Origin of the sequence: Microbacterium sp. Yaish 1 (assembly GCF_002245215.1) — a bacterium.
In the GTDB taxonomy this organism is placed as follows: domain Bacteria; phylum Actinomycetota; class Actinomycetes; order Actinomycetales; family Microbacteriaceae; genus Microbacterium.
On sequence record NZ_NPMR01000001.1, the window covers coordinates 1,356,677 to 1,413,950 of the forward strand.

General features: G+C 68.8%; 54 protein-coding genes, 2 tRNA genes and 1 pseudogene (2 of these 57 cut by a window edge). 23 read left to right on the forward strand and 34 right to left on the reverse strand.

Going from position 1 to position 57,274, the window contains the following annotated elements; genetic code table 11:
- The 3 genes and pseudogenes from CI089_RS06430 to CI089_RS16755 form a co-directional block, all read left to right on the forward strand.
- Positions 1–603 carry the 3' portion of a phytoene desaturase family protein gene (locus tag CI089_RS06430; RefSeq protein WP_094260742.1) on the forward strand. 810 nt of this gene lie to the left of the window's left edge, so the window shows 603 of its 1,413 coding nt (coding positions 811–1,413); its start codon lies beyond the left edge, outside the window; its stop codon occupies positions 601–603.
- Positions 604–690: 87 nt separating this feature from the next.
- Positions 691–1,041 carry a hypothetical protein gene (locus CI089_RS06435; RefSeq protein WP_256977568.1) on the forward strand — a complete coding sequence of 117 codons (351 nt, stop codon included), beginning with the start codon at positions 691–693 and terminating at the stop codon, positions 1,039–1,041.
- Positions 1,042–1,093: 52 nt separating this feature from the next.
- Positions 1,094–1,252, forward strand: a pseudogene (locus CI089_RS16755) (MarR family transcriptional regulator); the annotation flags it as partial.
- Between the two features lie 221 nt (positions 1,253–1,473).
- On the opposite strand, the gene CI089_RS16415 reads toward CI089_RS16755, so the two are convergent.
- The 6 genes from CI089_RS16415 to dnaB all read right to left on the reverse strand — a co-directional run bounded on the left by CI089_RS16415 (position 1,474) and on the right by dnaB (position 6,360).
- A complete protein-coding gene (locus CI089_RS16415) occupies positions 1,474–1,626 on the reverse strand; it encodes a hypothetical protein (protein WP_179223250.1) in 153 nt (50 codons plus the stop codon).
- A 6-nt stretch (positions 1,627–1,632) separates the two neighbouring features.
- The gene (locus tag CI089_RS06445) at positions 1,633–2,259 is read right to left on the reverse strand and encodes a hypothetical protein (protein ID WP_143738930.1); all 627 of its coding nucleotides are present in this window, start codon (positions 2,257–2,259) and stop codon (positions 1,633–1,635) included.
- A gap of 38 nt (positions 2,260–2,297) precedes the next feature.
- Entirely contained in the window at positions 2,298–3,632 is a 1,335-nt protein-coding gene (locus CI089_RS06450; RefSeq protein WP_094260744.1) for an APC family permease, read from the reverse strand.
- A 76-nt stretch (positions 3,633–3,708) separates the two neighbouring features.
- A complete protein-coding gene (locus CI089_RS06455) occupies positions 3,709–3,984 on the reverse strand; it encodes a hypothetical protein (protein WP_094260745.1) in 276 nt (91 codons plus the stop codon).
- Positions 3,985–4,078: 94 nt separating this feature from the next.
- Positions 4,079–4,927 (reverse strand): ATP-grasp fold amidoligase family protein, encoded by an 849-nt coding sequence (locus tag CI089_RS06460; RefSeq protein WP_094261273.1) that lies wholly within the window; start codon positions 4,925–4,927, stop codon positions 4,079–4,081.
- 62 nt (positions 4,928–4,989) lie between these two features.
- On the reverse strand, positions 4,990–6,360 hold the full coding sequence (gene dnaB / locus CI089_RS06465; RefSeq protein WP_094260746.1) for a replicative DNA helicase: 1,371 nt from the start codon (positions 6,358–6,360) through the stop codon (positions 4,990–4,992).
- 463 nt (positions 6,361–6,823) lie between these two features.
- Here dnaB and CI089_RS06470 point away from each other — a divergent pair, with 463 nt between their 5' ends.
- Both CI089_RS06470 and CI089_RS06475 read left to right on the forward strand, forming a co-directional pair.
- Positions 6,824–7,930 (forward strand): hypothetical protein, encoded by a 1,107-nt coding sequence (locus CI089_RS06470; protein WP_094260747.1) that lies wholly within the window; start codon positions 6,824–6,826, stop codon positions 7,928–7,930.
- 80 nt (positions 7,931–8,010) lie between these two features.
- Complete coding sequence (locus CI089_RS06475) at positions 8,011–9,897, forward strand: chaplin family protein (RefSeq protein ID WP_094260748.1); 1,887 nt, start codon at positions 8,011–8,013, stop codon at positions 9,895–9,897.
- A 290-nt stretch (positions 9,898–10,187) separates the two neighbouring features.
- Here the strand turns inward: CI089_RS06475 and rplI are convergent, their stop codons facing one another.
- The 4 genes from rplI to rpsF are packed head-to-tail and all read right to left on the reverse strand — an operon-like array spanning position 10,188 to position 11,858.
- Positions 10,188–10,640, reverse strand: coding sequence for a 50S ribosomal protein L9 (gene rplI, locus CI089_RS06480; protein ID WP_023953547.1), 453 nt, complete (start codon positions 10,638–10,640; stop codon positions 10,188–10,190).
- Positions 10,641–10,651: 11 nt separating this feature from the next.
- On the reverse strand, positions 10,652–10,906 hold the full coding sequence (gene rpsR / locus CI089_RS06485) for a 30S ribosomal protein S18 (protein WP_023953545.1): 255 nt from the start codon (positions 10,904–10,906) through the stop codon (positions 10,652–10,654).
- A gap of 59 nt (positions 10,907–10,965) precedes the next feature.
- Positions 10,966–11,496 carry a single-stranded DNA-binding protein gene (locus CI089_RS06490; RefSeq protein ID WP_023953543.1) on the reverse strand — a complete coding sequence of 177 codons (531 nt, stop codon included), beginning with the start codon at positions 11,494–11,496 and terminating at the stop codon, positions 10,966–10,968.
- Between the two features lie 5 nt (positions 11,497–11,501).
- Complete coding sequence (gene rpsF / locus CI089_RS06495; RefSeq protein ID WP_036305492.1) at positions 11,502–11,858, reverse strand: 30S ribosomal protein S6; 357 nt, start codon at positions 11,856–11,858, stop codon at positions 11,502–11,504.
- Between the two features lie 175 nt (positions 11,859–12,033).
- Here rpsF and CI089_RS06500 point away from each other — a divergent pair, with 175 nt between their 5' ends.
- The 3 genes from CI089_RS06500 (at position 12,034) to CI089_RS06510 (ending at position 14,864) form a co-directional block, all read left to right on the forward strand.
- The gene (locus CI089_RS06500) at positions 12,034–13,020 is read left to right on the forward strand and encodes a hypothetical protein (RefSeq protein ID WP_094260749.1); all 987 of its coding nucleotides are present in this window, start codon (positions 12,034–12,036) and stop codon (positions 13,018–13,020) included.
- Positions 13,017–14,249, forward strand: a complete 1,233-nt coding sequence (locus tag CI089_RS06505) for a hypothetical protein (RefSeq protein WP_094260750.1) — start codon at positions 13,017–13,019, stop codon at positions 14,247–14,249. The genes CI089_RS06500 and CI089_RS06505 overlap by 4 nt, the downstream gene beginning before the upstream one ends.
- Before the next feature lie 288 nt (positions 14,250–14,537).
- Complete coding sequence (locus CI089_RS06510; protein WP_256977569.1) at positions 14,538–14,864, forward strand: GNAT family N-acetyltransferase; 327 nt, start codon at positions 14,538–14,540, stop codon at positions 14,862–14,864.
- Positions 14,865–15,000: 136 nt separating this feature from the next.
- Here CI089_RS06510 and CI089_RS06515 read toward each other — a convergent pair whose 3' ends face one another.
- From CI089_RS06515 to exaC, 5 genes are all read right to left on the reverse strand, one after another.
- Entirely contained in the window at positions 15,001–15,633 is a 633-nt protein-coding gene (locus tag CI089_RS06515) for a TMEM175 family protein (RefSeq protein WP_094260751.1), read from the reverse strand.
- Between the two features lie 111 nt (positions 15,634–15,744).
- A complete protein-coding gene (locus CI089_RS06520) occupies positions 15,745–16,320 on the reverse strand; it encodes an RNA polymerase sigma factor (protein ID WP_094260752.1) in 576 nt (191 codons plus the stop codon).
- Entirely contained in the window at positions 16,317–17,078 is a 762-nt protein-coding gene (locus tag CI089_RS06525) for a hypothetical protein (protein ID WP_143738932.1), read from the reverse strand. The genes CI089_RS06520 and CI089_RS06525 overlap by 4 nt, the downstream gene beginning before the upstream one ends.
- A gap of 309 nt (positions 17,079–17,387) precedes the next feature.
- The gene (locus CI089_RS06530) at positions 17,388–17,783 is read right to left on the reverse strand and encodes a DUF779 domain-containing protein (RefSeq protein ID WP_094260754.1); all 396 of its coding nucleotides are present in this window, start codon (positions 17,781–17,783) and stop codon (positions 17,388–17,390) included.
- 19 nt (positions 17,784–17,802) lie between these two features.
- Positions 17,803–19,350, reverse strand: a complete 1,548-nt coding sequence (gene exaC, locus CI089_RS06535) for an acetaldehyde dehydrogenase ExaC (protein ID WP_094260755.1) — start codon at positions 19,348–19,350, stop codon at positions 17,803–17,805.
- Between the two features lie 290 nt (positions 19,351–19,640).
- On the opposite strand from exaC, the gene CI089_RS06540 reads away from it, so the two are divergent.
- Positions 19,641–23,933, forward strand: a complete 4,293-nt coding sequence (locus CI089_RS06540) for a family 43 glycosylhydrolase (RefSeq protein ID WP_094260756.1) — start codon at positions 19,641–19,643, stop codon at positions 23,931–23,933.
- Positions 23,934–24,003: 70 nt separating this feature from the next.
- Here the strand turns inward: CI089_RS06540 and CI089_RS06545 are convergent, their stop codons facing one another.
- From CI089_RS06545 to CI089_RS06575, 7 genes are all read right to left on the reverse strand, one after another.
- Positions 24,004–24,519, reverse strand: coding sequence for a DUF2231 domain-containing protein (locus CI089_RS06545; protein ID WP_094260757.1), 516 nt, complete (start codon positions 24,517–24,519; stop codon positions 24,004–24,006).
- Between the two features lie 13 nt (positions 24,520–24,532).
- Positions 24,533–25,042 (reverse strand): DUF2231 domain-containing protein, encoded by a 510-nt coding sequence (locus CI089_RS06550; RefSeq protein WP_094260758.1) that lies wholly within the window; start codon positions 25,040–25,042, stop codon positions 24,533–24,535.
- An 85-nt stretch (positions 25,043–25,127) separates the two neighbouring features.
- Positions 25,128–27,284 carry a 4-alpha-glucanotransferase gene (gene malQ / locus CI089_RS06555; RefSeq protein WP_094261274.1) on the reverse strand — a complete coding sequence of 719 codons (2,157 nt, stop codon included), beginning with the start codon at positions 27,282–27,284 and terminating at the stop codon, positions 25,128–25,130.
- 34 nt (positions 27,285–27,318) lie between these two features.
- Positions 27,319–27,855 (reverse strand): putative glycolipid-binding domain-containing protein, encoded by a 537-nt coding sequence (locus CI089_RS06560; RefSeq protein WP_179223251.1) that lies wholly within the window; start codon positions 27,853–27,855, stop codon positions 27,319–27,321.
- A 75-nt stretch (positions 27,856–27,930) separates the two neighbouring features.
- Complete coding sequence (locus tag CI089_RS06565) at positions 27,931–29,259, reverse strand: GAF domain-containing protein (RefSeq protein WP_094260760.1); 1,329 nt, start codon at positions 29,257–29,259, stop codon at positions 27,931–27,933.
- Between the two features lie 78 nt (positions 29,260–29,337).
- Entirely contained in the window at positions 29,338–30,771 is a 1,434-nt protein-coding gene (locus tag CI089_RS06570; RefSeq protein ID WP_094260761.1) for a CCA tRNA nucleotidyltransferase, read from the reverse strand.
- A 45-nt stretch (positions 30,772–30,816) separates the two neighbouring features.
- Complete coding sequence (locus CI089_RS06575; RefSeq protein WP_256977575.1) at positions 30,817–32,334, reverse strand: DUF7059 domain-containing protein; 1,518 nt, start codon at positions 32,332–32,334, stop codon at positions 30,817–30,819.
- A 128-nt stretch (positions 32,335–32,462) separates the two neighbouring features.
- Here CI089_RS06575 and CI089_RS06580 point away from each other — a divergent pair, with 128 nt between their 5' ends.
- From CI089_RS06580 to trxA, 4 genes are all read left to right on the forward strand, one after another.
- Positions 32,463–34,610 (forward strand): DUF6049 family protein, encoded by a 2,148-nt coding sequence (locus tag CI089_RS06580; RefSeq protein ID WP_094260762.1) that lies wholly within the window; start codon positions 32,463–32,465, stop codon positions 34,608–34,610.
- Positions 34,607–36,214 (forward strand): murein biosynthesis integral membrane protein MurJ, encoded by a 1,608-nt coding sequence (murJ, locus tag CI089_RS06585; RefSeq protein ID WP_094260763.1) that lies wholly within the window; start codon positions 34,607–34,609, stop codon positions 36,212–36,214. Before CI089_RS06580 ends, murJ begins: the two co-directional genes overlap by 4 nt.
- A gap of 104 nt (positions 36,215–36,318) precedes the next feature.
- Positions 36,319–37,350, forward strand: coding sequence for a thioredoxin-disulfide reductase (trxB, locus tag CI089_RS06590; RefSeq protein ID WP_256977581.1), 1,032 nt, complete (start codon positions 36,319–36,321; stop codon positions 37,348–37,350).
- Between the two features lie 71 nt (positions 37,351–37,421).
- Positions 37,422–37,745 (forward strand): thioredoxin, encoded by a 324-nt coding sequence (gene trxA / locus CI089_RS06595; protein WP_023953450.1) that lies wholly within the window; start codon positions 37,422–37,424, stop codon positions 37,743–37,745.
- Positions 37,746–37,824: 79 nt separating this feature from the next.
- On the opposite strand, the gene CI089_RS06600 is transcribed toward trxA, so the two are convergent.
- From CI089_RS06600 to rpmH, 9 genes are all read right to left on the reverse strand, one after another.
- Complete coding sequence (locus CI089_RS06600; protein WP_094260764.1) at positions 37,825–38,163, reverse strand: tryptophan synthase subunit alpha; 339 nt, start codon at positions 38,161–38,163, stop codon at positions 37,825–37,827.
- A 34-nt stretch (positions 38,164–38,197) separates the two neighbouring features.
- Positions 38,198–39,181: a ParB/RepB/Spo0J family partition protein gene (locus tag CI089_RS06605; RefSeq protein WP_094260765.1), complete on the reverse strand. Its 984-nt coding sequence runs from the start codon at positions 39,179–39,181 to the stop codon at positions 38,198–38,200.
- Complete coding sequence (locus CI089_RS06610; RefSeq protein ID WP_094260766.1) at positions 39,181–40,110, reverse strand: ParA family protein; 930 nt, start codon at positions 40,108–40,110, stop codon at positions 39,181–39,183. The genes CI089_RS06605 and CI089_RS06610 overlap by 1 nt, the downstream gene beginning before the upstream one ends.
- A 125-nt stretch (positions 40,111–40,235) precedes the next feature.
- Entirely contained in the window at positions 40,236–40,883 is a 648-nt protein-coding gene (gene rsmG / locus CI089_RS06615) for a 16S rRNA (guanine(527)-N(7))-methyltransferase RsmG (RefSeq protein ID WP_094260767.1), read from the reverse strand.
- Positions 40,876–41,382 (reverse strand): Jag family protein, encoded by a 507-nt coding sequence (locus CI089_RS06620; RefSeq protein ID WP_094260768.1) that lies wholly within the window; start codon positions 41,380–41,382, stop codon positions 40,876–40,878. Before CI089_RS06620 ends, rsmG begins: the two co-directional genes overlap by 8 nt.
- Positions 41,383–41,427: 45 nt before the next feature.
- Entirely contained in the window at positions 41,428–42,516 is a 1,089-nt protein-coding gene (gene yidC / locus CI089_RS06625; protein WP_094261276.1) for a membrane protein insertase YidC, read from the reverse strand.
- Positions 42,517–42,523: 7 nt separating this feature from the next.
- The gene (gene yidD, locus CI089_RS06630; protein ID WP_094260769.1) at positions 42,524–42,880 is read right to left on the reverse strand and encodes a membrane protein insertion efficiency factor YidD; all 357 of its coding nucleotides are present in this window, start codon (positions 42,878–42,880) and stop codon (positions 42,524–42,526) included.
- Positions 42,877–43,215 (reverse strand): ribonuclease P protein component, encoded by a 339-nt coding sequence (gene rnpA, locus CI089_RS06635; RefSeq protein ID WP_023953438.1) that lies wholly within the window; start codon positions 43,213–43,215, stop codon positions 42,877–42,879. Before rnpA ends, yidD begins: the two co-directional genes overlap by 4 nt.
- A gap of 13 nt (positions 43,216–43,228) precedes the next feature.
- A complete protein-coding gene (gene rpmH / locus CI089_RS06640; RefSeq protein ID WP_036304730.1) occupies positions 43,229–43,366 on the reverse strand; it encodes a 50S ribosomal protein L34 in 138 nt (45 codons plus the stop codon).
- A 396-nt stretch (positions 43,367–43,762) separates the two neighbouring features.
- Between rpmH and dnaA the strand changes: the two genes are divergently transcribed.
- From dnaA to CI089_RS06685, 9 genes are all read left to right on the forward strand, one after another.
- Positions 43,763–45,088: a chromosomal replication initiator protein DnaA gene (gene dnaA / locus CI089_RS06645; RefSeq protein WP_370877356.1), complete on the forward strand. Its 1,326-nt coding sequence runs from the start codon at positions 43,763–43,765 to the stop codon at positions 45,086–45,088.
- Between the two features lie 393 nt (positions 45,089–45,481).
- Positions 45,482–46,621, forward strand: coding sequence for a DNA polymerase III subunit beta (gene dnaN / locus CI089_RS06650; protein ID WP_094260771.1), 1,140 nt, complete (start codon positions 45,482–45,484; stop codon positions 46,619–46,621).
- A 58-nt stretch (positions 46,622–46,679) separates the two neighbouring features.
- Positions 46,680–47,846, forward strand: coding sequence for a DNA replication/repair protein RecF (recF, locus tag CI089_RS06655; protein ID WP_094260772.1), 1,167 nt, complete (start codon positions 46,680–46,682; stop codon positions 47,844–47,846).
- The gene (locus tag CI089_RS06660) at positions 47,833–48,321 is read left to right on the forward strand and encodes a DUF721 domain-containing protein (RefSeq protein WP_023953430.1); all 489 of its coding nucleotides are present in this window, start codon (positions 47,833–47,835) and stop codon (positions 48,319–48,321) included. The genes recF and CI089_RS06660 overlap by 14 nt, the downstream gene beginning before the upstream one ends.
- 123 nt (positions 48,322–48,444) lie before the next feature.
- Positions 48,445–50,502, forward strand: a complete 2,058-nt coding sequence (gene gyrB, locus CI089_RS06665; protein WP_094260773.1) for a DNA topoisomerase (ATP-hydrolyzing) subunit B — start codon at positions 48,445–48,447, stop codon at positions 50,500–50,502.
- Positions 50,503–50,535: 33 nt separating this feature from the next.
- Positions 50,536–53,115, forward strand: coding sequence for a DNA gyrase subunit A (gyrA, locus tag CI089_RS06670; protein ID WP_094260774.1), 2,580 nt, complete (start codon positions 50,536–50,538; stop codon positions 53,113–53,115).
- Entirely contained in the window at positions 53,112–53,516 is a 405-nt protein-coding gene (locus CI089_RS06675) for a DUF3566 domain-containing protein (RefSeq protein WP_023953427.1), read from the forward strand. Before gyrA ends, CI089_RS06675 begins: the two co-directional genes overlap by 4 nt.
- A gap of 61 nt (positions 53,517–53,577) precedes the next feature.
- Positions 53,578–53,651, forward strand: a tRNA-Ile gene (locus tag CI089_RS06680).
- A gap of 14 nt (positions 53,652–53,665) precedes the next feature.
- Positions 53,666–53,738: transfer RNA gene (locus CI089_RS06685), tRNA-Ala, on the forward strand.
- Between the two features lie 64 nt (positions 53,739–53,802).
- Here the strand turns inward: CI089_RS06685 and CI089_RS06690 are convergent.
- Both CI089_RS06690 and CI089_RS06695 read right to left on the reverse strand, forming a co-directional pair.
- Entirely contained in the window at positions 53,803–54,915 is a 1,113-nt protein-coding gene (locus CI089_RS06690; protein WP_256977583.1) for a S1 family peptidase, read from the reverse strand.
- A 131-nt stretch (positions 54,916–55,046) separates the two neighbouring features.
- Positions 55,047–55,694: a TetR/AcrR family transcriptional regulator gene (locus CI089_RS06695; protein ID WP_218823021.1), complete on the reverse strand. Its 648-nt coding sequence runs from the start codon at positions 55,692–55,694 to the stop codon at positions 55,047–55,049.
- Positions 55,695–55,759: 65 nt separating this feature from the next.
- On the opposite strand from CI089_RS06695, the gene CI089_RS06700 reads away from it, so the two are divergent.
- A complete protein-coding gene (locus CI089_RS06700) occupies positions 55,760–57,187 on the forward strand; it encodes an MFS transporter (protein ID WP_094260776.1) in 1,428 nt (475 codons plus the stop codon).
- A gap of 18 nt (positions 57,188–57,205) precedes the next feature.
- Here CI089_RS06700 and CI089_RS06705 read toward each other — a convergent pair whose 3' ends face one another.
- Positions 57,206–57,274: the 3' portion of a hypothetical protein gene (locus CI089_RS06705; protein WP_094260777.1), read on the reverse strand. The gene runs 504 nt beyond the window's last position; the window shows 69 of its 573 coding nt (coding positions 505–573); its start codon lies off the right edge, out of view; its stop codon occupies positions 57,206–57,208.

Sequence of the window (57,274 nt, forward strand, 5' to 3'; positions counted from 1 at the left end):
CTCGGGCGACGGCGCCTCGCTCCCGGTTCGCCGCAGCTGTCATGCTCGGCGGTCGCGATCTACGGTGTGCTCGAGAAGCCCCTTCCCGAGCGGACCGCGGCGCACAGCGTCATCCTGCCCACGAAGCCCGCTGCCCTGCACCGCAGCCTCGCCGCGGGCGACGAGCCCGCCGACACGATGGCGTTCGTCAACCACTACCGGGCCGGCGAGATCTACCCGAACGGGCGCAGCACGCTCGCGGTTCTGCTCACCAGCCCCGCCGACGGCCAGGGCTACTCGCTCGACCACCCGTTCGTGACGCGCGAGATCGAACGCATCTCACGCGTGATGGGCCTCGACGGACTCCTCACCGACGGGCTGACCGAGACGACCGTGCTCGACCCGCGCTACTTCGGCTCGTTCGGCGAACCCCACGGCGCGCTCTACGGGGCGTCGCGACCCCTGTGGATGAGCGGCCCGCTGCACCAGCCCGCGCAGCACGACCTCCGCGCGCCCTGGCTCTGGCGGGTCGGTGCGTCGGTGCACCCGGGCGGCGGCATCCCCGCCGTCCTCGGCGGCGCGATGATCGTCGCGAGCAAGCTGCTCAAGCGGCATCCCGCCTGAGCCGGCTGACAGCGGAGGAGATCTGCTGTCAGGAGGCGACGCACAGGGATTCAGCCCTCCGAAACACAGATCTCCTCGGTTGCGGCCGTGGAAGATGAGGTCGTGCGCATCGCGGGAAGCCTCCTCCTCACCCTGGCTGCGACCGTGGCGGGCCTGTTCGGCCTCCTCATGCTCGGGCTGTCGGGCCTGTACTGGGACGGCGGCTTTCTGCTTCGGGAGTTCTCCGACTCCGACGATCTCGAACGAGCGGTTGGCGTCACGATGGGGATTGCGGGCCTCGCGGGTTGGGCCGGCCTTTCGGTCACTGCCGCGCTGGTGGGCCTTCGCGGTCGACGTCCATCCCGCGCGCGGTCGGCGGCCGTATGGGCGACCCTCGCATTCGGCGCTGTCGTTCTCCTGGGGGCGACGATCTTCGTGCTGACGTCGAACCGCCCCTGATCAGCCGGTCGACGAGGTCGTATCGGAGCTTTCGCGCGCGGGCCATCCGGGAGTGACGGCGACGCTCGAGTTCGCCCTGGTCGCTATCGAGGCAGGCGCGCGAGACGCCTCAGCCCTGGGGCGCGCCGTCGGCGTCTCGAAGCAGGCTGCCGCGAAAACGATCACGACCCTCGAACAGCTGGGGTACGTGGAGCGGCTCCCCGACCCCGGCGACGCGCGCCGCAAACACCTCGAGGTGGATGATGGAACTCGGCGCCGCGGCCTTCGAGACGATCCGAGACCGCTGGGTCGCTCGAATCGGCGCCGACGCTGCGGCTGAGGTCGAGGCCGCGCTCCGCCAGCTGACGCAGAAGTAGGTTCGCACCCGGCATCCCCGGAACGGTTCATCGGTTGGCGGGCATCGAGTTAACCTGCGTACCGCCCAGGCTTGAATCAGTCGGCGACGCCCACGTCGTTACGCTGCTCACCGCGGTGCTCGGCGGCGGCGACGATGAACGGGATGCCGACGGCAGCCGAGGTGACCAGAAGCCCTCCGGTGAAGACGAGGCCGGGAAGCTCGGCGACGTTGAAAGCGGCACGAAACAATCGCAGTCAGTCGGAGCGTCCGTACTCTTCGATGCGCGTCGCGCCCTCGGGGAGGTCACCGTTCGGCCACACCTGCGGCACGCGCACCGAGGCGTCCCACGTCGCTTGATCCCACAGCGCAGGTGGCGAGAACGCGGTCACGAGAGCGTAAGTCTCACCGGGCTGGGCTTCTTGCGAATTGTCGAGGCCGTCGACACCGAAGACCCAGGGCTCCCGGCCGTCTCCGGCGGATGTGAATCTCACGGTGAAGTCGTTCTTCAACGGCGCGTCCCAGCGGAGGTCGCCGAAATCCGTGCTTTCGACGTATCGGCTGAACTCGGACTTGAGTGCGGCATCATCCGGGTACGCCGCAGGGTCGAGAAGCAAGCGCACGTAGTACGTGTACCGCGCAGCATCCGGCATCACGCCCGACGCGGTGTCTTCCGTCTGGAAGTAGAAGGGGCGGTCCGCCGTGACCACCTCATCGAGGATCGCCTCCTCGGGAATCGTCTCGATGAAGTCGTCCACCAGTTGATGTGCGCGTTCGCGTACGTCGGCCGTCGTCGGTGGCGGCGCCGCAGGCGCGCAGCCGCTGACCGCCGCCGTGATGACGATCGCCACCGCGACCGTCACGCTACCGGTCCGTCTCGTCATCCGAGGCCTCCCCTACGACCGCGAGCTCGTGCAGGACATCACCGCGATGCTATCTGTGCCCTCTCCCCGCGACTACGCGCCCAACGGGCCACGAAGTAGAGTCCCACGCCGACCACGATGAGGATGGCGCCGAAGATCCACACCCGCAGGGTCTGCTGGCTGAGCAGCAGCAGACACGACGCGACGCCGAGCACGGGAACGAACGTCCACACGCGGAAGTGATCGTGATCGACGCGGTCGCGGCGCAGCACGAGCACCGAGATGTTCGCGCTCAGGAAGACGAAGAGCAGCAGCAGGACGACCGTCTCGGCGAGCAGCGCCAGGTCGCCCACGAGCGTCAGCAGCATCGCGACGAGCGTGGTGGCGAGGATCGCCACCCACGGCGTCTGCCGCCCGGGCAGCACGCGCGACAGAGCGCGCGGCAGCAGCCCCTGCTCTGCCATGCCGTACGTGAGGCGGCTCGCCATGATCATCGTCAGCAGCGCGCCGTTGGCGACGGCGATGAGCGCGATGAGGCTGAACAGCCACGAGGGGATGGCGACACCGCTCGCCTCGACCACCGCGAGCAGCGGTCCGCTCGAGCTCGACAGCTCTTCGGGCGGCAGCGCGATGCTGCTCGCGAGGCCGACCAGCACGTAGACCAGCCCGGCTGCACCGAGAGCGGCGAACAGCGCGCGCGGGTACATCCTCGAGGGTTCCTTGACCTCCTCGATCATGTTCGCCGACGTCTCGAAGCCCACGAATGAGTAGTACGCGATGATCGCTCCGGCGAGCACGGCCGACGCGACACCGGTGCCCTCGGGAACCTGCGTGACGCGCGACACATCCCCGCCTCCGCCGGCGAGGAGGAAGCCGACCACGACCACGACGATCACCAGCCCCGAGACCTCGATGGCGGTCATCACGAAGTTCGCACCCATCGATTCCCGGATGCCGCGGGCATTGAGCGCCGCGAGCACGGCGAGGAACACGATCGCTACCGGCACCACGGGAACCTCGACGAACGTCTGCAGGTACTGACCGGCGAAGGCGATCGACAGCCCCGCTGCGCTCACGACGCCCGCGGCCAGCATGCAGAAGCCGACGAGAAACGACACGAGCCTGTTCTTGAACGCGCGCTCCGCGAAGACGGCCGCACCGCCGGCCCGGGGGTACTTCGTCACGAGCTCGGCGTACGACCCGGCGGTGAGCAGCGCCAGCACGAGAGCGGCGAGCAAGGGTGCCCACAGCATCCCGCCCACGCGCTCGGCCAGAACCCCCATGAGCGCGTAGACACCCGCGCCCAGAACGTCACCGAGGATGAAGGCGAACAGCAGCGGTCCGCCGATTCCTCGCCGGAGGCGAGTGGGCACGGGAGTATCGGTCTTGCTCATTCCGCGAACGTTAGATCGCGGCATCCCGAAACCCGTAGCGGCTTGACACCAGACCCGCGCGTGGACGCACGTCTCGTCACGAGCGCGGCGCGCCAGTAGCGGCGTCGAGCTGACGCAGGCGCGCGGTGATGCCGACGATGCCCGTGCTCCACGCGACCGCAACGGCCACGGCACCAGACGTCGACGCGACGACTCCCGCGGGCGACCCGCCCGCCCCCGCCACGACGGCCCAGGCGATGAGTGCCAGCAGCGCGATGGCCGATCCGACCGGCAGCCAGATCCTCGCCATCTGCAGGCAAGACGCCTCTCGCGTCGCACGGTCGGTGGGCTGGTTCGCGGTGGCGGTGCTCATGGATACGACGCTATGCAGGCGCGGTTCGTCGCGCCTCCGCCGTACGGCTGAACGTGGAGGCGCCGGCATCCGGCGCACGGGTGAGGCGACAGCGTCAGCGGTAGCGCCGCGGCACCGTCCAGGGGCGGCCGAACTCGGTGTTGTACGACTCCGGTTCGAACGGGCTGTCGCCGCCGGCGGGAAAGCTCGTGAGCTCGCCGAAGACGACGCGACCGTCGACGTCGTACAGATCGACGCGCACGAAGTCGGTGCCCTCGCCGAGGCGCTCGGCGATGCTGATCATCTCGTCGAGATGCGCGGGCCGCGGGCGCTCGGGATCAGCCCAGGGCGGCCCGCCGCTCATCGGGATGCGGCTCCAGTCGGGTCGGAAGAAGTCCTGCGTGCGACCGCCGAAGCGTCCGCCGTCGACCTGGATGAAGTGGCATCGCCCATGGAAGACGAAGAACTTGTAGTCGTCCGGGATGCCGCCGTCGGCGCCGACCAGGAACTCCTCGACGATGATGCGGCGCGGCACCTGCCCGTAGACCCACTCGCGATTCGGGCCCTGCCCGTAGAGCTTGGTGAGCCAGCCCGCGGCAATCGCCGCGAGGTCGTGCGGGTTCGCCTGTTCCGGCCGCACGTGCCGATAGACCCAGCCCCAGCGCGCCTCCGGAAGCCGGGCATCCGCAGAGGCGGCGGCCGACACGACGATCGCCGCGCCGCTCCCGTGCGTCGGCTTCACGACGTAGGCGTCGGGCCAGTCGAGGTTCAGCAGGCTTCGCGGGTCATCGACGATCGCATAGGCACGGGGCAGGTACTGTGCGCCGATGACCGCGGCGACGTGGTCGCGGACGGCGGCCTTGTCCGCGAAGGTGACGATGAGGCTGCGGTGGTCGCGCAGCATCTTGTAGCGAACCTTCTCGCGGAACGTGGTCGGATTGCGCGTGCGCCACAGGCGCAGCATCCGAATCAGCCGACTGCGCTCGCGCCACCGGACGCCATCGTGCGCGGCCCGCATTCGGCCGCTCAGTCCATCCCCACGGCCATGTCGGTGAAGCGCGAGAAGTGGCCCTGGAACGCCACCGTCACGGTGTCGGTCGGACCGTTACGGTGCTTCGCGACGATCAGATCGGCCTCGCCGGCGCGAGGGCTGTCCTTCTCGTAAGCCGCCTCTCGGTGCAGCAGGATGACGATGTCGGCGTCCTGCTCGATCGAGCCCGACTCACGCAGGTCGCTGATCGCCGGCTTCTTGTCGGCACGCTGCTCGGCACCACGGTTCAGCTGCGACAGCGCGATGACGGGAACCTGCAGCTCCTTCGCGAGCAGCTTGAGCGCACGCGAGAACTCCGAGACCTCTTGCTGACGCGACTCGACGCGCTTACCGCTCGTCATCAGCTGCAGGTAGTCGATCACGACCATCTTGAGGCCCACGCGCTGCTTGAGGCGGCGGCACTTCGCGCGGATCTCGACGAGCGTCATATTGGGGCTGTCGTCGATGTAGAGCGGAGCGTCGTTGATGCGGCCACGCGTCGCGGCGACGGTGGTCCAGTCGCGCGAGTCGAGGGTTCCCTTTCGCATCGACTGCAGCGGCACGGCACCTTCGGCACTCATGAGGCGCATCGCGATCTCGCTGCGCCCCATCTCGAGCGAGAAGAAGATGGTCGGTGCGTTGTTCTTGATCGCTGCAGCGCGGGCGAAGTCGAGCGCGAGCGTCGACTTACCCATGGCGGGTCGTGCCGCGACGACGATCATCTGACCGGGGTGCAGGCCGTTGGTCAGCTGGTCGAGCCCGGAGAAGCCGGTCGGGATGCCGGTCATCTGGCCGTCGCGTCCACGCGCGGCCTCGATGTCGTCGATGGCGGCGGTGACGGCGACCTCGAGGGGAACGTAGTCCTCGGCCTTCTCGGCACCGGTGACCGAGTAGATCTCGGCCTGGGCGTTGTTGACGAGATCGACCGCGTCACCCTGGCCGTTGTAGCCCATCTGGACGATGCGGGTTCCGGCCTCGACGAGGCGGCGCAGCAGGGCGCGCTCGTTGACGATCGTCGCGTAGTAGCCGGCGTTCGCGGCGGTCGGGACGATGGAGGTCAGCGTGTGCAGATAGTCGGCGCCGCCGGCACGCTGCAGCTCGCCGTTCTTGATGAGCTCGTCGGTGACGGCCACGACATCGGTCGGCTCGCCGTGCGAGTACAGCGAGAGCAGCGCCTCGTAGATGAGCTCGTGCTTGGGCACGTAGAAGTCGGTGCCCCGGAGCGTCTCGATGACGTCGGCGACGGCATCCTTCGACAGCAGCATTCCGCCGAGCGTGCTCTGCTCGGCGAGCATGTCGTGCGGCGGGGTGCGATCGGGTTCGCGCCGTCCGCCGAGCCTGTCGTCAGAGATGTCCGCGATCGACATCCGCACCCCCGCATCCTGGCCTGTGACCCAGCCGGAGTACACGGTATGGAGGGCGTCCGACACCCGCAAACCCGCCTGTGGATAACTCTGTGGAGAGGATGCGGGAAACGCCGCGACGGTTGTGAAGAAGTCCTGTGGAAAACGCCCGGGGATACGTGGAAACTCGACGACTAACCGCCGCCTGATCAGGTGTTTTAGTTTCCCCAACCTGTGGATGAAGATTGTGGTTGAAGTCTCACTTGAAGGTTGTTCATCTGGGGACTCACTTGTGTAAAACGCCCGCCTTGTCAAGTCGGCTCCGAGCCCCCGGCGCGCCATCCTCAGTGCCTGCTCATGACGAACTCAGGGGAGCCCTAGACAGCCGTCCGAGACAGGAGTATCTTTCTTCGCCAAGCAGTACCCGACGGCACGGGGTCTCCCGTGCGAACGATGTCGACGCTCTGGGGGGAGGTGATCGCTCGTCATGGCCCAGCACCGCCGCACGCCTCGCTGGGTGCCGATCTTCGGCACCGGAGTCGGTCTCGCCTTCGCCTGGACGGCGCTCTCCCTCGCGCTCGCGCCCGCGAGTTACGCCGCCGATGAGGAGTCGGGTCCCCTCCAGGGCATCGTCTCGGCCGTCACCGATCCGGTCGACCGTGCCGTCGAAGACGTCGTCGCTCCGGTGCTCGACTCCGTGGTCCAGCCCGTGGCCCGCGTCGCAGACCCCGTCGTGCAGGCTGTCGCCCCCGTGGTGCAGTCGGCCCCTCCCGCCGTCGCGCCGGTCGTCGAACCCGTCGTTCGGGATGTGGTCGAACCGGTCGTGGAGAATGTCGTCGCCCCTGCCGCACAGCCGGTCGCGGCTGTCGTCGAACCGGTCGCAGAGGCCGCAGCTCCCGTCGTCGCGGCGGTGTCGGATACCGCGGCCCCCGTGACGGATGCTGTCGCGCCCGTGCTCGGCTCGCTGTCGCCCGTGACCGACGGGGTCGGCGCACCCCTCGCCCCCGTGCTCGGCATGATCGACGGCGCCCTCGCTCCTGTGGTGTCGGGGCTCGTTCCCGTGACCGACGCGCTGACGCCCGTCACCGACGCACTATCTCCTGTCATCGTCCCGATCACGGATGCCGTCGTTCCCGGCGGCTCGTTGCCGACGATTCCCCTGCTTCCGGTCGAGACGACCGCCCCCGGAACCGCCACCGGCTCGCCGCTGGACGCGCTCTCGGCTGCCGTGCTCGACATCCTCGGGACAGCGGCGGTGTCGAGCGCGAGCGATGGCCCGTTCGGCGTGCTCGGGGCCACGGCGGCGTCGGCACGCGCCCTCGCGCCTGCGGCCGAGTTCTTCGCGGCCGCAGGCGATAGAGCGACCGCCGTGGCGGACCACGTGCTCTCCCTCGGCGTCCCGGCGGCCGGCGACCTTCCCACCAGCGTTCCCGGTTCTGCCTCGGCAGGCGCCGGCGCTGCCTCGGGCGGCGTCGCCGCGGCCCTGTTCGCGGTCGCCGGAGCGGCGTTCCTGCTGCCCAGCCGTCGCGGACGCCTCATGAACTCGACGGGCCCCATCTCGCCCGTCTACCCCACCGACGTCTCTCCTGACTGACGAACGGCCGGCCGCGCTCGAGCGGCACGACCATCGGCGCTCAGCGCCATCCATTCGTCATTCTCAAGGAGAGAACACTCATGAACACCATCGTCTCGCGTGCCATCTGGGGCACGCTCGTCGCCGGGGGGATCACGATCCTCGGCGCCTCGGTCGCCCACGCGGCCGACACCACGGGAGAGGACGGGCTGCTCTCGGGCACCCAAGGCATCGTCTCCGTCGAGGCTCCGATCACGGTCAGCGGGACATCCGTCGCCGTCGTCGGTGACGCCGACAGCTCGACGTCCGGGTCGAGCGCCCCCGAGTCTGCACCGGCACCCAGCGGCTCGACGAGCGGCTCGGACGGCGTCGGCTCGGGATCGCAGGCGCTCATCAGCGTGTCCGTGCCCGTAACCGTCGAGGGCACCTCGGTCTCCGTCGTGGGCGACAGCACGTCGTCGACGGACAGCGGCAGCGCAACCGCTGAGTCGGCTCCCGCACCGGCCGAGGCCGCTCCGGCTCCTGCGGCCGAAACGAACGGGTCGGATGGCGTCGCTTCGGGCACGCAGGTCGTCGCTCCGGTGTCGGCGCCCATCGAGGTCAGCGGCACCGCCGTCTCGGTCGTCGGAGACGCCACCACCGACACCACCACCACCGGCGGCAACGGCGGCGCGACGGGCACCGCGCCCGAGGCGACCACCGACGGCACCGACGGCATCCTCGGCGGCACCCAGGTGCTCGCCCCGGTCACCGCACCGATCGACCTGAGCGGCACCGCCGTCTCGGTCATCGGCGACGCCACCACCGACACCACCACCGGTGGCAACACGGTCGGCACCGGTGGCTCATCGGCTGACGCGTCGACCGGCGGCTCGGACAGCGTCCTCGGCGGCACCCAGGTCGTCGCACCCGTGACGGCACCGATCGACCTGACCGGCACCGCCGTCTCGGTCATCGGAGACGCCACCACCGACACCACCACCGGTGGCAGCACGGTCGGCACCGGTGGCTCATCGGCTGACGCGTCGACCGGCGGCTCGGACAGCGTCCTCGGCGGCACCCAGGTCGTCGCACCCGTGACGGCACCGATCGACCTGACCGGCACCGCCGTCTCGGTCATCGGAGACGCCACCACCGACACCACCACCGGTGGCAGCACGGTCGGCACCGGTGGCTCATCGGCTGACGCGTCGACCGACGGCACCGACGGCATCCTCGGCGGCACCCAGGTGCTCGCCCCGGTCACCGCACCGATCGACCTCAGCGGCACCGCCGTCTCGGTCATCGGAGACGCCACCACCGACACCACCACCACCGGCGGCAACGGCGGCACCACGGGCACCACGCCCGGCGCGTCGACCAGCGGCTCGGACAGCATCCTCGGCGGCACCCAGGTGCTCGCACCGGTCACCGCACCGATCGACCTCACCGGCACCGCCGTCTCGGTCATCGGAGACGCCACCAGTGACACCACCACCGGCAGCAACGGCGGCACGACGGGCACCACGCCCGGCGCGTCGACCAGCGGCTCGGACAGCGTCCTCGGCGGCACCCAGCTGGTGCTCCCGATCACTGCCCCGATCTCGCTGACCGGAACCGCGATCTCGGTGATCGGCGATTCGACCACTGAGGTCGTCACCCCGGCAGGCCCGGGCACCGACCCGGGCACGGACCCGGGAACCGACCCCGGCACCGACCCGGGAACCGACCCCGGCACCGACCCGGGAACCGACCCCGGCACGGACCCCGGCACCGACCCCGGCACCACGCCCGGGACGGACGGCAACGGCGGAGCCCCCGCGGTTCCGACCGCGTCGAGCATGACGGACACCGCTGTGGTCGGCACGCCGGCCTCGGCAACGTCGGCTCGCCCGCTGATGCTCGCCAAGACGGGCGGTGAGACTCCGGTGGCTCTCGGCCTCGGCGCCCTGGCGCTGACGCTGATGGGGCTCGTCCTCATCGCACTGCGCCGTCGCGCGACGGTCTGATCCCAGCAGGGCACATCCGGAAACAGCGGATGCCGCGGGCCACGGCCTGCGGCATCCGCTCCGGCCTGCCCGCGGCGCACGCCACCGACGGACACGTCACCGCACCGGGATGCAAGGAATCTGCACCGACACCCCGGGGCTCGGCATCCGCTCTCGGAGTGTCGGCCCGCAAACCTGGCATCCGGGCACAACGCACATGCGAACCCGGCACCCACGAACCCGGCACGCACCCGGAAACGACGGATGCCGCGAACCCGAAGGTCCGCGGCATCCGTACGGTGCGCCAGGGATTACTTGGCGGCGACCACCTGCAGGGTGATCACGGCGGTGAGGTCGTCACGGAGGCGAATGGTCGCCTCGTGCTCGCCCACGGCCTTGATCGGCGAGGTGATGTGGATCTTGCGCTTGTCGAGGTCGCCCAGACCAGCGGTCTTGACGGCGTCAGCCACGTCGGCGGGCTTGACCGCACCGAACAGTCGGCCTTCGGCGCCGGCCTTGACCGACAGCTTGACCTTGTTCGACTCGAGGTTGTTCTTGAGGGCCACGGCCTCTTCGTGGTCGTGGATCGCGCGGGCGTCGCGAGCGGCGCGGATGGACGCCACCTGCTTCTCGCCACCGCGGGTCCAGGCCACAGCGAAGCCCTGGGGGATGAGGTAGTTACGGGCGTACCCGTTCTTGACCTCGATGACGTCACCGGCGCTTCCGAGCCCGGCGACCTCGTTCGTGAGAATCAGCTTTGCCATGTCGGTGCTCCTTACCGGCCAGCGCCGGCGTAAGGCAGGAGCGCCATTTCGCGCGCGTTCTTGATCGCCTTGGCGATCAGACGCTGCTCCTGCACCGAGACACCGGTGATACGACGGGCGCGGATCTTCCCACGCTCCGAGATGAACTTGCGGAGCGTCGAAACGTCCTTGTAGTCGATGACGCCGACGCGGATCGCCTTCGCGGGGGCCGCGTTCTTCGCGCCCTTCCGCGGCTTGCGGCGGTCGCCGGTTGCCTTTCCAGCCATTGTTTTTCCTTACGAGAGTGATGATCGGATGCCGCTGCACGCAGCATCCGGAATCCGATTCAGAACGGGGTGTCGTCGCCGTAGGAGGCGCCGCTGGTACCCGGTGCGCTCCACGCGTCGGGAGCCGAAGAACCCGGGGTCGCCCACGGCTCCTCCTGCACCTGCTGCTGCGGGCGCGACTGCTGACCGCCGCCGAAGCTTCCGCCGCCGCCACCACCGGAGCCGGATGCGGCGCGCGTGACCTGTGCGGTCGCGTAGCGCAGCGAGGGGCCGATCTCGTCGACCTCCAGCTCGATCGCGGTGCGGTTCTGGCCCTCACGGTCCTGGTAGGAGCGCTGACGCAGGCGGCCGGTCGCGACGACCCGCATGCCCTTGGTCAGGGAACCCGCCACGTGCTCGGCGAAGTCACGCCACACGGACGCGCGGAGGAACAGCGCTTCGCCGTCCTTCCACTCGTTCGCCTGACGGTCGAAGGTGCGAGGAGTCGAGGCGATCGTGAAGTTCGCCACCGGCAGGCCGTTCTGCGTGTAACGCAGCTCGGGGTCTGCCGTGAGGTTGCCCACGACGGTGATGACGGTCTCGCCGGCCATGAGCCTTACGCCTTCGCAGCCTTAGCGGGGGCGGCAGCCTTGCGAGCAGCCTTCGCCTCGGAGCGCGCCTTCTCGGCGGCGACCTGTGCGATGGCCTCCTCGGCGCGCAGGACCTTGGTGCGCATGATCGACTCGCTCAGCTTCAGCTGGCGGTCGAGCTCCTGCGTGGTCTCGCTCGTCGCGGTGAAGTTGACGACGGCGTAGATGCCCTCGTTCTTCTTCTGGATCTCGTACGCCAGGCGGCGACGGCCCCAGATGTCGATGTTCTCGATGGTTCCGCCGTCATTCGTGATGACCTTGAGGAACTTGTCAAGGTTGGGAGCAACCTGACGCTCATCGATCTCGGGCTGGAGAATCACCATGAGCTCGTACTGGTACGTGTGCGTCACTGACCCACCTCCTTCGGACTAGAACGGCTCCCGGGCGTTTCCCGGAAGCAGGAGGGTGTGTAGCACGTGCCCGACCGAGGTCGGACAACCACAACAGCTTACCTGATCGCGCGTGATCCCGCCGACCGGTCACCGGTAGCGTGGGCGCATGGAGTGGACCGCGGACGTCTCGACCGGCGAATGGCTGCGCGAACGCGTCGACGATCCGTGGCGGGGGACGTTCCACGACGTCGTGCCGCGGGGCTTCGAGGCGTACGCGCGCATCCTGCATCCGGCATCCGTCCAGTCGCGCGCGAGCGGTGAGCCGCTCCCCCCGTTCGACGAGTGGGTCGGGATGCCGTGGCAGCAGTCGCAGCAGGTGACGGCAGACCTCGTCACCGATCCCGCCACGTGGGCGGAGACCGCCGCCGCCTTCGGGAGGACGCTGCATCCGCTGGCCCAGTGGGACTCGATCGTGCGCTCTCCCGAGTTCGGCTCGAACCAGACGGCATCCCCTGACGGCCGCTGGTTCGTCGCGCCCGCGCAGGGCGATCTCGACCCGCACCATCTGGCGGTTCTCGCGCGTGAGCTCGTCGGGCACACCTCGACAGCCGATGACGTGTTCGCAGGCCTCTGGGAGGGCCGGGGCAGCCTGCTCGGCCGCATGGGACGTCAGCCCACACGCGCGTTCTTCCAGGCAGGCGACCCCGCGGATGCCGACCTGGCTCGTCACAACCGCATGCTCGGCTCGTCGTTCTCGGACCGCTTCAACAGCGTCTTCCGCAAGCCCACGTGGCAGGAGGGCATCCTGTCGCGCGAGATCTCGGAAGGACCGCGGCTGAGACTGCCCGAGCGGGCCTTCGTCTTGTTCCGTGGTGCCGTCGACGAGTTCGCCCCCGACGACTGGGAACTGCGGATGCCGTGGCGCGACCTCGCCACCGAGGCGGCAGGAGGGCCGCCGATGTCGCAGAGCCCGAGCCTGCTCTGGCCTGCAGACCGCGCGTGGGTGATGGTGTCGGAGGTCGACTTCGACTCGACGATCGTCGGCGGCTCGAGGGAGCTCGTCGACGCGATCTGCCGCTCCCCCGAGCTCGAAGCCCTGCCCCTGCCGGCCGACGCGTCCCTGTCCTGGGGAGCAGACGAGGTCAATCGATGAGCGTTCCGTTCGATCCGCGGCCCCTCCTCGAGCCGGTGTCGCCCGCCACCGCGCGCGCGTTCCGGAAGCACCTGGCCGCCAGCGGCCGGCTCCCCGGCGGGTCGGGCACCGCCGGCGTGATCATCGCGATCGTCGTCATCGTCTTCGTCGTGCTGGTGTTCGGCGGCGTCCTGTCGGCCATCGTCGGCGGCCTGGTGTTCGCCATCGGGACGCAGTCGGGTTCCGGCGCGGTTGTGTCGCTGGCGCCCGTCATCCCCCTCGTCATCCTCATCGCGCTCGCGGCGCTCATCCCGTTCTTCATCCGCCGACAGCGCGCCGCGCAAGCCGCGGTCTGGTACCGGCTCGACCGGTTCGCGCGGGCCAACGGCATGAGCTTCGAGCCGCAGCGGCCCCAGCCCCCGCTGCCGGGCATGATCTTCTCGCAGGGGTCGGGCCGGACGGCATCCAATCTCGTCCGCGGTGATCAGCCGCGCTTCGTCGAGTTCGCGAACTACCGGTACACGACCGGGTCGGGCAAGAACCAGCAGACGCACACCTGGGGCTACGTCGCGGTGCACCTGTCGACGCCCCTGCCGCACATCGTGCTCGACGCCCTCGGCAACAACGGGCTGTTCGGCTCGAACCTCCCCGTCGCGTTCGACCGCGACCAGCACCTGAGCCTCGAGGGCGACTTCGACAAGTACTTCCGGCTGTACTGCCCGCGCGGATACGAACGCGACGCGCTGTACCTGTTCACGCCCGACATCATGGCGCGCTTCGTCGACAACGCCGCCGCGCTGGATGTCGAGATCGTCGACGACTGGCTCTTCTTCTACGGCAAGCGCGACTTCTCGACCCTCGACCCGGCCACCTGGTCGTGGCTGTTCGGGGCGGTCGGCGCCATGATCGACAAGTTCGCGCAATGGGAGCGCTGGCGCGACGACCGGCTGGCGGCGCCGGCCGCATCCGGCATGGGGTCGGTGCCGGGCAGCGCGGCGGAGCCCGGGCCCGCTGGACCCGCTGGACCCGCTTCCGCGGGACCGGGTGCGGCTTCCGGCGCCGCGTCCGCGCTGCCGGTCACCCCGCCGCCGGGACTGCTTCGCCCGCCGCCCGGTGTCGCCGCACCCGGCCAGCGCCTGAAGAAGAGCGTGCCGTGGATGGCGGTGGTCGTGGTGCTGCTGATCGTCACGGTCGGCGCCATCGGGCCGGTCATCGCCTTCATCGGCGGGATCTTCGCCGCCATGCGCTGACCCGGGCGGCGGCTGTTGCCGCGGGCGCACCGCGCGCAACCCACGCGGCACGCGTGCCGCGAACAGGCTGAGCGGTCGCATCCGCCGCCCCGCTCGTCCTCGAAACGGCCTCAGCCTGTCGGCGGCACCGGACTCGCGACAGCCCCCGGAGGCACAGGGGGTCGAGCCCGTAGCCTGGGCGGATGACGCTGGAAATCAGACGAGTCGTCGATGCCGACGAGGCCGCGTGGTCGGCGCTGTACGCCGGATACCGGGGCCTTTTACCGGCTCGAGGATGATGCGTCGGCCGTGAGTCGTACGTGGGGGTGGGTGTCGCAGGGACAGCACGGTCTCACCGGCCTGGTCGCGATCCTCGATGGCGCCATCGTCGGGCTCGCCAACCTCCGTCGATTCGCGCGACCGTCCTCCGCGACGATCGGCCTGTACCTCGACGATCTGTTCACCGCGCCCGAGGCGCGTGGCGCCGGGGTGGCATCGGGTCTGCTGCGCGAGGCCGCATCCCTCGCCTCCGCCGAGGGCACCCAGTGTGGTCCGCTGGATCACCGCGGCCGACAATGCCACCGCGCGACGCGTCTACGACGGCGTGGCCACCGCGACGGCATGGGTCACCTATGACATGGAGCCCTCCGCGAGCGGCTGAATCCCCACCGGGCCCGTGCTGATGCCGCGAGAGCGCACATCCGCACGGTCATCGGGGGTCCGCACCGTGCGGATGTGCGCTCTCGCGACCGGCCGCGACCGGAAGGCCGGCTCAGCGCAGCATCCGGGCCATCAGCTTCTGCACCGTGCCGGTGAGGAACATGATGAACAGCCCAAGGTAGCCGACCGCCGGGAAAAGAAGCGCGATCGCGAGCGCCACCAGGAACAGCACGATCATCGATAGGTCGATCGACATCCCCAGACGCAGATCATCCCGCGATGCGCGGTGCAGATCGGGATGCCGTGCCAGATAGACCCGCGTGACGAGCAGGAGCGCGCTCGTGACGACGAGCGTGCCGATGTAGAGCACCTTCTGCAGGGCATCGTCGGCGACCTGGCCGGTGAGGGCGGTGACGACCGGCATCCAGACGATCGTGAGCATCCACGCGACCGTGATCCACATGAGCCCCGGGGTGATGCGCTGTACCGACACGAAGAGCCGGTGGTGCAGCATCCAGAACATCGCGATGAGCACGAAGCTGATGAGGAAGCTCTGCAGCTGATCGCGCTGGTCGACGAGCCATTCCCACGTCGTGTGGTCGTGCCCCGCGCTCTCGCCGACGCTCTCCATGAGCGGCAGGATCAGCAACGTCATCGCGATCGCGACGACCGCATCGACGAACGCCTTCGTGCGCTCGGCGCTGAGTCCCCGGATGCCGGGCTCCGGCGCGACGTCATCGCTCATGCCGAGGATGCTAGCGCCCGGCCCGCCCACGCGCGCACTGCCTGGTCGGGCTGCACCCCCGGACGAAGAGGTCTCAGCACGGGGTTCCGTCGCGGCGTGTCGAGGAACCCGTCATGAGTCGATTGCTCTGTAGGCGAGACGGAGCTTGCCCAGCGCGCGCGCATATCGGGAGCGGGCTGTCCCGGGATTTATGCCCATAACTCTGCCCGCGGCGGCGATCGACAGCTCCTCCCACACAACGAGCCGGACGAGTTCTTGATCGCGTGCGGGAAGGAGCTTCACCGCCTCGGCCGCGATGAACGCCTCATCCGGGACGGCCTCGACTGGTGTGAGAACCGCCGCGGTCCGAAGCGCCTCGTCAACTCGATCTCGACGAGCTCTGCCGCGGTGGTGGTTCGAGAGCACCTTGCGAGCGATCCCGTACGCCCACGCCCGACGCTCGTCGTCTACCACCGGGAGTCGCGAGCGATGCTTCCACAGCGCAACGAGCGTCTCCGACGTGCAGTCTGCGGCATCGTCCATCGGCGTGACGCGCCGGGCGAAGTACCTCAGAAGCAACGGGACGAGGGGCGCGACCGCTTCCTCGAATGCACGATCCCCACCCCCGGCGACGGCGGTTGTCGCGTCCTGTGCAAACTGGTCAGCGGGAGACTTTAGCTCGCTTCCGGCTGCTCTCGCCGCAGTCATCGGTCGTCCCCGTAGACCTCGTCGAAGATCTCATCCATGAGCTCGCGGCGTTCGACCCCGTCCCAGCCCGGAGCCTGCTCGTACTCAGCCGCGGCTTGTGCGGCTTCCCGGTCTCCCGCTGCGATCCGCTCCGCGAACGCCCGCATGATGTCTGTTATCCCGCCACCGTCAGTTGCTACGAGCGCAGGCCAGCCAGCTGCTTCCGCGATGACGCGAGACGCAGTCTCCTGCGCCGCGCTGTCACCCGCGTCATTCGCGGCAATCCACGCAGTCAACCAATCCTTAAACGACTCCGACTCGTAGGCCCGTCGGAGCGACGTGACCGGAGTGAGTGCATCACGGGACGAAATGCTGACGACGCGTGCGGTCAGATCCTCGCGGGTGACGCCCGGCGCCAGCGGCATCCACGTGGGATAGACCGATGCGACCACCTTGTCGAGATCGGGCGCACTCAGATCGACCCATTCATCATCACAGTCATATTCGGTCACTCCAGCGTCGACGCAGTGATCGCGATGGTCGCCGGGGTTGGGGGATCCGAACCATCCCGTCTGCGCCATAAAACCTGTCGCAGCCGCACCGGCGGGGACCCCCACCACAGTCACTGCGGCTATGGCCGCCGCGATCATCATCCAGCGTGGCCGTCTCCGTTCTGGACGCGCGCGGCGCACGGCTCGCAGCGCATCATCGTCGGAGACAGTCGCCAACGCTGCAGGGTCGGCCGCCCGCAGGGCGGCGATCAACTCGTCGTCGGCCATCATCCTCATGAGCGCTCCCATCGTGTCTGAACACTCAGTTCATGTCCGCACCAACCCGAACCGTTTCATTTCACTCGAGCGAGGTCGGCTTCGGCGTCGGCTGCATGACGACCCCGCCGATGGGACGAGCAAGAGCGCAGTCGTGCAGACGACGACAGCTGCGCGTCGAGGCTGCCGGCTCAGACCGGGGCCAGCATCGCAATGGGCGACGATGCCACAGGCAGGTAGGCGAAGCTCAGGCGCACCGCGGGGCGCTGCTTGGGCTCATCGAATCAGGCAAAAAGCCAGTCGTTGACTAGCAGTTGACTATCAGGCGCGCTGACCGAGCCCGAAATACTGCATCTCAGCCTCGCTCAGCATGCGGGAGCGGATGATGAACCGCTTCCCCGTCGGTCCCTCGACGCTGAAGCCGGCGCCGCGACCCGGCACCGCGTCGATCGTGATGTGCGTGTACTTCCAGTACTCGAACTGCGCGAGCGAGATGAACACCTCGATCGGGTCGTCAAGGCCGACGTCGAGCTCGCCGAGCTTCACGTCGGCGGGGCCGGTCAGGAACATCCCGACGGGGTAGCACATGGGGGCCGAGCCGTCGCAGCATCCGCCCGACTGGTGGAACATCAGCGGCCCGTGCTGGGCGGTGAGGTCGCGCAGCAGGGCCGCGGCGGCGTCGGTCACCGCGACCCTGCTGTACCTGTCGTTCGACATGTCGACGAGTGGATGCGGCTCAGAAGAAGCCCATCGCGCCTTCGGCGTACGACACGAGGAGGTTCTTCGTCTGCTGGTAGTGGTCGAGCATCTTGAGGTGGTTCTCGCGACCGATGCCCGACTGCTTGTACCCGCCGAAGGCGGCGTGCGCGGGGTACTGGTGGTAGGTGTTCGTCCACACGCGCCCCGCCTCGATCGCCCGGCCGGCCCGGTAGGCGGTGTCGCCGGAGCGGCTCCAGACGCCGGCGCCGAGTCCGTACAGGGTGTCGTTCGCGATGCCGATGGCGTCGTCGAAGTCGTCGAAGCTCGTCACCGAGACGACCGGGCCGAAGATCTCCTCCTGGAAGATGCGCATGTCGTTCGTGCCCTCGAAGACCGTCGGGGCGACGTAGTACCCACCGCTCAGCTCGCCGCCGAGGTCGACCCGCTCGCCGCCGGCGAGCAGCTTCGCTCCCCCGGCCTTGCCGATGTCGATGTACGACAGGATCTTCTCGAGCTGGTCATTGGATGCCTGCGCACCGATCATCGTCGCCGGGTCGAGCGGGTTGCCCTGCACGATCTTGCCGACCCGGTCGAGGCCGTCGCCGAGGAACGAGTCGTACACCGACCGCTGGATGAGCGCCCGCGACGGGCACGTGCACACCTCGCCCTGGTTGAGGGCGAAGAACGTGAAGCCCTCGAGGGCCTTGTCGTAGTAGTCGTCGCGCTCGCGCGCGACATCCTCGAAGAACACGTTGGCGCTCTTGCCGCCGAGCTCGAGCGTCACGGGGATGAGGTTCTGCGAGGCGTATTGCATGATCAGGCGCCCCGTCGTCGTCTCGCCCGTGAACGCGACCTTGCGGATGCGGCGGTGCTGCGCGAGCGGCGCGCCCGCCTCGATGCCGAATCCGTTGACGATGTTCACGACACCGGGGGGCAACAGGTCTCCGATCAGCTCGAAGAGGAACAGGATCGATGCGGGCGTCTGCTCGGCGGGCTTGAGCACGACGCAGTTGCCGGCGGCGAGCGCGGGCGCGAGCTTCCACGTCGCCATCAGGATCGGGAAGTTCCACGGGATGATCTGCCCGACGACACCGAGCGGCTCGTGGAAGTGATACGCGACGGTGTCCTCGTCGATCTGGCTGAGCGACCCCTCCTGGGCGCGCAGGACGCCGGCGAAGTAGCGGAAGTGGTCGATCGCGAGCGGGATGTCGGCAGCGAGCGTCTCGCGCACGGGCTTGCCGTTCTCCCACGTCTCGGCCACCGCGATCTTCTCGAGGTGCTGCTCCATGCGGTCGGCGATCTTGTTCAGAATGACGGCGCGTTCGGCGGGCGTGGTCTTCTTCCACGACGCGAACGCCTGCCAGGCGACGTCGACGGCGCGGTCGATGTCTTCGACGGTGCCGCGACCCACCTCGCAGAACGGCTTTCCGGTGACGGGCGTGATGTTCTCGAAGTACTGCCCCTTGACGGGTTCGACGAACTCGCCGCCGATGTAGTGCCCGTAGCGGGCGCGGTATTCCGCGACGGCTCCGCGCTGACCGGGAGCGGCGTAGACGCTCGAGACGCCCTCTTCGACGATGGTCATGTCATCTCCTCGACTCCCCGCAGCGCCGATGCTGCGGTGGTGTCGGGCACGCTACGCCGCGCTACGTTGCAACGCGTTGCACGGACCGGCGGCTCCTCCCGCAGCGGCGAGGATGCGCATCCGCACGGTCGTCGACGGCCCGCACCGTGCAAACGCGCGTCCTCGGCGTCAGGCGGGGCGAATGGAGGCGGGGAAGATGCCGCGCACTAGCGCTGCGCGAATTGTGAGCGCTAACATCTGAGCGTCGTCAGTGCTGACGGCCATGCAACGTCGCATACGAGAGGTTCCCCGTGCCCGCATCCGCTCGCCCGGCGCCCTGGCGCCACCACCGCCCATGGACGCTCGCCGTCCCGATCGTCGCCGCGCTCGTCGCCGCGCCGATCGTCATCCCGTCCGCTGTTCAGGCTGCCGAGCCGGACTCCGGGCTGGTCGTCGCCTATCCGCTCGACGAGACGTCGGGAACCGTCGCGCACGACACGTCGGGCAACGGCCGCGACGCATCGTTCGTCGGCGGCCCGACCCTCGGCGGTGCGGACGGCGTGCGCCTCGACGGCGACGACGACTACGTGCAGCTTCCCGACGATGTGATGGCCGGTCTGTCGTCCGTCACGGTGAGCACCGAGGTGCTGGTGCGTCCCGAGCAATCAGGCGACTACTTCATCTGGGGCCTGGGCAACACGACGGACTGGTTCGGCGACGGCTACCTCTTCGCCACCGGTAACCCGGCCCGCGCGGGAATCGCGAGCGGCAACTGGTCCACGGAGCAGGAGACCCGCGGCTCGGCGAACCTCGAACGCGGCGTCTGGACGACGATGACCTACACGCTCGATGCCGGCACGACGACGGCTCGGCTGTATCTCGACGGCGTTCAGGTCGCCGAGAACACGAACACCACGACCACTCCGGGTGAACTGGGCGGCGGCACGACGACCGCGAACTACCTCGGCCGATCGACGTACACCCCCGACAAGCGTCTCGCCGGCAGCCTCCGCGACTTCCGCCTGTACGACCGCGCGCTGTCGGCCGACGAGGTCGCGGGCCTGGTCGAGACCCCCGACGACCGGCAGGCCGCGCAGGCCGCGCTCGACGCCCTCACCGTCACGAACATCGACGACGTGCGCGGCAACCTCACGCTGCCGACCACCTCGCAGGGACTCGACGTGACGTGGTCGTCCGCCGACACGAGCGTCATCACGGCTGACGGCCTGGTCACCCGACCGGCCGAAGACACCACCGTTGCGCTCACGGCATCCGTGACGAAAGGGGCGGTGACGCTCACGCGTTCCTTCCCGGCCGCGGTTCGCAAGGCCGCGAACATCGGAGCCTTCGAGGGCTACACGTTCGCCTACTTCACGGGAAACTCCGTCGCGGGCGAGAACATCTACTTCGCCGCCAGCAACGGCAACGACGCGCTGTCGTGGACCGAGCTCAACGGCGGCCAGCCGTCGCTCACCTCCACGGAGGGAGAGCGGGGCCTCCGCGACCCGTTCCTGATCCGCTCGCCCGAGGGCGACACGTTCTACCTCATCGCCACCGACCTCTCCATCGGCCGGAACGGCGACTGGGGTCGAGCGCAGACGCAGGGGTCGAAGTACCTCGAGGTGTGGGAGTCGCACGACCTCGTCACCTGGAGCGAGCAGCGCCACGTCCGCGTCGCCCCCGACAACGCGGGCAACACGTGGGCGCCCGAGGCGTACTACGACGAGGCGCTCGGCGAGTACGTGGTGTTCTGGGCGTCGTCGCTCTTCGGCGAGGACGACCCGAATCACACGGGCAGCTTCTACCAGACCATGATGTACGCCACGACGCGCGACTTCACCACGTTCAGCGAGCCCCAGGTCTGGCAGGACTTCGGGGCATCGCGCATCGACTCCACGGTGCTCAAGGACAACGGCACCTACTACCGGTTCACGAAGGACGAGGCGAGCACGACCGGATGCCGCGACATCATCCAGGAGTCGTCGACCAGCCTGACCGCGGTCGACGATCGCAACGCCCCCGGCTGGAACGCCGCCGACCCCGCCTGGAAGCTGATCGACAGCTGCATCGGTCGCGATGCCGGTCTCGGCGCCGTCGAAGGCCCCACCATCTTCGCGGCGAACCCCGGCGACACCTCCGGCTCGAACTACTACCTCTTCGTCGACGAGTACGGCGGACGCGGCTACATCCCGCTGGGAACCGATGACCTCGACGCGCCGGACTGGCAGGTGCCCGCGAGCTACCGCCTGCCCGCGAGCCCCCGCCACGGCACGGTGATGCCGGTGACCGCGGCCGAGCTCGAGACGCTGCGCGCCAACCTGCCGCAGCCCCTCCCCGCGAACGAGAAGGGCGAGCTGCTGCGCTACGACTTCACGGATGCCGCGGGCGCGGTGCTGCACGACCGGTCCGGCGCCGGGCGCGACGCCCAGGTGCGCGGCGGTGCGACCTTCGCCGACGGCGCTCTCACGTTCGACGGCACCGACGATTACGTCGACCTGCCCGACAACGTCCTCGTCGGTGTCGACGACATCACCGTGGAGGCCGAGCTGCGGATCGACCCGGCCCAGCGCACTCCGTACTTCCTCTACGGTTTCGGCAATACCGGCGGCGACGGCGCCGGCAACGGCTACCTGTTCTCGACCGGCGACCAGTACCGCGCGGCACTGACCACCGGCAACTGGAGCGGCGAGCAGAACGTCACGTCGGGTGCGGCGCTTCCGCGCGACCGCTGGGTGCACCTCACCTACACGCTGAGCGGAAACACGGCTCGGCTGTATCTCGATGGCCAGCAGGTCGCCGAGAACACGAACGTGACGGTGCGCCCCGGCGACATCGGCGGCGGCAGCACGCTGGCGAACTACCTGGGCAAGTCGGTCTACAACGCCGACAACCTCTTCCGCGGTCAGATGCGCGAGTTCGCGCTGTACAACCGCGCGTTGACCCCCGAAGAGATCGTGCAGAACTCCGGCAACTCCAGCGCGCTCGGTGCGGTGAGCCTGCAGGATGCCGGTGCCCTCAAGGTCGCCCCGTTGGTCGACAGCGACGCCCGCACGGTCGTGTTCCCGGTGAACCGCGGCACGGATGTCACGCAGCTGCGCCCGGTGTTCACCACGGCATCCGGCACCACAGCCACGCCCCCGTCGGGCACCGTGCACGATCTGAGCACCCCCGCCACGGTCACCCTGACGACACCGGGACAGCCCGACGTCGTCTGGACGCTCGAGGCCGTGGAGATGAAGAGCCCGGTGCTGCCGGGGCTGTACGCCGACCCGAACATCGCCGTGTTCGGCGACACGTATTACATCTACGCGACCACCGACGGCACGCCGGGCTGGGGCGGCAACACGTTCTACGTCTGGACGTCGAAGAACCTGATCGACTGGACGCGGTCGGACGAGCCCATCCTGAAGCTGGACGGCGCGAATGGCAACGTTCCGTGGGCCACCGGCAACGCGTGGGCTCCGACGATCATCGAGAAGGGCGGCAGGTACTACTTCTACTTCAGCGGGCATGAGCCGAACGCGAACCGCAAGATGATCGGTGTCGCCGTCGCCGACAGCCCCGAGGGTCCGTTCACCGCTCAGGCGGAACCGATGATCACCAACGCGGAGGCCGTCAACAGCGGTCAGGCGATCGACCCGGCGGCGTTCACCGATCCCGCGACCGGGAAGTCGTACCTCTTCTGGGGCAACGGACGACCCGTCTACGGCGAGCTGTCCGACGACATGCTGAGCGTCAAGGAGGAGACGATCACACCGATCGAGGGACTGACCGACTTCCGCGAGGGACTCTTCCTGAACTACCGCGACGGGACGTATCACCTGACGTACTCGATCGACGACACCGGTTCGGAGAACTACCGCGTCGGATACGCGACGTCGACGAGCATCGACGGACCGTGGACCTACCGCGGGATCCTCCTGCAGAAGGACCCGTCGCAGGGCATCCTCGGCACCGGGCACAGCTCGATCATCAATGTCCCCGGCACCGACGAGTGGTACATCGCCTACCACCGGTTCGCGATCCCCGGCGGCAACGGCACCAACCGCGAGACGACCATCGACCGCCTCGAGATCGGCGCGGACGGGCTGTTCCAGACCGTCACCCCGACGCTCGCGAGCGTCGACCCGCGCGAGGTGCCCGGCACGACCGAGCCCAACCCGACCGAGCCCAACCCCACCGAGCCCACCCCGACGGAGCCCGGCAAAGCGGCCCCGGCCGTCTCGGTCTCGGCCACGACGGTCGAGCGCGGGCAGTCGGTGCAGGTGACGGTCACCGGACTCGAGGCCGGCGATCAGGTCGCGGCCGAACTGCGCAGCGACCCGATCCGGATCACCGGCATCCCGGTCGCCGATGCGAACGGGCGCGTCGCGTTCGACGTCCGCATCCCCGCCGATCTGGCCACGGGCGGTCACACGATCGTGGTCTTCGGCGCCGACGGTCAGGTGATCGGCAGCGTACCGATCACCGTCGTCGCTTCCGGGCAGTTGGCCGTGACCGGTGCCCAGGCGCCGCTCGGCGCGGCGTTGCTGGCAGCTCTCCTGCTCGTCGCTGGAGGCGTGCTGTGGTCGGTTCGGCCTGCACGCCGGGCCGGCATCGCCTGACACCGGCGAGCCCCGACGTGAACGGGCGGCGGCCTCCTCTTGGGAAGGTCGCCGCCCGTTTCGACAGCCCTCAGCGCCGGCTGCGTCGCGTGACGAAGCCCTCCGCCTGCTTCGACTCGTGTGCCACGCGCACGCCGTAGCGGTAGGCGAGCTTGCCGCCGAGCCATCCCGACGCACTGAGGGTCAGCAGGCTCACGGCACTGAAGATCACGCCGGCGATGGGGATGTCGTCGGTCGAGGTGCGCAGGAAGAGCTGGAACAGGTAGGCACCGCACACCACGAAGTTCAAGCCCATGTGGATCGTCGCCGTGCTCGACGAGCGCGTGCGATCGGGGATGCGGAGGTAGTCGAAGATCCCCAGCACGATGGCCACGAGACTGCCCACGAGACCGATCCCGATGAGGACGCGTGAACCCACGGCGTACGGAGTGGGGTCGGCGACGATCAGGCCGATGATGTCGAAGACGAAGCTCGCGATCCACGCCCCGATCGGAATCGTGACGGCGATCGGGTGGAACGGGTGTCCGTAGGGGCCCGCCAGGGGGTTCGCAGGCCGCTTGTCGGGACGGGTGTCCAGGTCGGTCATGATCTCTCCTCGGTCAGGGCAGCGGTTCCAGGCCCTCGGCCTGGGTCGTCTCGGTCGCGACGCGGACGCCGAAAGTGTGGGCGAGCTTGCCGCCGAGCCACCCCGACACCGACAGCAGGGCGAGCCCGACGAAGCTCGCGATCATCGCGAGGGTCGGCACCGTCTCCTCCTCGACACGCAGGGCGAGGCTGCCGGCGAACACCGCCATCGCGATGAGGTTCAGGATCATGTGGGTCAGCCCCGTGGCGCGCGCGGGGGTGTCCTTCGGGATGCTGCTCCAGTCGATCAGCCCCAGCACTGCGGCCACGACGGCCCCCAGAAGACCGATCGCGATGAGGATGCGGGCGCCGAGCGCGAAGACGGCGGCATCCGGACTCATGACGGCGATGACGTCGAAGACGGATGCCGACACCCAGGCGCCGATCGGCAGGATGATCGCGATCGCGTGGAACGGATGCCCGTAGGGCCCCGCAATGAGCGACCGCGGGTACTTCGCCCGTGTGAGGGGTGCGGTGTCGACCATGGCGTCTCCTCTCGTTCGACGTCCCGACCGTACGGGCGTTCCCCGGTGCCGCACGTACCGGGTTGACAAGCCCGGCGCGCGACCTCTACGGGCCGGAGCGGAGCGCCCGCTCCACGGCGTCGACCAACGAGCGGTACCGCGGCAGCGACGCGAGGTCGTCGAGCATCACCACCCGGCCCGCGGCATCCGCCAGCGGCACCTGCCAGTTGGGATACTCGTCGTCGGTTCCGGGCTGATTCTGCACGCGCTTCTCGCCGACGGCGTCGACGAGCGAGACGCCGAGGAGGCGCGAGGGCGATGCGGCGAGGAAGACGTGGAGCGCCTCGACGACCTCCTGCTCGCTCGCGCCGTCGGAGATCAGCCCGCGGGAGCGCAGCTCCGCCAGCATCCGGTCGCGCTCGCGCTCGAAATCCGCGAGCTCGTCGTCGACCGACCGGGTCAGCAGGCCGAGCCGGGCACGCAGCGCGACGTGCTCGCCGTCGAGGTACCCGGCCGTGGGCGGCAGGTCGTGGGTGTTCACGGTGGCGAGCACGTCGGTGCGGTAACGCTCGGGAGCGAGCGGCCCGCCCGCGTCATCGGTCTCGAACCACAGCACCGACGTCCCGAGGATGCCCCGCTCCGCGAGGTAGTCGCGTACCCACGGCTCCACGAGCCCGAGGTCCTCGCCGATGATCAGCGCGCCCGCCCGGTGCGCTTCGAGCGCGAGCACGCCGATCATCGCCTCATGGTCGTAGCGGACGTACGTGCCCTCCCCCGGGCCGAGCCCCTCGGGGATCCACCACAGGCGGAAGAAGCCGAGGATGTGGTCGATGCGCAGGGCACCCGCATGGCGCAGAAGCGATCGGAGCATGTCACGCAGGGGCGCATAGGCGTGCTCGGCGAGGGCCTGAGGCAGCCACGGCGGCTGGTTCCAGTTCTGACCCTGCTGGTTGTACATGTCGGGGGGTGCGCCCACGACGACGCCCGGGGCGTAGAGGTCGCGCAGCGACCACGCGTCGGACCCGGCCGTCGAGACGCCCACCGCGAGGTCGTGCATGATCCCGACCCGCATTCCGGATGCCGCGGCCGCGGTCGCGGCGTCCGCGAGTTGCTGATCCACGACCCACTGCAGCCACACGTGGAACGCGATGCGGTCCGACAGTCTGTCGCGCAGCTCGGCCACCGCGGGATCGTCGATCGCGACCCCCTCCGGAAGACGCTCGCCGGTCGCCGCCTCGTGCTCGCGGACCGCGCACCACAGCGCGAAGTCGGCGAGGGCGGTGCCCTGGGAACGAGCGAAGGCGTCGCGCTGAGCTCGTCGCGCCGGCGAGAGGGGAACATCGTGGATGAGCGCGAGAGCCTCGCGCTTGGCCGTCCACACGAGGTCGCGGTCGATACGCTCAGGGTTCCCGTCAGTGCCGGCAGCGCTCTGCTGCAGCCGCGTGAATCGCTCCCGCGCCGGATCCGAGAGGTATGCCGCTTCGGGAATGAGCTCGGGACGGATGTAGAGCGGCGCGAGGAATCGCCGCGACGACGGCAGGTACGGCGACGGCTCGATCGGCGTGGTCACCTCCGCGGCGTGCACCGGATTGATCAGGAGGTAGTCGGCGCCCGACTCCCCCGCGATCGCGGCCAGGTCGGCCAGGTCGGCGAAGTCCCCCATTCCCCACGAGCGACGCGAGCGCACGGAGTACAGCTGAGCCATCAGCCCCCACGACCGCCGTTCCGCACCGCCCGGGGGCGGTGTCAATCGCCGGGGCGTGACGACGAGCGTGCCGCTTGCGAGGAGTTCACCCGCTCCGCCGTACTGTCGCGCCTGGATCGTGTGCCACCCCAGCGGGACGTCGGCGGGCACGGCGACCCGCACGCGCCAGCGCGTCCGGCCGTCGACCGTGCGGGCGACCGGCTGCTGCTCGGGTATCGGCACGGGACGGATCGAGCCGTCCTCCAGCACGAGCGCGACCTCGACGTCGGAGCCATCGGCGACGTGCAGGTCGATCGCCCCGCTGCCCTGACGCACGACGGTCGACGCGGCCACGAGTCGGCGCCAGGGTTCCGCTGCTCGCTCCGCGAGGGCGTGCTCGACGGCCTCGCCATCGGCGGCCGCCACGCCCATCGCGGCGAGCACCGCACGCAGTGTCGTGCCGGGCACGTGGACCTGCTCACCGGAGAACGACCAGTACTCCGTCGCGATTCCGTAGGCCTCGGCGAGCGAGACGAGCGCCTCGTCGGGGGCGTCGCCGTCAGCACGCGCGTCGCTCATCGTCATGTCCTCGTCTCCTCGTTCCATCCCGCCCTCACGAACCCGTCACCCGCTCGAACAGGCCGGGGTAGCTGAGCACGAAGCCGTCCGCGTCGACCGTGAGCGTGCGTCGGAAGTCCCGGTCGGTCGATTCGAAGCAGTACGAGCGCGGGCCGACGCGGGTGTAGCGCTGGCGCCCGAGCTCCACCTCGAGCGACGGAACCTGCACCCACGCCACTTCGATGTCGGCACGGCTCCCGACCGCCAGTCCGAGACGCCGGATCGGGAGCGCATTGGTGGCGGGCGTCGCGGTGATGTCGAGGTCGGTCGCACCGGCGAGGTCGGGCCTCTCCTCGCCGTCGACCGTCCAGGCACCGTCGACATGCTCGATCTGCGTCGATCGTTCACCCGATGCGATCGATGCGTGGCGGAAGGTGCCGTCTGATTCCAGACTTACCGCGTAGCGACACGGCTCGTCACCGCCGTCGACCTCTCCGACGATGCGGATGCCGTCATCGGAATATTCCGTGATGCATCGCTCGATCGTCTCGACGGAACCGATGCTCGTCCATGAGATCCGTGTCGTCCTCACGCGCCGCCTCCTCTCGATGTTTCACGTGCAACATCGCGTCGCCATCCTGTCAGCGGCTCGGCGGCGACGGAACGGTCACTCGTCGGGGTTGCCGAGCGCGGTCAGCCGTGCGACGATGCCCGCCCGCTTCGGTGACCGCGCCGGCAGCATTCGCAGGCATAGCTGCAGGATCTCCGCGTCGTCGGTGCCCTCGTCCGTCTCGACGTACGCCAGGAGCACGTCTACCGATGCTTCGGCCAGCAGCGCCTCGCGGAGCGATGCGCGGAGGCGATCGCGAACCTCCTCGGTCCCCGGAGCGCACGAGTCGGGCAGCACGGGGCCCGGATACGCCGCGAGCGCGACGCGGTGCGCGCCACGGTCGAGCAACGAGGCCACCTGTTGCGCATCGGTCTCGAGGTCCGCGGGCAGACGATACGGCCGCGACAGGGGCACGAGGTGCGGCGCGACTCGCTCGAGCATCCGCCGCAGCCGCACCATCTCGGGGCGGAGCGTGTCGGTGGCGTCGGGACCGTAGACGAGCTCGGCGAGTCGTTCCGCCGACAGCCCCTGCCGGTGAGTCGCGAGCATGAGCAGGATGTCGGCGTGCCGGGCCGACACCTCGACGACCCGCTCACCGCCGACACCCGCGATCTCGAGGAGCGCGCGATCCCTGCCGAGCACGCGGAGGGTCGAGGCCGTCGGAACCGAACCCGCCCGACTCCGGGATCGCGTGAAGCCGCGCGGACGCTCTGCCCGAGAGCGCAGCCGGGCGACGAGAACCTCGCTCTCGATCGCACGTGCCGTCGCGTCGACGAGCAGCCGTGCCTGGGGACTAGCGGCCTCCGCACGGCCGGTCACGTCGATGACCCCGAGCAGTCGGCGGGTCTCCGGGTCGTGCACGGGAGCGGCCGTGCACGACCAGGGCTGCACGAGGCGATTGAAGTGCTCGGCACCCCGGATCTGCACCGATCGGTCGAGCTGCAGCGCCGTCCCCGGTGCCGAGGTGCCCACAGCGGACTCCGACCAGTTGGCCCCCGCGACGAAGCCCATGTCGCCCGTCAGGGTTCGGACGCTCGTGTCGCCCTCGACCCAGAGCAGCCGGCCGGCGGCATCCCCGACGGCGACGACGACCCCGGAGTCGGGGCTCGGGACGAGCAGCGCACGGACCATGTCCATGACGCCGGCGAGCGGGTGCGCGCTGCGATAGGCGGCGAGCGCGCGCTCGTCGAACTCGAGCGGAGGCAGCGCCTCGGCACCCACCAGGTTCGCCATCGACCGGCGCCACGAATCGCGGACGAGCGACCGCACGTCCTGCAGGCGGCGTTCGGCATCAGATCCGGCCAAGAGCTCGTCGTGCGCGCGCTCGATCAGCAGACGGGACGACTCGGGTGCGACATCCCACTGCGCGGACCACGACGAGGACACGGGCGACTCCGATCGGCGGTGAAGGAGCGCCCTCAGCCTAAGCCGGACGGGCTCCTCGCGGTAGGGCCCGTGGGCTCCTCACGCCTCGGAGCGCGCGGCCCACCACTCGCGCAGGCGCCGCTCCGCGGCATCCTCGCCGATCATGCCCTCGTCGAGTCGGATGTCGAGCAGGAACCGGTACGCCTCGCCCACCTCGCGGCCGGGGCCGATGCCGAGGATCTCCTGGATGCGGTTGCCGTCGAGCTCCGGGCGCATGGCGCCGAGCTCTTCCGCGGCCGCCAGCTCGTCGATGCGTCGCTCGATGTCGTCGTATGCCGACTTCAGGCGAGCCGCCTTGCGCTTGTTCCGCGTCGTGACATCGGCGCGGGTGAGGATGTGCAGTCGCTCGAGCTCGTCGCCCGCGTCGCGGACGTAGCGCCTGACGGCCGAATCCGTCCAGGCACCTTCCGAGTAGCCGAAGAACCGCAGGTGCAGTTCGACGAGGCGGCTCACCGACGAGATCGTGTCGGAGTCGAAGCGCAGGGCCTGCAGGCGCTTGCGCGCCATCCGGGAGCCCTTGATGTCGTGGTGGTGGAAGCTCACTCCCCCGCCGGGCTCGAGCTTGCGCGTCGCGGGCTTGCCGATGTCGTGGAGGAGCGCTGCGAGGCGCAGCACCACGTCGGGCTCCGCGCCGGGATGCCGCTCGTGCTCGAGCTCGATCGCCTGGCGCAGCACCGTCAGGGAGTGCTCGTAGACGTCCTTGTGGTGATGGTGCTCGTCGATCTCGAGGCGCAGCGCCGGCACCTCGGGCAGCACGAGCTGCATGAGGCCGGTGTCGACGAGCAGCCGGATGCCGCGTGCGGGATCGTCGGTGCGCAGCAGCTTCACCAGCTCGCCCTGCACCCGCTCGGGGCTCACGATCGAGAGCGTCTCGCGCAGCTCGGTCATCGCCTGCCCGGTGGCGGGATCGAGCGAGAAGCCGAGCTGGGAGGCGAAGCGGGCGGCACGCAGCATCCGCAGCGGGTCGTCGCCGAAGCTCACGGCCGGATCGCTCGGCGTCCGCAGCGTCGTCGCGACGAGATCCTCGACCCCGCCCGTCGGGTCGACGAGGGACGGTCCCGGAACCCGCAGCGCCATCGCGTTGACGGTGAAGTCCCGGCGCGCGAGATCCTGCTCGAGCGTGTCGCCGAACTCGACCGTCGGCTTTCGGGTCACGCCGTCGTAGCTGTCCGCTCGGTAGGTCGTGATCTCGATCTGCTCGCCGCGCACCTTCGCACCGATCGTGCCGAAGGCGCGACCGATGTCCCACGTCGCGGTGGCGAGGGGCTCGACGACGCGCAGGATGTCGTCGGGTCGGGCGTTCGTCGTGAAGTCGAGATCGTTGGTCGCGCGCCCCAGCAGCGCATCTCGCACGGGACCGCCGACGATCGCCAGCTCGAAGCCGGCGCGCTCGAAGGCGTCGGCGAGCGTCGAGACGACCGGAGATGCTGCCAGGGCGCCCAGGCGCGCGACACCCTCGGCCATGTTCAGCATGCGTCCGAGCCTACCGGGCTCGTCCGCCCCTCCCCCAGCGCGGGATCAGTCCGCGAAGCGCAGGAAGCCCGTGAACAGCAGCTCGCGCACGCGCGGCAGCAGGTCGGCGCGGAGCGCTGCGGCATCCACCTCGAGCAGGTCGGCGATCGCGGCGACGAGCACGCCGACGGGCAGGTCGCCGTCGCTGGCTCCGACGAGCGCCGCGAGGGCCGGATCGACATCGAGCACCCGTCCGAACCCCGCGCCCTGACGCAGCTCGATGACCTGCGGATCCTCCGCGCCCGGAGTGTGATGGCGTGCCTCGGTCACATCGGGTGCGACCCGCAGCACCGCGGCATCCAGGTCGGCGTCGGTCATGCTCGAGAGCCGCTGCCACGCGTCGAGCGACTCACCGATGTGGGGACCGAGAGCGCCGGGAATGCTTCCGGCGATCCGTTCGTAGCGAGCGAGGGTCGGGATGACGGCCGGCCGGTGCAGCGTGACGTAGCCGAATCCCACCGCGGTGACCCCGCGGGCGGCGAAGTCGTCGAGCCACGCCTGCACGAGCGGCGCGTAGGCAGGCGAGCCGGGCGCGGTGCCGCCGTCGCGGACCCACAGCTCGGCGTAGGCGAGCGGGTCGAGCTGCTCGCGTTCCACGACCCACGCATCGAGGGCGACGGACGACTCCGATACCCACGAGCGCACGCGGTCCAGACCGTCCTCGCCGGCACGGTACTCCCAGTTGCCGAGCAGCTGGGCCACGCCGCCCGGAGCCAGCACCGAGCCGACCTCCCGCACGAACGCGGCGACGAGGTCGTCGCCCGACATGCCACCGTCGCGGTACTCGTATGCCGGTACGCCCTCGACGCGGGGAGTGATCACGAAGGGCGGGTTGGACACCACCCGCCCGAACTGCTCGCCGGCGACCGGCTCGAAGAGGCTGCCGAACCGAGTCTCGATCCCATCGACGTCGTTGAGGAGGGCGTTCAGGCGCGTGAAAGCGAGGGCGCGCTCCGAGATGTCCGTCGCCACGACGTGGTCCCCCGCGCGCCGCGCACGAAGAGCCTGGATGCCGCACCCCGTGCCGATGTCGAGCACGCGTCCCACCGGGGATGTCAACTGCAGCCCCGCGAGCGTCAGCGAGGCGCCGCCGACGCCCAGGACATGGCCCGTGGGCAGCGGCCCGCCCACCGCTGCCTCGTCGAGGTCGCTCGCGATCCACCAGTGGCCCTCGCCCGCGGCATCCGAGATGTCCTGCGGTCGCACCAGGGCGTCGGGTACGACGAGGTGGCCGTCGAGGTGGGCGAGCCCGAGCTCCGTGAGGCCCGCCGCCCCGAGCGAGGGCAGCGCGGCGTCGACTGATGCGCGGGGCGCCGGCCCTCCCAGGAACAGCAGGCCCGCCAGCACGGCCAGCGCGTCGGTGCGGCCGGCCAGCACGCGCCGGGCGGGCTCGATGAGCCCGTGACCCACCGCGGTGTCGACCATCCCGCCCCAGAGCGCACGCAGGGCGTCGGCGCGGTAGCCCGCGGCATCCAGGTCGGTACGGAGCGCCGCGCAGCGGCCGGCGTCGGGGTGCAGGGTCACTCCCCCATTCAACCGTGCGGGCAGTCGAATAGCCGCACGGCCCGGCCCGCCTCGGATGACGCACAGCGGGGCCGCCCTAGACTCTGTGCGACCCTGCGGTCGGGTATCGCAGCGGGTCGAGAACCGCCATGACCGACATTTCCCCTGCCACCGCCCGCGCCCGTCGCGCCCGTCGCGGTGCCCGCGTGCTCGGCTGGCTCGCGGCTGCGGCGATCGTCGTGGCACCGCTCGCGTCTCCCGCGTCCGCTCTCGCCGAGACGCCGCCGAGCCCGGCCCCCAGCGCCAGCCCGACACCGGACGCCAGCCCGACACCCGGGACCCCGGGGGTCGCCTCGCTCATCGCCGCGCCCGCCAACGGCGGAACCGTCGCGACCGGCGCCGACGCGGTCATCTCGGTCGATCAGCGGAACGGGTCGCCGCGCGCACTTCCTGCCGGCACCGTCTCGGTCTCCCTGTCGCGCTCGGCCCTGACGTCGCAGCAGGCGGTCGTCGACTGGCTTCGGCCCGGCGACGACGCGGCAGAGGCGCTCCCGGTCTTCGAGGAGGTCGCCCGCGCCGATGTCGCCGAGCTCGCGGCGGGTGACGAACGCGCCACGAACGTGTCGATCTCCGCCACCGAGAAAGATCTCGTCGGCCTCGCCCCCGGCGTATACCCGGTCGCCGTATCCGGTCCGGGTGGTTCGTCGCGCACTGTCATCACCGTGCCCCGCACCGACGCCCCGCCGCGCTCGACCACCGTCATCGTCCCGATCACTGCGGGAGCCCGCACGTCGGGACTGCTCACGGCGACCGAGCTCACCGAGCTCACGGCCGAGAACGGCTCCTTGAGCGCGGTGCTGGACGCTGTCACGGGCACCCCGGCGGTGCTCGCCGTCGACCCCGCGATCGTCGCGTCGATCCGCGTCCTGGGCTCGAGCGCGCCGGCAACCGCGACGGGCTGGCTCTCGAGCCTCATGGCGCTGCCCAATGAACGGTTCGCCCTGCAGTTCGGTGACGCCGACCTCGCGACGCAGGTGCACGCCGGTCTGACGGCGCCGCTCGAGCCGACGACCCTCGCTCCCTACGCCGATCCGGCGAACTTCAGCTCCGCCGGGTCCACCACGGCCGCAGCCGTACCCGATCTGCGGCAGCTGCTCGCCGTCGGAACCGCAGCGAACACCGTCCGCGACATCTTCTGGCCCGCCGGCGGCACCGCGGGACCCGACGTCGTCGCGGCCATCGATGCGCAGGCCGGGGCGGACGCCGACGCGCTCACCCTCGTGCCGTCCGACACCGTCTCCGGCGGCGACGGCGGCGTCCGCGCCGCAACGGGCGAGGCCGATCTCCTCATGTACGACCACCTGGTCTCCGCCGAGCTCGCACGCGTCGCGGCGGCATCCGACGACGCGCCGCTCCGCAGCGCGGAACTCGCCGCCGCCACGGCGCAGGTCGCGCTGAGCGGCGAGGGCCCCCTCGTCGCGACGATCGATCGTCCCGCGACGAGCTCGCGCGCCGGTGTGAGGACGGCCATCACCGCGATCACGGGCGCCACGGGCGCCACCCCGACGTCGCTGCAGGATCTCCGTGCTGCAGCGCCCGCGCAGGTCACCGTCGCCGACATCCCCGCCGATGCCGACCGCGTCGCGGCCCTGCAGCGTTTCCTCGCCGATGAAGAGCGCCTCGCGACCTTCGCGACCGCCCTGGTCGAACCCACCCAGCTGACGGCGCGCGAACGCACCGCCATCCTGCAGCTGATCGGCGACGCGTGGCTGACCGAGCCGACCGCGTGGGCGGCCGCCGTCGCGCAGCACGAGGAGAACACCGAGAGCACGCTGGATGCCGTCGGCATCGCGAACCCCGGCACCATCAACTTCCTCGCCACGAGCGCCCCGATTCCCGTCACGGTCCGCAACGACCTGCCCTGGCCGGTCTCCCTCGTGCTGTTCGCCGAGACCGGGGACCCCCGTCTGATCGTGCAGAAGGCGACGGTCGTCGAAGCGGGCGCGCAGCAGAACACCCGCGTCGACGTGCCGGTCGAGGCGCGCGTCGGAAGCGGTGAGACGACACTCAGCCTGCAGCTGCGGAGCACCGCGGCCGTGCCGATCGGAGCGCCCGAGGCCATCGGCCTCACGGTGCGCGCGGAGTGGGAGTCGGTCGGGATCACCGCGATCATCGTGATCGTCGTCGTCCTCATCGCGGGCGGCGTGATCCGAACGGTGCTGAAGCTGCGACGCCGGCGGAGCGAGAACGCAGCGCAGCAGCACGACACCCCCGAACAGCAGGAGAGCACCGAGTGAGCGGAATCGGCCGGGCAGGAGCGGTCGTCGCCGCGGGAACACTCGTCTCCCGGGTCACGGGCCTCGTGCGCAACATCGTGCTCGCGGCAGCGCTGCCGGTGATCGCCACCAGCGCGACCGGCGGGGCAGCCAATGCGTTCGCGATCGCCAATCAGCTGCCGAACAACATCTACGCGATCATCTCGTCCGGCCTTCTGGCCGGCGTCATCGTCCCGCAGATCATCCAGGCGGCGAAGCATCGCGACGGCGGCAGCGCCTTCGTCTCCAAGCTCCTGACACTCGGAACCACCGCCCTGTTCATCACGACGGTCATCGCCGTCGTCGCGGCGCCGCTGCTGGTCGTGGCGTTCGGCTCCCGGCTGAGCCCCGAGGCCTCGGCGCTGACGCTGGCATTCGCCTACTGGTGCCTGCCGCAGCTGCTCTTCTACGGTATCTACGCCCTCCTCGGCGAAATCCTCAACGCGCGCGGAGTGTTCGGCCCCTTCGCCTGGTCGCCGATCGTGAACAACATCGTGTCGATCATCGGCTTCCTCGTCTTCATCTGGCTCTTCGGCGTCCAGGAGGACGTGGTCGGCTGGACTCCGACGATGGTGGCTGTCATCGCCGGCACCGCGACGGCGGGCATCGTCGCACAGGCGGGCGTGCTCCTGCTGTTCTGGCGCCGCGCTGGCCTGCACATCCGTCCCGACTTCCGGTGGCGAGGCATCGGGCTGCGGCACATCGGCCGCCTCGCGGGCTGGACATTCTTGATGGTCCTGGTCGGCCAGCTCGCCGGCCTCGTCCAGTCGACTCTCGTGAGCGCGGCATCCAACGCCGGTGCCTCAGTGGCGGCGATGTCCTACGCGTGGCTGGTGTTCATGCTGCCGTTCTCGGTGATCGTACTGTCGATCGGAACGCCCTACTTCACCCGTCTGAGCGCGCATGTCGCCACGGGGCGACCCGATGCGCTCCGCTCCGATCTGGACGCCGCCACCCGAACCATCGGGATCTTCATGGTCGGTGCGCTGGCCGCGATTGTGGCAGCGATTCTGCCCATCTCGCGCGTCTTCACGGACGGTCCGCAGACGGCGGCGACGTTCGCCTGGGTCCTCGCCGCGTATCTTGTCGCTCTGCTGCCGCTGTCGTTCCAGTTCGTGCTGCAGCGCACCTTCTACGCCCACCAGGACACGCGGACACCATTCGTGTTCACGTTGGTGCAGGCGATCCTCGTCGCCGCGAGCGCCGTCGCGGCCTATCTCCTGTTGCCCGTAGAGTATCTTGCCGTCGGCATCGCGCTGGGGCAGTCGCTCGCCAACATCGTGCAGCTGGTGCTCGCGGTCATCCTCCTGCGCCGGAAGATCGGCCCGCTCGGCCTGGGCGGTGCGGTACGCGGCGTTCTGCGCTTCGTCGCCGCCGGCATCCCCGCCTGCGCCGCCGGCTGGGGCGTCTCGCTGCTCCTGGCACGTGTGTGGGGATGGACGATCGAGACGGTCGCCGCAGCGCTCATCGGCGGCGCCGTCATCGGCCTGGCGACCCTCGTCGTCTACGTCATCCTCCTCGCGGTCCTCCGTGCGCCGGAGCTCGGCACAGCGGTGCGCACGGTGCGCCGCATCCTCGGCCGCTGACACCCCTGCCCCACGGCCGCCGGGGAATGCCCCGCGGCTACCATGGGTTGGACGTGTCGGGGTATCCGCGACGCGGATTCCAGACCCCAGAAAGGGATGTCGACGTGCGACAGGTCATCATCATCGGATCCGGCCCGGCCGGCTACACGGCCGCGATCTACGCGGCACGCGCGAACCTGAAGCCGCTGCTGATCGCGAGCTCGGTCGAAGCGGGCGGCGAGCTGATGAACACCACCGAGGTCGAGAACTTCCCCGGCTTCCCCGAGGGCATCATGGGGCCCGACCTCATGGCCAAGATGCAGGAGCAGGCCGAGAAGTTCGGCACCGAGGTTCTCTACGACGACGTCGTCGAGCTCGACGTCGACGGCCCCGTCAAGAAGGTCACCCTCGGCAGCGGCGCCACCCACGAGGCCGACAGCCTCGTCTTCGCGACCGGTTCGGCGCCGCGCAAGATCGGCATCGAGGGCGAGAGCCGTCTGTCCGGACGCGGGGTGTCGTACTGCGCCACCTGCGACGGCTTCTTCTTCCGCGAGCGCACGATCGCCGTCGTCGGCGGAGGCGACTCGGCCATGGAGGAGGCGACCTTCCTGACGAAGTTCGCCTCGAAGGTGTACGTCATCCACCGCCGCGACGAGCTGCGCGCCTCGAAGATCATGCAGAACCGCGCGATGAACAACGACAAGATCGAGTTCATCTGGAACAGCGAGGTCGCCGACATCCTGGGTGAGGATGCCGTCACGGGCGTCGTCCTGCGCGACACGGTCGACGGCTCGACCCACGAGCTCGCGCTCGACGGCATCTTCGTCGCGATCGGATACGACCCGCGCACGCACCTCGTCCACGGGTCGCTCGACCTGACCGAGCACGGCACCGTGTGGGTCGACGGCCGCTCGTCGCGGACGTCGGTCCCGGGTGTCTTCGCTGCCGGCGACGTCATCGACCCGACCTACCGCCAGGCGGTCACCGCCGCCGGAAGCGGCACGGTCGCAGCACTCGACGTCGAGCACTACCTCGCCGCCCTCGGTGAGGCGTCCGAGCCCGCAGCCGACAGCTCGCCGCTCCGCGGCCGCCCCGACGAAGGCCTCGAGTCGCTCGTCGCCGAGACCGAGACGAACGACGAGAGCGACGCTGCCTGACGGCTGCACCGCGGAACAATTCCCGCGCCCGCGTCGTTGACGTAGGCGACACCCTTTCGAAGGAGATCACCATGACCGCCAAGGCCACGACCGAGAGCACCTGGCAGCAGGACGTCCTCGACGCCGATGGACCCGTCCTCGTCGACTTCTGGGCCGCATGGTGCGGTCCGTGCCGCATGGTCGGACCCATCCTCGACGAGATCGCCACCGAGCACCCCGAGAAGATCACCGTGCTCAAGCTGAACGTCGACGAGAACCCCAACCTCGCCATGCAGTACCAGATCACCTCCATCCCGGCGATGAAGGTCTTCAACAAGGGGGAGGTCGAGAAGACGATCATCGGCGCCAAGCCGAAGTTCGCTCTCGAGCAGGACCTCGCCTCGTACATCGGCTGACAGCCATATGAACGGAGCCCCGGTCGGATCACTGATCTGACCGGGGCTTTTTTCTATCGGCTCGGGTTCACGACGCCACTCAGGACGCGTCGGCTCTCGTCGCGGCATCCCACCGGCGATGCGGTTCACTGCCCAGCAGCCGCCACACGGCGCGGGTCAGCTCGGGGTGATCCATCGCGATCTGGCGCAGGACGCGGTAGTTGCGGGCCGAGCTGGGACGACCACCGCCGTAGGCGGCGATGTTCTCCGCCCGCAGCATGAGGACGACGAGCTCGTCGACCGAGGGCAGCTCCTCCATGAACTCCCACGGGTCTTCACCCGCGCGGAGCCGCTCCTCGACGAGCACCGACAGTTCATCGGCGGCCTCAGCGCGCAGCAGCTCGACGCTGGCTCGCTTGGGGTTCTGCTCGTCGTTCACCGAACAAGCCTACGTCGCGCCACCGACACCGGCGTCAGCGTGCGCCGTATGCGTCCTCGCCCAGCTCGGCCAGGATCCGGTTCAGGTCCTGGATCGTGGCGAAGTCGACCACGATCTGGCCCTTACGTGCGCCGAGCGAGATCTTCACCTTGGTGTCGAGGCGATCGCCGAGCCGTCCGGCTACCTCGTCGAGGTGCGCGCGAACACCCCCCGCCTTCGGGGCGGGCCGGCGGGTGCCGGCGGCCTCGATGGTCTTGGCCGCGGCTTCCGCGGCCCGGACCGAGAGGTCTTCGTTGACGATCTTGTCCGCGAGGCGCTGCATCGCGTCGGCACCGTCGACGGAGAGGATCGCCCGGGCGTGACCCGCGCTGAGGACACCCGCGGCGACACGTTGCTGGACCGGAACCGGCAGCCGCAGTAGGCGGATGGTGTTGCTGATCTGCGGCCGCGAGCGTCCGATCCGGGTCGCGAGCTCCTCCTGCGTGATCCCGAAATCCTCGAGCAGCTGCTGGTAGGCGGACGCCTCTTCCAGCGGGTTGAGCTGCGAGCGGTGCAGGTTCTCGAGCAGCGCGTCGCGGAGCAGATTCTCGTCCGACGTGTCGCGCAGGACGGCGGGGATGGCCGTGAGTCCGGCCTCGCGGGCAGCACGCGTTCGGCGCTCGCCCATGATCAGCTCGTACTTGCCGTCCTCGTTCGTGCGGACGACGATCGGCTGGAGCACACCGAACTCTCGAACGCTGTGGACGAGCTCCGCGAGGTCGTCGCTGTCGAAGTGCGTACGAGGTTGCCGCGGGTTGGGGACGATCTCGTTCGGATCGACCTGGATGAGGGCGGTCCCGGGGATCGAGACGAGCTCGGGGGCATCATCCTTCGCCGCCTCAGGGGATGCCGGGGCCTCGATGGTCGCCGTCGCGCCCTTGGCACCCGGGAAGAAGACGTCGACGGGGCGCGCCTCCGTCGCCTCCGACGTCGGGATGAGTGCGCCGATTCCTCGGCCCAATCCGGTGCGCTTGGCCATCAGGCTTCTCCCTTGTTTCCTTGTGCTGCAGCAGACGCTCGCTGGGCGATCTCGACGGCTGCCTCGCGATATGCCACCGCGCCGGCCGATTGACCATCGTAGGCGATCACCGTCTGCCCGAAGCTCGGTGCCTCCGAGACGCGCACGGAGCGCGGGATCACGGTACGCAGCACCTCGTTCGGGAAGTGCGACCGCACCTCCTCGGCCACCTGCTGCGCCAGGCGCGTGCGCCCGTCGTACATGGTCAGGAGGATGGTCGAGAGGTGAAGCCGGCTGTTCAGATGCTTCTGGATCATCGAGACACTGCCCAGCAGCTGGCTCAGGCCCTCCAGCGCGTAATACTCGCACTGGATCGGAATCAGCAACTCGTGCGCAGCGGTGAAGGCATTGATGGTCAGAAGCCCGAGAGAAGGCGGGCAGTCGATGACGACGAAGTCGATGCGGTCCTCGGTCGACGCGAGATAGTCCTCGACGGCCGTGCGCAGTCGATGCTCGCGCGCGACCTGCGAGACCAGCTCGATCTCGGCGCCAGCGAGATGGATGGTGCTCGGCGCACACAAGAGATTGGGTGACTCCGGGCTCACCTGCACGATGTCGGACAGCGGGAACTGATCGATCAGCACGTCGTAGACACTGGGGATGTCGGCGCTATGCGGGACCCCGAGTGCCGTCGAGGCATTCCCCTGGGGATCGAGATCGATGACGAGCACGCGAGCACCCAGGGAGGCGAGGGAAGCAGAGAGGTTGACCGTCGTCGTCGTCTTACCCACACCGCCCTTCTGGTTCGAGACGGTGATCACACGCGTCTCGCTGGAAAAGTCGATCGATACGGCATCCAGCGCGCGCCGCCGCGACGACAGATCGGCCAGTTCGCGCGCCAGCGGAGAATCGAACGTCAGCGACGCGCGGCCCGATTCCGGTTCTGCCATTCGTTCAACTCCTCAGTTCCTGATCTCACTCTACGGATGCCCTCTGACGTTTCACGTGAAACGGGCGATGGTGATGTTTCACGTGAAACGTGGGCGAGGGGTACTCCGACGTTTCACGTGAAACATCACCTGACGGTCGCGCGAATGACCCGCGTGGGTTCCGCGAGCACCGACTCCCCTACCGTCTCCACGCGGACATCGCGAAGCCGGAACCGACGAAGCACTTTCTCGGCGGCAGCGATCTCCGCCTCGGCGTTCGCGCCCTTCAACAGGATGAGCTCGCCGCCGTCCCGCACGAGCGGAGCGGTGATCGGGACGAGCGTGCGCAGCGCGCTGACAGCCCGCGCAGTCACGGCGTCGAGGGTGCCAGCCCCACCCCATTCCTCAGCTCGTGTGCGAACGATCTCGACATTATCGAGCCCGAGTGCGGAGACCTGCTCGCCGAGCCACGTGACGCGCCGCTCCATGGTTTCGATGAGCACCCATTCGACGTCGGGTCTCGCGATAGCCAGGACGAGGCCCGGAAGACCGGCGCCGGAACCCACATCCCCAACGCGGCCGTTGAACAAGGGTGCTGCGGCAGCGCAGTTCAGAATGTGTCGCGTCCAGAGTCGCGGCAGCTCCAGGGGTCCGATCAGCCCTCGCTCCTCGCCGTGCTCTGCAAGAGCAGCGGTGTAGCGCCGGGCGAGGTCCGCTCGCGACCCGAAGAGCATCTCGACCGCAGCGACGGGCTCCTGCTCGATCACGGGTGTTTCACGTGAAACATCAGCCATGACGGATGACGGTGTGGCGATCCACGCCCTCGCCGTACGACTCCGAGACGACGCCACGCTCGGAGGCGATGTCGTGCACCAGCTTGCGCTCGTAGCTGGACATCGCCGGCAGCGACGCCTGCGATGCGCCGGCGTTGAGGCGCTCGACAGCCCGGTCGACCAGACGCTCGAGTTCGCGCCGGCGCGCGTCGCGTGACCCGCCGATGTCGAGGATGAGGCGCGAGAAGCGTCCCGTCTTCGTCTGAACCGCGATCCGCGTCAGCTCCTGCACCGCCTGCACGACATCCGGATGCGACAGCACCCGGAGCGCGCTCGGGTCGTCAGCCTCCACCGATACGTAGGCGCGACCGGCCCGCACATCGAGGTTGAGGTCGCCGTCGATGTCGGCGATGTCGAGCAGACCTTCGAGGTAGTCAGCAGCGATGTCACCTTCGCGCTCGAGCTCTTCGACGGTGGCGTCGGGGCGTTCGGCCGTCGCGGACTCGGTGGGGTTCGTCATGATTCCTCGCGTAGTTCGATCTGTTCGATGCGGATGCCGGCAGGGTCAGCCCTGCGAGCCGTCCTTGTTCGACTGCTTCTTCGCGCGCTGCTTGCTCATCGGCTGCTGGCGCTTCGGCTGAGCCGCGCGCGCACGCTCGGCCTCTTCGAGGAGTCGCTGCTGTTCGGCCTCGTACTTCTCCATCGACACGACGCGCCCCTTGGAATCGAGCGCCTTGCCCTTGCGTGCGAGGCGTTCCTCGCGGGCCTTCGCGGCCTCCGAACCGGGGGTCGGCAGGTTCCGGATGACGATGAACTGCTGGGCCATGGTCCAGATGTTCGAGGTGAACCAGTACATGACGACGCCGAGCGGGAAGAAGACACCCGAGAAGATGAACGCCAGCGGAAGGACGTAGAGCATGATCTTCTGCATCTGGTACGCCTGGCCGGTCTTGGCCTCGGGCGACAGGTTCTTCGAGATGATCTGCAGCTGGGTGATGAACTGCGACGCGATCATCAGCACGACCAGGACCACGAGGATCGTGACGGTGGCCGTCTGCCCGAGGTTGATCGCCTCGATCATGTTCGTGTGGAGCGGCGCCACATCGAACAGCTGCGCGTCGTAGAACTGCTTCGTCAGGTCGACGTTGAGCAGACCCACGCCGCCCACGCCCCACTCCGCGTGCTTCTTGACGTCGCTCAGCGTGTAGAACATGCCCAGCAGGATGGGCATCTGCACGAGGAGCGGAAGACAGCTCGACACCGGCGTCGTGCCGTGCTTCTTGTACAACGCCATCGTCTCGCGGCTCATGGCCTCGCGGGACAGCTGGTCGCGCTTGCCGCGGTACTTCTCCTGGATCTTGCGCATCTCGGGCGCGAGCTCCATCATCTTCCGCTGACTCTTGATTTGGCGCACGAACAGCGGGATCAGGGCCGAACGCACGACGATGACCAGACCGATGATCGACATGACCCAGGTCGCGCCTGCGGCGGCCGGCATCCCCAGAGCCGTCAGGACCCAGTGCCAGAAGACCAGGATCGCCTCGACCAGGAACTTGAACGGCCACATGATCGTGCTGAAGAAGTCAGCACCGCCGGGAGGAGGAGTCGTCGGGGTCGGCACGACGGGAGTCGGCGTGGCGAGGAAGAGATCCAGCACGGGATCAGTCCTTTCTCGGCGGCACGACGAAGCCGTGCCTGGTCAGGGTGTGGCGGAAGTCCCGGTGGGCGGGGACGTCATCGACGCCCCCCGCTGCCCACGGGTGGCATCGGGCGAGCCGGGCGGCGGCGAGGGCGGACCCCTTCGCGAGACCGTGCTGCTGCACGGCTCCCACCGCGTACGCGGAGCAGCTCGGGTAGTACTTGCAGACGTCGCCGTACAACGGCGACACGACGGACCGGTACGCGTGGAGCAGCGCGATACCGGCATTGCGCGGGATCAGGGGGACGGCGCGAAGAACGGATGCCGCGGTCAGATGACCGTCGCCGACGGAGGCCGTCGGCAGCGTCGACCAGCTCATACCGCCGCACGTCGTCGCAGACACCGTTCCACCTCGTCTCTCAGATCCGCGAAATCCGAGCGCGCCGCAGACGGGAGCGCTCGGATGACGATGTCGGCGCCCTCGCGGACGTCGGGGAGGGCCTGCGCGCAAACGGCCTTCAGCCGTCGGCGCACTGTGTTGCGCACGACGGCTGATCCGACTTGCTTGCTGACGATGAAACCGAAGCGGGGAGCACGGCTCGCACCGGTGGACACCACGTAGGTCACGGTGTGCGCACCGGCACAGCGAGCACCCCCGCGGACGACGGCCTTGTAATCCGCCCCGCGCGTGATCCGGTTTCCGCGCGCCAGCACAGAAGAGGCTGTGTCAGGCCGACAGCTCGGTGCGGCCCTTGCCGCGGCGAGCCGACAGGATGGCGCGACCGGCGCGGGTGCGCATGCGGGCGCGGAAGCCGTGCTTCTTGGCGCGGCGGCGGTTGTTGGGCTGGAACGTGCGCTTGCTCATAGGGATCACTCCGGATCGGCGGTCACCGGAACGCTTCAGACCGGGGACACGGGGGTACAGGACTGCCCTCGCGGGCATAAGTCAACCGACTAAGGGTACGTCGCGTTCTCCTGTAACTCAAACCGGAGCGACGGGAACCCGCAATTATCCACCGCTGTGCACAGGCCCTGGCGGCGACACGCGGGCCGGAACTACAGTGGATTTGGCGCTCCCGACACCGCATGACTAGCGTGTCACGGGCAGTTATCCACAGCTATCCCCAGTTTGGCGCGTAGCTGTGTGGACAAGCATCGATCATCCGCGGGGGAACTCTTGGCTCAGCACGATCTCCCGGACGTCCCGGTGTGGAACGCGGTCCTCGACCTGCTCGCCGACGATGACCGGGTGACCCCCCAGATGCAGGGGTTCCTGAGTCTCGCCGTCGCACAGGGTGTCATGGGAGGAACGCTCTACCTCGACGTTCCGAACGACCTCACCGCCGCTCAGCTCAACAAGCGGCTGCGTCAGCCCATCATGGAGGCCCTCGCGCACGTGCACGTCGAGCCGGGTGCCTCGAGCTACCGCGTCGTCGTGAACCCCGAGCTCGCCGACGCCCACCTGACGGCCCCGATCCCCGTTCAATCCGCGGCCGCGCCGGCGCCGCTGCGGCCGGCCGGCGAGGAATACGTCGAGGCCCCCGCCTCGACCTCCCGCCATGACACGCGGCTGAACCCGAAGTACACGTTCGACAACTTCGTCATCGGCCAGTCCAACCGGTTCGCCCACGCGGCCGCCGTCGCCGTCGCCGAGGCTCCGGCCAAGGCCTACAACCCGCTGTTCATCTACGGCGACTCGGGCCTCGGCAAGACGCACCTGCTCCACGCCATCGGCGACTACGCGCTCAATCTGTACACCGGCATCCGCGTCCGGTACGTCTCGAGCGAAGAGTTCACCAACGACTTCATCAACTCGATCGCCAACAACCGCGGATCGGCCTTCCAGGCGCGCTACCGCGAGGTCGACATCCTGCTGATCGACGACATCCAGTTCCTGCAGGGTCGCGCCGAGACCCAGGAAGCGTTCTTCCACACCTTCAACACCCTCCACGACCACGACAAACAGGTCGTGATCACGAGCGATGTGCCCCCTCGCCACCTGACCGGCTTCGAAGACCGCATGCGCAGCCGCTTCGAGTGGGGCCTGATCACCGACGTCCAGGCGCCCGACCTCGAGACCCGTATCGCGATCCTGCGGAAGAAGGCGCAGTCCGAGCGCCTCCTCGTCCCCGACGACGTCCTGGAGTACATCGCCACGAAGGTCTCGTCGAACATCCGCGAGCTCGAGGGCGCCCTCATCCGGGTGTCGGCGTTCGCGAGCCTCAACCGCTCGAACCTCGACATCTCGCTCGCGCAGACCGTGCTGCGCGACATCGTGGATCAGGATGACGCGAACGTCATCTCCCCCACCGACATCATCACCGCGACCGCGCAGTACTTCCGTCTCTCGGTCGACGACCTCTACGGCTCGAGCCGATCGCAGGCCGTGGCCACCGCACGCCAGATCGCCATGTACCTCTGCCGCGAGCGCACGAGCCTGTCGCTGCCGAAGATCGGGCAGCTCTTCGGCAACCGCGACCACACCACCGTGATGTACGCCTACAAGAAGATCAGCGAGCTCATGAAGGAGCGTCGCTCGATCTACAACCAGGTCTCCGAGATCACGTCCCAGCTCGGTCGACGCTGAACTCAGCTTGACAGGGCTCGCACGACGGCCCATCATGCGGTTCTGCACAGTGTGGAAAACCTGTGGATAACTTTGATTCGTCGTCGAAGAGTTGTGAACGAATCACACATCTCCTGTGGATCGCCGCTCGAGACGGATCCGTCGGCGCTCGACGTCATCCCACGCTCATCCGCAGCCGGCTCACAAGTTACAAACGTGTGGTTCCCCTCTGCCGACTGGGATCGAGCGAGTTGTCCACAGTTTCCACAGCGGAGATGAAGAAGACAGTTAGATCTAGAGATTTTGCGATTCGATCACCTCGACGCCGCTGAGGCCGCTCCGAACCCCGCTTCGGGAACGGCTCGAGTTGGGCACTAGCATGGGAGAGCTTTCATCCACGACAAGGGAGCGCCAGTGAAGTTCCAGGTCAATCGCGACGTCTTCAGCGAGGCTGTGTCGTTCGTCGTGAAGCTCCTCCCCCAGCGCAACCCGCAGCCGATCCTCGCGGGTGTGCTGATCGAAGCCACCGACACAGGTCTGTCGCTGTCGGCGTTCGACTACGAGGCATCCGCACGCACGACGATCGAAGCCACCGTCGACGAGCCCGGCACGATCCTGGTGCACGGCCGTCTGCTGTCGGAGATCGCCAGCCGCCTCCCGAACGCACCCATCCAGATCGCCGTCGACGACGACGGGATCCTGCTCACATGCGGCTCGGCGCGCTTCACCCTCGCTTCGATGCCGGTGCAGGAATATCCCGCGATCCCCGAGGTTTCGGGCGAATCCGGTGTCGTGCCCGCCGAAGACTTCGCCACGGCGATCTCGCAGGTCGCATTCGCGGCATCGCGCGACGACGTGACGCCCGTCCTCACCGGCGTCCAGCTCGAGGTGAGCGGTACGCAGCTCAGCCTCGTCGCCACCGACCGTTACCGCGTCGCGCTGCGCGACATCCCGTTCGACAGCGGGATCGTCGCCGACGAGAACACGACCACGGCTCTCGTCCCCGCGCGCACGCTGACCGAGGTCGGCAAGACCTTCGCCCATTCGGGTGACATCACCGTCTCGTTCTCGGGCTCCGGAGACCGCGAGATCATCGCCTTCACGGCCGGCAACAAGACGGTCACGTCGCTGCTCATCAAGGGGAACTTCCCCCCGGTGCGGCGCCTGTTCCCCGAGGCGACCGATCACCACGCGGTCGTCAACACGGGTGAGCTCATCGAGGCCGTGCGCCGCGTGGCGCTGGTGCTCGATCGCTCCGCTCCGCTGCGTTTCACGTTCGGCGCGGACGGGGTCTCGATGGATGCCTCCGGAACCGAGCAGGCGCGCGCGACCGAATCGGTCGATGCGACGCTGACGGGCGAGGAGGTCGTGATCGGCCTCAACCCGCAGTACCTCCTCGAGGCGCTCGCGGCGGTCAAGAGCGAGTTCACGCGCGTCACGTTCACGTCGAGCGAGAACGCGAACAAGCTCAGCCCGATTCTCATCACACCGCAGACGTCGGGTGGCGTGGAGTCGTTCAAGTACCTCCTGCAGCCCAACCTGCTCCTGCGCTGATCATCCGGGGCAGGGCCCACCTCGGTGGACTGTCGGAGACGCGAACTAGGGTGATCTGATGATCGTCGAGCAGTTGAGCCTGGTGGACTTCCGCAATTACGCGGCCGCCGAGCTCTCTCTCGCTCCCGGGGCGAACGTCTTCGTCGGGCGCAACGGCCAGGGCAAGACGAATCTCGCCGAGGCCATCGGGTACTTCGCCACGCTCGGCTCCCACCGGGTCTCGCAGGACGCCCCGATGGTGCGCGACGGCGCGGATGCCGCCTTCGTCCGGGCCCGGCTCGCCCACGGGCAGCGGCGCGTCCAGCTCGAGGCCCAGCTCAATCGCTCGGGATCGAACAAGGCCCGGGTCAACGGATCACCGGTGCGCACCGCCGAGCTCCCCCGATACGCGCAGGTCGTGCTCTTCGCGCCGGAAGACCTGCAGATCGTCCGAGGAGACCCCTCGGCTCGTCGTCGCTTCGCCGATCAGCTCCTCATTCAGCGCGCACCGCGCCTGGCGGGTGTGCTCGCCGACTACGACCGGGTGCTGAAGCAGCGCAACGCGCTGCTGAAGTCTGCCCGGGCGCGCGGCATCCGGGGCGACGGTCTCTCGACGCTCGAGGTGTGGGACGACAAGCTCGTCACCCTCGGCACCGACGTCATCCGCGCTCGCCTGCGGCTGGCTGCCGAACTCACCGGTCCCGTCGCCCGCGCCTATGCCGCGATCGCCGGAGCCGACCACCGCCCCCAGCTGCAGTGGGCACTGTCGGTGGGCGGCGCCGATCCGGAAGAGGACGACTCCCCCGCCGATTCCGGTGTCGCCGACGCCGCGGCGATCGAGCAGCTCTTCCGCGCCGCCCTCGCCGATCGTCGCGGGACCGAGCTCGAGCGCGGCATCACGCTCGTCGGCCCGCATCGCGACGATCTGATCCTGCGCATCCGCGATCTGCCGGTGAAGGGCTACGCGTCGCACGGCGAATCGTGGTCGGTCGCGCTGTCGCTCCGCCTCGCGTCGGCCGAGCTGCTGCGCGCCGAATCGACACTCGGTGATCCCATCGTCATCCTCGACGACGTCTTCGCCGAGCTCGACGCCGATCGTCGCGCACGACTGGCCGGCATCGTGGCCGATTACGAGCAGGTCATCGTCACGGCGGCGGTCGCCGAAGACGTTCCTCTCGATCTACGCGCCCGCACCGTCCGCGTCGAGGCGGGCACGCTGCATGAGGATTCCGATGCTGCCGTCTGACGAGGCTCCCGAGACCATCTCCACCTACCTCCGTCTCCGCGGACTCGAACCGTCGGGCCGGTGGAAGAAGCGCCGGCGGCAGCGGACCGATGACGACGAGAACCAGCCCTTCACCTCCGGGCGTGATCCGAAGGGGCTCGGTGACGTCATCGCCGACCTCACTCGTCAGGCCGGGTGGGACGCGCAGCTCTCGCGTGAAGACCTCGTGCTGCGCTGGGCGGAGGTCGCGGGCGAGGAGACCGCCAGGCACGCCTCCCCGGTCGCGCTCTCCGACGGTGTGCTGACCGTGCAGTGCGACTCGACGGCCTGGGCGAAGAACCTCCACCTGATGCGCACCGTCATCACGACGCAGCTCGTGAAAGCGTTCCCGCAGTCGGGCGTTCAGTCGGTGCGTTTCGTAGGCCCGGACGTCCCCTCCTGGAAATGGGGCCCCAGAGCCGTTCCAGGCCGTGGCCCTCGCGATACCTACGGCTGAGCCACGTCCCCAGTCGTCGAATCCGACTTTCGTTCGCCATACGGGCGCTGAGCGCCGTGTGAGAGCGCCCGAAAGGGTAGACTGGACGGGACTGACCGAACCGATGTGGAGCGCTCGAAACCTATGACGTCTCAGAATCCCGACAGCGTTCCCGAAGACCCCGAAACCCCCGATGTGGCCGAGGCGACCTCGGCCAAGGTCCCGAACGAGTACGGCGCCGACGCGATCCAGGTGCTCGAGGGCCTCGAGGCGGTCCGGAAGCGTCCGGGAATGTACATCGGATCCACCGGTGAGCGTGGCCTGCACCACCTCGTCTACGAGATCGTCGACAACGCCGTCGACGAGGCACTGGCCGGCTACTGCGACACGATCCACGTGACGATCCTCGAAGACGGCGGTCTCCGCGTCGTCGACAACGGCCGCGGCATCCCGGTCGATCCGCACGCCTCCGACCCGACGAAGTCGACTGTGGAGGTCGTGCTGACGGTCCTGCACGCCGGTGGAAAGTTCGGCGGCGGCGGGTACGCCGTCTCCGGTGGACTCCACGGCGTCGGTTCGTCCGTCGTCAATGCTCTCTCGACGCGCTTCGAGGTCGAGATCAAGCGCCAGGGTTCGGTGTGGCGCCAGACCTTCGCCGACGGCGGCAAGCCGCAGGCCCCTCTCGCGAAGGGTGAGGACAGCGACGAGACCGGAACGACGGTCACCTTCTGGCCCGACGGCGACATCTTCGAGACGATCGCCTTCGACTACGACACTCTTCGCACGCGCTTCCAGCAGACGGCGTTCCTGAACAAGGGGCTGCGCATCACGCTGACCGACGAGCGCCCCGAGGCGGCCGTCGTCGTCGACCTCGAGGAAGGTGGATCCGAATCGCAGCAGCGCCACGACGACTTCCACTACGAGCGGGGCCTCGTCGACTACGTGGAGTACCTCAACAAGCTGCGCAAGAGCGAGGTCGTCAACGACGAGATCATCGAGATCGAGTCCGAAGACACCGTGCGTCACATCTCGCTCGAACTCGCGATGCAGTGGACGACGAGCTACACCGAGAACGTGTTCACCTTCGCGAACACCATCAACACCCACGAGGGCGGCACGCACGAAGAGGGCTTCCGCGCCGCGCTGACCACGCGCGTCAACGCGTACGCCCGCGACAAGGGCCTCCTCAAGGAGAAGGACGACAACCTCACGGGTGACGACATCCGCGAGGGCCTGACCGCCGTCATCTCCGTCAAGCTCTCCGAGCCGCAGTTCGAGGGGCAGACCAAGACGAAGCTCGGCAACACCGAGGCCAAGGCGTTCGTCCAGAAGATCGTGGGCGACCAGCTCACCGACTGGCTCGACCGGAACCCCGCCCAGGCCAAGCGGGTCATCATGAAGGCCGTGGATGCCGCGACCGCGCGCCTCGCGGCACGCAAGGCGCGCGAGACCGCCCGCCGCAAGAGCGTCTTCGAGTCGGCGTCGATGCCCGACAAGCTCAAGGACTGCACGAGTAAGGACCCGTCGATCTCCGAGATCTTCCTCGTCGAGGGCGACTCGGCCGGCGGTTCGGCCGTGCGCGGCCGCGACCCCGAGACGCAGGCGATCCTCTCGCTGCGCGGCAAGGTGCTCAACGTCGAGAAGGCGCGGCTCGACCGTGCCCTCGGCAACAACGAGATCCAGGCGATCATCTCGGCGTTCGGCACCGGCATCGGCGAGGACTTCGCCGTCGAGAAGGCTCGCTACCACAAGATCGTGCTGATGGCGGATGCCGACGTCGACGGGCAGCACATCACGACGCTGCTCCTGACCCTCCTGTTCCGCTACATGCGCGGGCTCATCGAAGCGGGCTACGTCTACCTCGCGATGCCGCCGCTGTACCGGCTCAAGTGGACCAACGCCGATCACGAGTACGTGTTCAGCGACAAGGAGCGCGACGCGCTCCTGGCCGAGGGGCTCGCCAACGGCAAGCGCATCCCGAAGGAGTCGGGCATCCAGCGCTACAAGGGTCTCGGCGAGATGAACCCGAAGGAGCTGTGGGAGACCACGATGGACCACAGCACGCGAACCCTGCGCCAGGTGACGATCGACGACGCGGCTGCCGCCGACGAGATCTTCTCGGTGCTCATGGGCGAAGACGTCGAATCCCGCCGCACCTTCATCCAGCGCAACGCCAAGGACGTCCGCTTCCTCGACATCTGATCGAGCCGAGCGACATCGAGAAACTGAGAACGTATGTCTGACGAAGAACGTCCCGACCTCACTCCTGCCCACAACCACGGCAACATCGACCAGGTCGACCTCCAGGTCGAGATGCAGCGGAGCTACCTCGACTACGCGATGAGCGTCATCGTGGGACGAGCGCTCCCGCGCGTCGAGGACGGCCTCAAGCCCGTGCACCGGCGTGTCATCTACGGCATGTACGACGGCGGATACCGCCCCGACAAGAGCTACTCGAAGTGCGCCCGCGTGGTCGGCGAGGTCATGGGTCAGTACCACCCGCACGGCGACAGCGCGATCTACGACGCGCTCGTCCGCCTCGTGCAGCCGTGGTCGCTGCGCTACCCGCTCGCAGACGGACAGGGCAACTTCGGGTCGCCGGGCAACCAGGGCGCCGCGGCCCCCCGGTACACCGAGACCAAGATGGCGGCCCTCGCCATGGAGATGGTCCGCGACATCGACGAGGACACCGTCGACTTCGAGGACAACTACGACGGCAAGACGCAGGAGCCTGTCGTTCTGCCTTCGCGCTTCCCGAACCTGCTCGTCAACGGTTCCGTCGGCATCGCCGTCGGCATGGCCACGAACATCCCGCCGCACAACCTGCGCGAGGTCGCCGAGGGCGCGCTGTGGTCGCTCGAGAACCCGGACGCGTCGCGCGAGGAGCTCCTCGAAGCCCTGATGTCGCGGATCCACGGTCCCGACTTCCCCACCGGGGCGCAGATCCTCGGCACGAAGGGCATCCGCGAGGCGTACCGCACCGGTCGCGGCTCCATCACGATGCGCGCCGTCATCGAGGTCGAGGAGATCCAGGGCCGCACCTGCCTCGTGATCACCGAGCTCCCCTACCAGGTGAACCCCGACAACGTCGCGCTGAAGATCCGCGACCTCGCCCGTGACGGGAAGATCACCGGCATCGCCGACATCCGCGACGAGACGAGCGACCGCACGGGCCAGCGGCTCGTCGTCGTCCTCAAGCGCGACGCAGTGGCCAAGGTCGTGCTCAACAACCTGTACAAGCACACGCAGCTGCAGGAGAACTTCGGCGCCAACATGCTGGCGATCGTCGACGGCGTGCCCCGCACCCTGCCGCTCGACGGTTTCATCTCGCACTGGATCACCCACCAGATCGAGGTCATCGTCCGTCGCACGCGCTACCGCCTCAACGAGGCCGAGAAGCGCATGCACATCCTGCGCGGATACCTCAAGGCGCTCGACGCCCTCGACGAGGTCATCGCGCTCATCCGCCGCTCCCCCACGGTCGAGGAGGCGCGAGAGGGACTGAAGACCCTCCTCGACATCGACGACCTGCAGGCCGACGCGATCCTGTCGATGCAGCTGCGCCGCCTCGCGGCGCTCGAGCGTCAGAAGATCATCGACGAGGCGACCGAGCTCGAGCTGAAGATCGCCGACCTCAACGACATCCTCGCCACTCCCGCGCGCCAGCGCTCGATCATCGGCGAGGAGCTGACCGCGATCGTCGACAAGTACGGCGACGAGCGGCGCACGCACATCCTCCACGGGTTCGACGGCGACATGTCGATGGAAGACCTCATCCCCGAAGAGGAGATGGTGGTCACGGTGACCCGCGACGGCTACATCAAGCGCACGCGGAGCGACAACTACCGCTCGCAGCACCGCGGCGGCAAGGGCGTCAAGGGCGCCCAGCTGCGCGCGGACGACGTCGTCGAGCACTTCTTCGTCACGACGACGCACCACTGGCTGCTGTTCTTCACGACGAAGGGCCGCGTCTATCGCACCAAGGCGTACGAGCTTCCCGAGGCCGGTCGCGACGCGAAGGGCCAGCACGTCGCGAACCTCCTCGCTCTCCAGCCCGGTGAGGAGATCGCGCAGATCCTCGACATCCGCGACTACGCCGCTGCGCAGTACCTGGTGCTCGCGACCCGCGACGGCAAGGTCAAGAAGACCGCGCTGACCGAGTACGACACCAACCGCCAGGGCGGTGTCATCGCCATCCGCCTGCGCGGCCAGGACGACGAGGCCGGCGGCGACGAGCTCGTCAGCGCCCTGCTCGTCGACGAGGGCGACGACATCCTGCTCATCACCGGCAAGGGCATGTCGCTGCGCTTCGCGGCCACCGACGACGCGCTGCGTCCGATGGGCCGATCGACCGAGGGTGTGAAGGGCATCTCGTTCCGCGAGGACGACAGCCTGCTGTCGGCATCGGTCGTGCGCGACGAGGGCTACGTGTTCGTCGTCACCGACGGCGGCTACGCCAAGCGCACCTCGGTCGACCAGTACCGCACCCAGAGCCGCGGCGGCCTGGGCATCAAGGTCGCCAAGCTGAACGACGATCGAGGCGTCCTCGCGGGCGGTCTCATCGTGTCGGAGACCGACGAGGTCCTCGTGGTTCTTGCCAGCGGCAAGGTGGTACGCTCCTCCGTGGCCGAGGTCCCGGCCAAGGGTCGCGACACCATGGGCGTCGTCTTCGCCCGGTTCGGTGACGACGACCGCATCCTCGCCATCGCCCGGAACGGCGAGCGTGGACTGACCGAAGACGCGGCATCCGAGGATGCCACCGCCCCGGATGCACCCCCGTCCGCGGATACCGAAGAGAGTGGTTCTGACGCATGAGCACGGTCGCCGACAAACTCGCCAAGAAATCCACGAGCAAGACCAGCGCCAAGCAGGTCCGCCTGCGCCTCGTCTACGTCGACTTCTGGTCGGCCGTGAAGCTGTCGTTCCTGGCGGCCGTGGCTCTGGCGATCGTCACGGTCGTCGCGACCTTCCTCGTCTTCATGGTGCTCAGCACCACCGGTCTCATCGACCGGGTGGACGAGCTGTTCGTCGCGTTCTCGAACGGCGACTTCTCGATCAAGCAGTTCCTGAACCTGCCGCAGGTCATGGCGTTCGCGGCGGTCGTGGCCATCCTCAACCTCATCGTCATCACCGTGCTCGGCGCTGTCGTGGCCGGCATCTACAACGTGATGGTCAAGGTCACCGGCGGACTGCTGGTCGGCTTCACCTCCAATTAGTAGATTCCCGGATCATCGGGTAAAGTCTTGGAGGTTGCCGGCGCGTGAAGCGCGTCGGTACGGGGCTATAGCTCAGGCGGTTAGAGCGCTTCACTGATAATGAAGAGGTCCCAGGTTCAAGTCCTGGTAGCCCCACCCCGAACCCCCTCGGGGCCTTAGCTCAGCTGGTAGAGCGCCTGCTTTGCAAGCAGGATGTCAGGAGTTCGAATCTCCTAGGCTCCACAGGCAAGACGCCGGGTATCCGTTCCCACGGATACCCGGCGTCACTGTTTCGCCGGCGCGTACGTCAGCGGGTGAGCAGCCTCAGACCGTATGCCTGCAGGATCTCGTTGACCGGCTGGAAGTACGTCGTGCCGCCGGTGCTGCAGTTGCCCGATCCACCGGACGTGACGCCCTGCGCCTGGTTTCCGGCGAGCAGCGAGCCGCCGGAATCACCGCGCTCGGCGCAGACCGACGTGCGGATGAGGCCCGAGACGGTGCCCTCCGCGTAACGGACGCTGCTGTTGTAGGCCTGCACCTGACCGCAGTGCCAGCCCGTCGTGGAACCGGAGCGGCACACGGTTGCGCCGACGGCTGCGGGCGTCGATCCGGCGACGGCGACAGCGCCGCCTGCGTAGTCGGAGACAGTCCCGACGGGGGTGTGCGACGGCGTCGCGACCCAGGCGTAGTCATCACCCGGGAAGCTCGAGCCGCGGAACGTCCCGTAGTTCGTCGATGCCCCTGCTCGGCCGCAGTGGCCGGCGGTCACGAACCCGCCCTCGACGGCGAAGCCGACCGAGCAGCGCGAGGTGCCGTTGATCGTGTACGCGATCCCGCCCTGGATGGTCGCGAACGTCTCGGGTGCCTCGGCAGTGATCTCCACGCGCACCGCGTCCGCGGGGGCTCCGATCTGCGCGGCGACCTCGGATGCCGCGGCATCGCCGAGGGTCTCGACGACCACCTGATTGGTGGTCACGTCGATCCACCATGATGTGACGTCGCCGACAGGGCCGGCTTCGGACAGACGGGCGGAGATCGACTCGAGATCGTCGATCGAATAGGCGACCTCGACGGGGACGGCGCCCGCGTTCTCGGCTGCCTGCCGCGCGTCCGCTGAGGTCACGGCCGTGTAGATCGTCCGCGTCGACTCGTCGAGCCAGGAGCCGGCATAGGCTGCACCGGTCTCGTCGGCGAGTGTGGCGGTCGTGGTGTTCGCGGTGTCCTGGAATGCGAGGACGTCGAGGGCGCCGGCGGTGTCGGTGCCGAGCTCTTCGGCCATCGCCGAGAGCAAGCCAGGATCGACGCCGGCGGAACCGTCGTCGGGGCCGGGCGTCTGTGCCGACGCCGGGGCGGTCATGATGCTCGTGAATGCCAGGCTCAGGGCGGCGATGCCCAGAGCCGAACGGGTCGTTGATCTCACGGGATGTCCTTCCATCGGGGGGAATGAATGGTGGGTACCCACTGGCATCAAAGCATCCTCAGGGCGTTTTGCGAAGGGGCTGCCAGGAAACTTGGACGGAATGTAACAACCCGCGCAACAATCGGCGAAAATCAGGAGTGGGCGTGGTCCGCCCGCTCTGCACCAGCCTCCGTGCTGATGGCGATCCCGTCCATGACGACGGCAACGACCTCCGCGGCCAGCGTCGGCGTCACCGGCAGATGCCCGAACAGCATCCGGTAGTAGACGGGTGCGGCGAGCATGTCGAGGATCAGGGGGATGTCGACATCGGGGCGGATGTCGCCGCGCTCGATGCCTCGCCGCAGCGCCGCTTCGCTGGAGGTACGGCGGGGATGGAACAGTCGGTCGAAGAACTCCTTCTCGAGCTCCGGGTCGTGTGCGAGGTCCGCCACGAGCGCCGGAAGGACCGAACGACCCATCTTTTCGCCGAAGGACGGGCTGAGGGAGCCGATTCCCTCGATGAGATCGCACCGGGTGCATCCGGTATCGGGTGTGGGCTGCGCGCCGAGCTGATCCAAGAGCGCGCTGACGATGAGGTGCTGTCGCGATCGCCACCGGCGTCGGAGCGCCGGGGTGTTCGTTCCCGCCCGGGAGGCGACGTCTTCGAGGGTCAGGCCGCTGTAACCGCGCTCGGCGAGAACCTCGAGCGTCGCACGCCGGATCGCCTCGTCGATGCGCGGATCGCGAGGTCGCCCGCGACTGGGGCGTGCGTCGTGAGCGTCAGAAGCGGATGATGCCACGCTCACACGATAGCCGTTTATATTGTGTTCTAGCATCGAATGAAAATGACAGCGAGAGGATCGAGATGCCGGAACATCGGGAGAGTACGTCGTCGCCATCGTCCACGGCACGGAGCCGGGTCTTCGATGCCCGCCACCGGGGGCTCACCGCGGGCATCCTGCTCTCCGTGGGAATGGTCGCGTTCGAGTCGCTCGGTGTCGCGACCGTCCTGCCCGTGATCGCACGCGACCTCGATGGGCTCGGCGCCTACGGTTGGGGGCTTTCGGCGCTGATGCTCGCGAACATCGTGGGAACCGTCACCGCGGGCCACATGGCCGACCGGCGGGGAGTGGCGCGTCCGCTGGCGCTCGGCATGCTGGTCTTCCTCGCGGGCTGCGCGATCGCCGGCGCCGCAGGCTCCTGGTCGCTGTTCCTGGTGGGGCGGGTGGTCCAGGGAATCGGTGTCGGAGCGGTGATGGCTGCGAGCTACACCGCGATCGGACGTGCGTATCCGGAGTCGCTCCGAGCGCAGATGTTCGCATTGCTGTCATCGGCGTGGACGATTCCCTCGCTCGTCGGACCGCTCCTGGCGGGGATCGCCGCCGACCTCGTGGGTTGGCGTTGGGTGTTCGTCGCGATGGTGCCGCTGATCATCGCGGCCATGGCGCTCACGCTCCCGCGGCTGCGGCGGATGGCGGACGCCGGGCCGGCTCACACCCAGACGCCGACCGCCGGCGGGGCACGGTGGTGGCGTGGGCCCCTCGCCAGCTCGCTCCTGCTCACCCTGGGAACGGCGCTGCTGCTTCAGGCTCTGCTGTTCGGAGACCTCGCGCTGATGGCGGTCGGTGCGATCCTCGGGCTCGGCGTCGCGCTCGTCGCGTTCCGCCGGGTGACGCCGGAGGGAACCCTGTCCGCCCGCGCCGGTCTCGGGGCCGGCGTGATCGTGCGTCTGCTCCTCAGTGGCGCCTACTTCGGAAGCGAGGCGTTCCTCCCGCTTGCGTTCCAGGAGCTGCGCGGGCAGACTCCGGCAGCGGCGGGACTGGCGCTCTCGGCGGGCGCCCTGACCTGGGTGGCCGGTTCGCTGCTCCAGGCCCGGTGGGACCGCCGCCATCACGGTCGCCGTTCGCGCGCGGTCGCCGGGGGAGCGGCTGTTCTCCTGCTCGGCACAGTCGCCATCGCCGTCACCGCTCTCGTCGACGTGGTTCCCGCGTGGTGCGCGATCGGTGGCTGGGCCATCGGGGGACTGGGCATGGGCATCGCCTTCAATGCGTCGACCACGGACACGATGGAACAGGCCCCTGACGGACAGCAGGGCCAGGTCAGCAGTGCGCTGCAATTGGCTCAGACTCTCGCCACCGCCGTCATCGCGGGCGTGGGCGGAGCGATCGTCGCGTCGGCGACCGGCGCAGCCGAGAGCCTTCCCGCAGCGATCGCGACCGTCTTCGCGGTGACCGCCGCGCTCGCGGCGCTCGCGCTCGCACTGTCGGGAAGACTGCGACCTGCGGCGGGATGAATGAGGTCGAGAAGCCGGTCAGGAGTTCTCGATGAGCCCGGCGACGATCTCGGTTGCGGTACCGGATGCGTCGATGAGTCCGAAGAA

Bases quoted from the DNA above. Each gene is read 5' to 3' on its own strand.
- CI089_RS06660 (WP_023953430.1), top strand. From the start codon at position 47,833: ATGCTGCCGTCTGACGAGGCTCCCGAGACCATCTCCACCTACCTCCGT.
- rpsF (WP_036305492.1), bottom strand. From the start codon at position 11,858: ATGGTGATTCTCCAGCCCGAGATCGATGAGCGTCAGGTTGCTCCCAAC.
- CI089_RS06460 (WP_094261273.1), bottom strand. From the start codon at position 4,927: ATGCTGCGCCTGTGGCGCACGCGCAATCCGACCACGTTCCGCGAGAAG.
- CI089_RS06570 (WP_094260761.1), bottom strand. From the start codon at position 30,771: ATGCTGAACATGGCCGAGGGTGTCGCGCGCCTGGGCGCCCTGGCAGCA.
- CI089_RS06520 (WP_094260752.1), bottom strand. From the start codon at position 16,320: ATGACTGCGGCGAGAGCAGCCGGAAGCGAGCTAAAGTCTCCCGCTGAC.
- dnaA (WP_370877356.1), top strand. From the start codon at position 43,763: ATGCAGGGGTTCCTGAGTCTCGCCGTCGCACAGGGTGTCATGGGAGGA.
- CI089_RS06490 (WP_023953543.1), bottom strand. From the start codon at position 11,496: ATGGCCGGCGAGACCGTCATCACCGTCGTGGGCAACCTCACGGCAGAC.
- gyrB (WP_094260773.1), top strand. From the start codon at position 48,445: ATGACGTCTCAGAATCCCGACAGCGTTCCCGAAGACCCCGAAACCCCC.
- rplI (WP_023953547.1), bottom strand. From the start codon at position 10,640: ATGGCAAAGCTGATTCTCACGAACGAGGTCGCCGGGCTCGGAAGCGCC.
- CI089_RS06610 (WP_094260766.1), bottom strand. From the start codon at position 40,110: ATGGCAGAACCGGAATCGGGCCGCGCGTCGCTGACGTTCGATTCTCCG.
- CI089_RS06550 (WP_094260758.1), bottom strand. From the start codon at position 25,042: ATGGTCGACACCGCACCCCTCACACGGGCGAAGTACCCGCGGTCGCTC.
- yidD (WP_094260769.1), bottom strand. From the start codon at position 42,880: ATGAGCTGGTCGACGCTGCCGACGGCCTCCGTCGGCGACGGTCATCTG.
- CI089_RS06545 (WP_094260757.1), bottom strand. From the start codon at position 24,519: ATGACCGACCTGGACACCCGTCCCGACAAGCGGCCTGCGAACCCCCTG.
- CI089_RS06525 (WP_143738932.1), bottom strand. From the start codon at position 17,078: ATGGCCGACGACGAGTTGATCGCCGCCCTGCGGGCGGCCGACCCTGCA.
- gyrA (WP_094260774.1), top strand. From the start codon at position 50,536: ATGTCTGACGAAGAACGTCCCGACCTCACTCCTGCCCACAACCACGGC.
- CI089_RS06450 (WP_094260744.1), bottom strand. From the start codon at position 3,632: ATGAGCAAGACCGATACTCCCGTGCCCACTCGCCTCCGGCGAGGAATC.
- dnaB (WP_094260746.1), bottom strand. From the start codon at position 6,360: ATGTCGATCGCGGACATCTCTGACGACAGGCTCGGCGGACGGCGCGAA.
- exaC (WP_094260755.1), bottom strand. From the start codon at position 19,350: ATGACCATCGTCGAAGAGGGCGTCTCGAGCGTCTACGCCGCTCCCGGT.
- CI089_RS06475 (WP_094260748.1), top strand. From the start codon at position 8,011: ATGAACACCATCGTCTCGCGTGCCATCTGGGGCACGCTCGTCGCCGGG.
- CI089_RS06455 (WP_094260745.1), bottom strand. From the start codon at position 3,984: ATGAGCACCGCCACCGCGAACCAGCCCACCGACCGTGCGACGCGAGAG.
- CI089_RS06675 (WP_023953427.1), top strand. From the start codon at position 53,112: ATGAGCACGGTCGCCGACAAACTCGCCAAGAAATCCACGAGCAAGACC.
- CI089_RS06470 (WP_094260747.1), top strand. From the start codon at position 6,824: ATGGCCCAGCACCGCCGCACGCCTCGCTGGGTGCCGATCTTCGGCACC.
- rpsR (WP_023953545.1), bottom strand. From the start codon at position 10,906: ATGGCTGGAAAGGCAACCGGCGACCGCCGCAAGCCGCGGAAGGGCGCG.
- CI089_RS06530 (WP_094260754.1), bottom strand. From the start codon at position 17,783: ATGTCGAACGACAGGTACAGCAGGGTCGCGGTGACCGACGCCGCCGCG.
- CI089_RS06580 (WP_094260762.1), top strand. From the start codon at position 32,463: ATGACCGACATTTCCCCTGCCACCGCCCGCGCCCGTCGCGCCCGTCGC.
- CI089_RS06605 (WP_094260765.1), bottom strand. From the start codon at position 39,181: ATGGCCAAGCGCACCGGATTGGGCCGAGGAATCGGCGCACTCATCCCG.
- CI089_RS06445 (WP_143738930.1), bottom strand. From the start codon at position 2,259: ATGACGAGACGGACCGGTAGCGTGACGGTCGCGGTGGCGATCGTCATC.
- trxA (WP_023953450.1), top strand. From the start codon at position 37,422: ATGACCGCCAAGGCCACGACCGAGAGCACCTGGCAGCAGGACGTCCTC.
- CI089_RS06505 (WP_094260750.1), top strand. From the start codon at position 13,017: ATGAGCGTTCCGTTCGATCCGCGGCCCCTCCTCGAGCCGGTGTCGCCC.
- rsmG (WP_094260767.1), bottom strand. From the start codon at position 40,883: ATGGCTGATGTTTCACGTGAAACACCCGTGATCGAGCAGGAGCCCGTC.
- malQ (WP_094261274.1), bottom strand. From the start codon at position 27,284: ATGAGCGACGCGCGTGCTGACGGCGACGCCCCCGACGAGGCGCTCGTC.
- CI089_RS06500 (WP_094260749.1), top strand. From the start codon at position 12,034: ATGGAGTGGACCGCGGACGTCTCGACCGGCGAATGGCTGCGCGAACGC.
- rpmH (WP_036304730.1), bottom strand. From the start codon at position 43,366: ATGAGCAAGCGCACGTTCCAGCCCAACAACCGCCGCCGCGCCAAGAAG.
- recF (WP_094260772.1), top strand. From the start codon at position 46,680: ATGATCGTCGAGCAGTTGAGCCTGGTGGACTTCCGCAATTACGCGGCC.
- CI089_RS06515 (WP_094260751.1), bottom strand. From the start codon at position 15,633: ATGAGCGATGACGTCGCGCCGGAGCCCGGCATCCGGGGACTCAGCGCC.
- CI089_RS06700 (WP_094260776.1), top strand. From the start codon at position 55,760: ATGCCGGAACATCGGGAGAGTACGTCGTCGCCATCGTCCACGGCACGG.
- CI089_RS06620 (WP_094260768.1), bottom strand. From the start codon at position 41,382: ATGACGAACCCCACCGAGTCCGCGACGGCCGAACGCCCCGACGCCACC.